We start from the raw sequence: 56,626 nt of genomic DNA, 5'->3' as shown, positions 1-56,626 counted from the left end.
CCGGACAGTCGCAGGTTCGTGACGCGCTTGCCACCGATCTTGAGGTTGTACATCAGCGAGGTGCCACCCGCCACGATCGGCATGTACGCGAACTTCCCCTGCAGCGGGGTCCCGTCGCTGAACGTCGTCTCCGGCGCGGAACCGTCCTCGGGGTTGTCCTGGAAGGGAATCTCACTGATGGCGAAGTCGACGGTGCTGTTGCGGAAATCCGTGCGCCCGGCGCTCGACCCCGTCCCCGAGTAGTTCACCGTCATGCCGTAGTTGCTGGCCACGTTCTTGCGCCACTGATCGAGCGCGTTCTGCGACCAGGTCGAGCCGGATCCGGAGATCGGCACGTACCCGTCGGCCTGTGCGGGCGAGGGGGCCAGCGCGACGAGGGAGACGACCGCGAGCACCGCGGCGAAGCGGGCCAGGCGGGGACGGACATTCACGACGGGTTCTCCTCGGTGGATCGGTTGAAGCGTGCGGTGAGCGCGCGCAGCGCGAGGCGACGCTCGAGGTCCTTGGGCGGACGGCCCGGCGGCAGGGTGCGTCGTCCGGCACGCGAAGCGGCGACGGCGGACTCCCCCTCGATGCGGACGAGATCGCGAGCCGACGCGGCGGACGCGGCACGACGCTGACGGTCCGAGAGTTGGCCGGGCCCTCGTCCACCAATCAGGCGGGCGACGATGAACAGGGTCAGCACGAGCAGCACGAGGGTGGCGGCGGTGCCGAACCCGCGGGCGATCATGCTCGGCTCCGGGGACTTCACGAAGTCGAACACCTGTAGCGGGAGCGAGATCATCGGACCCGAGAAGGGGTTCAGGTTCATCTCCGCGGTGACGCCCGAGGTGAGCAGCACCGGAGAGGTCTCGCCGATTCCGCGGGCGGTACCGAGGATCACGGCCGTCACGAGACCGGAGCGCGAGGTGGGCAGGACGACGCTCCACACCGTGCGCCACCGGCTCGTGCCGAGCGCGTACGACGCCTCGCGCAGGTTGTGGGGCACCAGGCGCAGCACCACGTCGGAGGCCCGGATGATGATCGGGAGCATCATCACGCTGATGGCGAGGGATGCCGCGAACCCCGAGCGCTGATTCGTGATGAGGGTCACGACGGCGGCGTAGACGAACAGTCCCGCGACGATCGAGGGCAGAGCCGTCATGGCATCCGAGATGGTCCGCACGAAGCGGGCGAAGCGTCCGCCGATCTCGTTCAGGAAGACGGCCGTGGTCACCCCAAGCGGAATCGTGATCGTCAAGGCGATGCTGATCTGGATGAGCGTTCCGACGATGGCGTGCGCGATGCCACCCATCGTCAGCGGGTCGAGGGGACCGGCGAGCTTCATCGTCTCGGTGAAGAAGTTCAGGTGGAACAGGGCCGACGAGCCCCGCACGAGGGTGAAGAACACCACGAAGGCCAGCGCCCCGAGCAGGAGCACGCCCGCGGAGTAGAACAACGCGGTCATGACCCGCTCGCTGATGGCGAGACGGTCGGCGCGCATCGCGGTCAGGACCGCGTAGATGCCGAGGAAGCCGATGAACGACAGCACCACCCACCCGACGACACCCGTCATGGGGGTGAGCCATCCGAACATCAGTGTCGAGACGGCGACGGCCGCCGCCCCGCTGCCGATGAGGTCGAAGCGGTCGCCGAAGGGGACCGTCCGCAGATCGCGTCGCTCGCCGACGGCGCCCGTGCGATGCGGAATCGACGTGCGCGAGGTCTGGCGCGGAGACTCGTCTCGGGCCGTAGCCGTCGGGGCCTCGGGGGTGAGGATCGCCATCAGTTGCTCTCCGCTCCGGACCGGCTGCGCGCGACGATCGTCGACGCGGTGAAGTTGACGATCAACGTGATGATGAACAGCACGAGCCCCGCCGCCATGAGGGCGGACAGGCCGAACTGGCTCGCCTCCCCATAACGGAGGGCGATGAGCGCGGACACCGAGTTGGTGCCGGTCTTCAGCAGCTCGGTGTTGATCGTGAAGATCGGCGAGATGATCATGACGACGGCGATGGTCTCGCCGAGGGCGCGTCCGAGGCCGAGCATGGTGCCGCCGATGATGCCGCCCCGGCCGAAGGGGAGCACGACGGCGCGGATCATCCCCCATCGGGTCGAACCGAGCGCGAGGGCCCCCTCCCGCTCGCCGAGCGGCGCTTGCGAGAACGCCTCGCGCATCACCGAGGTCTGGGTCGGCACGACCATGAGCGCGACGACGATCCCCGCGATGAACGCCGAGGAGGTGTACGCACCGGCGTCCGTCAGCCGTGCGCCGGTCTCGTCGGCGACGCGGAAGATCGGGATCCAGCCGAAGTAGGTCGAGATCCACTGGGCGACCGGGATGACGCCCGTCTGGAGGAAGAACACGCCCCACAGCCCGAACACGACACTGGGCACGGCCGCCATCAGGTCGACCATCGTGATGAGAAGGCCCCGCGCCCGTGGCGGCACGATCTCGCTGATGAGCAACGCCGTCCCCATCGCCAGCGGCACAGAGATGGCCATGGCCACCAGGGCGATGGTCACCGTCCCGAACAGCACGGCGGCGACACCGAACGTGCCGGTCTCGGGCGACCATTCCTGCGTCGTGAGGAACGACGGACCCGCCACCGCGAGGGCATCGCCGGCGCGCGCCGTGAGGAAGATTCCGACGGCGAGCATCACGGCGACGGTGATGGTTCCCGCGGCATACGCGGTGGTGCGGAACACCCGATCGGCGATGACGGGAGCGCTCTTCAATGAGCGTGGCGTCGGCTTCGCCGCGTCCGTCGTCGGCGGTAGCACCGCCGTCGTGGTGTCCGTCATGCGCCCTCCATCGATCGCGCCGGGAGTCGGCCGCGCCTCACGTCGCTCAGCCTCGAACGACGAGGGGAGGATCGCGGGGCGCCGGTCGACCGGCCGGTGTCGCGACTCGCTCGCTTCCCCTGGAACCGGCTCGGGTCGCCGGCATTGCGAGGCTAGGAGCCAGCCGTGAACGGCACCCGGTTCGACTGTCCACGTCGGCTGGCGGGGTGGTGAACGAGAGACGTTCGAAGGTGAACGAGGGACGACGCCGGTCGAGGCGTCATCGCGGTCCGCCCGTCGGCGAGGCGGTCGAGACCGGCGTCGGCGTGGACGACGGAGACGGCGGGACCGGCGTCGGAGTCGCCCGGGCTGCGGCGACGAGGATCGTCACGGCGCTTCCGAGACGGACGGCGCTTCCCGCCGCGGGTTCGACGCCGACGACGGTCCCCGTCGGTCGGTCGGAGGCGACGGTCGTCTGCGCCGGGACGAAGCCCGCTGCACGCATCGACGAGGCCGCTCCCGCGGCATCCATTCCGACGACGTCCGGGACGAGATTGGATCCGGATGCCACGACCAGGCGCACCGCGGAACCGAGCGCGACCGCCGTCCCGGGGGCCGGGTCGGAGGAGAGCACCGTCCCGCCCGACTGGGGCGCGTCGCGCTCGGTGATGTCGCCGAGGACGAACCCCGCCGCCGCGAGCGCGAGTCGCGTGTCGTCGAGGGAGCCGAAGGCGGGCACGAGCGCGGTGGCGATCGGTGCGGGCGTGCCGGGGTCCGATGCGGTCGGTTGCGGCGTCGATGTCGTCGTCGCGGTGGGCACCGGAGCCGAGGCCGCCGCGGACGGCTCGACCGCGGGCGCCGTACGACCGGCGTTCGCCATGAGGGGGACGGCGGCCGCCGTGCCCGCCAGCAGCAGAACGATGGCCGCGATCGCTCCCCACCGGGGTCCGTGTCGCGTCGACTCGTCCACCGGAGCGGGGGCCGGCGTCGGACCGGCACCGAGAGGGGCGGCCGTCAGGACCCGTGTCGACGACACCTCGTCATCGCCGCGGGCGGGCGCTCGCACGGGGGTGACCGCATCGAGAACCGCTGCGCGCATCTCGGCGGCGTCGGCGAATCTGTTCGCCGGCTCCTTGAGCATCGATCGCACGACCACGCGATCGAGCGCACCGGGGACGGAGCGGACGGCCACGGACGGGACGGGAGGCGGGGCGTGCAGGTGGGCCCGGATGACGGCGGTCCGGTCGCTCCCCGTGAACGGGGCGCGACCGGTGAGCGCGAAGTACAGCATCCCGCCGACCTGATACAGGTCGCCGCGCGGGCCGACGGGCTGCCCGCTCAGCTGCTCGGGCGAGGCGAACTCGGCGTTTCCGACCACCCCCGCGGTGACCGGTGACACAGAGCTGCGCAGAACGTCGTCGCCGTGGGCCGTCTCTCCCGCCGCATCGGCGAGGCCGAAATCGAGGAGCGTCGATCGGGGGCGGCCCTCGTCGTCGACGCGCACGAGCACGTTCGCGGGCGACACATCGCGGTGCACGAGACCGACCGCGTGAGCGGCACCCAGCGCATAGAGGATGTCCCCGGCGACCGCCCCGGCGTGGACCGCGGAGAGCGGACCGGTGGCACGGACGTGCTCCGCGAGGGTCACGCCTTCGACGATCCGCTGGGCAATCCAGGCGATGGGGATGCCGTGCTCGCGGAAGGTCCCCATATCGACGACGGCGACGATCGACGGGTGGGAGACGTGCGCCGTCCGCCTGCCCTCGCGGAGGAAGGCCTCGCGGACGGTGTCGCTCTGAGAAAGGTGGGGATGCAGCAGTTTGACGGCGACGGTCTGACCGGTCACCTCATCCCGGGCGCGGAAGACGGATGCCGTTCCCCCGGTGCCGAGGAGCCCTTCGACGCGGAACCTCCCCGCGACGAGACCGGCGGCATCGTCGACCATCAGTCGGCTCCCTCAGACCGGCCGACCGGCTGCCGCAATCCTGCGCGCCGACGAGCGATCACGCGGGCTGCGCCGACACGCGCGACCGACGTCCGGAGGCGCTCCCGATGCTGACGCCCTCGACGACGTCGGCGGACCGGAACACCGCGACGGCCGCGCGGCCGGCCGCCGACGCCTCACCGGCTGATTCGTACCAGCGCGCCGCGGTCGCGATCGGCCGATCGCCGCGGCGCAGCACCCACGCGTGCTTGGTCGCCACGGGGCCGCGGACCGTCGACACCTGCAGCTGGTCCGCGCGGGACTGTTCAACCCGGGCGGCGTCGACCGCGACGGACGGCGAGGCGAAGACCGTCGCGCAGCGGGCGAGCTCGCGGTTGTTTGTCGCGAGGAGCCGCCAGACGCCGAAGACGCCGATCGGGGCGAGAGCACCCGCGGCCGTGGGGTTCTCCATCAGGGCGAGTTGTGATGCCGCCAACTCGGGGAGAAGGTAGGAACGGAAGAGCAGCCACGCGCTCAGTCGCGGATCGCGCACCGAGCGGAAGGTGTCGAAGATCACCCGTCCGCGGCGCGCGCGGGTGGAGAAGAGCTGATCGCTCACGAGAGGCCCCTGTCTGGCGGAGCCGTCGTGGGGGTTTCGGGTTCCCCGCGCTGTTCCGTAGAGAGAAACGTCCTCCTGTCGCGTAGCCGCGGCGCGAGCAGAGGGTGAACGAGCGGTTCACCAGCCCGCAACGATTCGTCGCGTATTCACAAGATGCGTTTACCCGCACGTTCATCCGGTCTGCCCTCGGGCGGTGACCGCGCACGCAGGCACGCCTCGCGCGACGCACCGCCGGTCCCGCGGCTGGTGGGCCGCGCGACCGGTACGGCGAGCCCAGGTCAGAGCGCGCGACGCCCCTCGAAGGCGCGACCGAGGGTCACCTCATCGGCGTACTCGAGGTCGCCGCCCACGGGAAGACCGGATGCCAGACGAGTCACCCGGATCTCGAGGGTGTGCAGCAGCCTGCTGAGATAGGTTGCCGTCGCTTCTCCCTCGAGGTTCGGGTTCGTGGCGAGGATGACCTCTTGCACGGTGCCGTCGGCGAGGCGCTGCATGAGCTGGGTGACGCGTAGGTCGTCGGGGCCGATACCCGCGATGGGGCTGATGGCGCCACCGAGCACGTGGTACAGGCCGCGGAACTCGCGGGTGCGCTCGATCGCCGCGACGTCTTTGGCGTCCTCGACCACGCAGATGAGGGTGGCGTTGCGTCGCGGGTCACGGCAGATCGAGCAGCGTTCCTGCTCGGTCACGTTCCCGCAGATCTCGCAGAACTTCACTTTGTCGCGGATCTCGCCGAGGAGCGTGGACAGTCGTGACACGTCGAAGGACGGCGACTGGAGGATGTGGAAGGCGATGCGCTGCGCGGACTTCGGGCCGATGCCGGGGAGGCGCCCGAACTCGTCGATCAGGTCTTGGACGATGCCGTCGTACATCAGGTGAACCTCGTCGGGGGCTCGTAGGGTTCGTCGCGCACGTAGTTGGCGCCGAGCATCTGGCGCACCACGGCTTCTCCGTACCGCTGCACTCCCCCGCTCAGGGGTGCCATGCGCGGAACGACGACCGGCGGTAGCGGAACCTCGGCCTCGTCGACAGGGGGGATGACATCGTCATCGTCCACCTCATCGGGGGCGGGGACGGAGGGGGTCACCTCCCGCGGGGGCAGGACGACGCCCTCGTGCACCGCGGAGGGCGCGACGGCGGTGGCTTCATCGGGCTCGTCGTCGACCGCGAGCGCGGACGGCGCGGCGGGGGCGAGAGTCGCCGTCGAGGTGGATCCGTCCGACGCGGGGATCGGCGCGACGGCCCACTCGGTCACGGAGGACGAGTACGGCGAGGAGCTCTGCGGGGCGCGCGGACCGAATGCCGAGACACCTGACGACGGTCCGTTCGTCGACGACGGACCCGCGGGGCCGCGCGACGATCCCCCCGGACCGGAGCCTCCGGGACCGTCGCCTTCCAGGCGCGCGAGGTACTTGACCCGAATGCCGAGGACCGCCTGGATGGCCTCGCGAAGGTCTTCGCTCGGGCCGCCCTCGGGTGTGCGCGTCTTGAACGCGGTCAGGTCGCTTCCGGTCCGGAACGCGAGGGTGAGCACGTCGCCCTCGAACGCGGCGACGGCGGAGGTCGACACGACGAGCCACGACGAGCGGCTGGCGACTTCGAGCTGGCCGAGGACTTCGGGCCAGGCATCGCGGACGTGTCCGAGTTCGATCGGCCCCACCGGCGTGGCGGGGGGCGTGGGCGCGGTCGGCTCGAGCGGAGACGCGTCGTCGGCCGTCGAGCCGGGGGCCGGCGCGGGGGCGGCGGGCGACGCGGCGCGCTGCGCCTCGGTGGATCGAGCATCCGCGGGCTGGGGAGCGGTGGGCGCGGTCGCGATCGGCGCGTCGGTGGGAGCGACGGCCGCGGCGTCGTCGACGTCGTTCGAGGTCTGCGCCGCCTCGGGGGTGGGCGCCGTGTCGAACGGGTGGGCGTCGTCCGAGGCGTTCGCGTGGCCGGAGCCGTCAGCGGGAGACGGGGCGCGTTGTCCGGTCGTCGATGGAGTCACGGCATCCGCCCGCGACGACGGCGTACCGGGCGCGCTCGCGGGACGCTGCACGGAGGCGCGGGCCGGCGCGGGTGACGGCTCGTCGTCGTCGTCGTCGAACGGCGGCGGGGCGTCATCGTCGGTGAACGGCGGCGGAGCGTCGTCGTCGTGCGGGGGCGGCACGAACTCGGCGGCTCCCGGGCGTTCGGAAGGACGCGAGTCACGCGCCCCCGGAGTCGCGACCGCCGGAGATGCCACCGAAGGAGCCGCGACGGCAGGGGACGCGACGGCAGGGGCTCCGCCGGCAGACGATGCCGATCCCGGAGCGGCGATCCGCGCGGGCGCGGCGTCGGGCTCGGACGTCGGGGGCACGGGAGCCGTGACACGGGGCGTCGCGGTGGGCGCGGCGACGGCGGGAGAACCGCCCCCCGGCGAAGCGATGCTGGGCGACGCGACCGTGGGAGATGCCACGCCGGGTGACGCGACACGGGGTGACGCTTCAGCGGGAGACGCGACACCGGGCGAGGCCACAGCGGGCGAGGCCATAGCGGGAGACGCGACCGCGGGAGACGCAACACCGCGAGACGCCGCAGCGGGAGATGCGGCCACCGGCGACGCGATTCGCGCCCCGCCGGGGCTGGCGACCGCGGGCGTTGCGGTGGCCGAGCCGGCGGTGGGGATGTCGGCCGCGGGAGATGCCGGACGCCCCGTCGCCGGAGCGGCCGGGGCCGAGCTGCGCGCCGTCTCGAGATCGTGCGCCGTCGCGGGCGACGTGCCCTGGGCGACGCCGGCATGGGTGAGCACGCGCGCGACCAGGAGCTCGAGCTGCAGGCGCGGAGAGGTGGCCCCGGTCATCTCGTCGAGAGCCGCGACCACCAGGTCGGCCGTGCGCGACAACCGCGCGGCGCCGAACGCCGTCGCCTGGCGGGACATGCGCTCGAACTCGTCGTCGGGGATCCCGCGCAGGATGGCCGACGCGCCCGCGCCGGTGGCCGCGACGACGATGAGGTCGCGCAGGCGCTCGAGCAGGTCGTCGACGAAGCGCCGCGGGTCTTGACCGGTCTGCACGACCCGGTCGATGGCGGCGAAGGCTCCCCCGCCGTCGTTCGCCGCGAAGGCGTCGACGACCTCGTCGAGGAGCTCGGAGTGCGTGTACCCGAGCAGCGCGACCGCGCGCTCGTAGCGTACGAGGACGTGTCCGGCATCGTCGACGTCGGATCCGGCGATGAGCTGGTCGAGCAGCGAGAGGGTGTCGCGCGGCGAGCCGCCGCCGGCGCGCACGACGAGCGGCAGGACGCCGGCCTCGACGCCCACGCCCTCGCTCTCGCACAACTCTTGGACGTACTCGAGCATCGCCGCGGGCGGAACGAGCCGGAAGGGGTAGTGGTGGGTGCGCGAGCGGATCGTGCCGAGCACCTTCTCGGGCTCGGTGGTGGCGAAGATGAACTTCACGTGCGCGGGCGGCTCTTCGACGAGCTTGAGCAGGGCGTTGAAGCCCTGCTGCGTGACCATGTGTGCCTCGTCGAGGATGAAGATCTTGAAGCGGTCGCGGGCGGGGGCGAAGATCGCGCGCTCGCGCAGGTCGCGGGCGTCGTCGACGCCGTTGTGGCTCGCCGCGTCGATCTCGACGACGTCGAGCGATCCACCGCCGCCCCGACCCAGCTCGACACAGCTGTCGCACGTGCCGCAGGGCGTGTCGGTCGGGCCGGCCGCGCAGTTGAGGCAGCGCGCGAGAATACGGGCCGAGGTGGTCTTTCCGCAGCCGCGCGGGCCCGAGAACAGGTACGCGTGACCCACGCGGTCGCTGCGCAGGGCGGTCATCAACGGCTCGGTCACCTGCGACTGCCCGATCATCTCGCCGAACGCCTCGGGGCGGTATCGGCGGTACAGGGCTGTCGTCACCACACCAGCCTACGGCGTACCTCCGACATCGCCTCCGCCGTCGTCCGTCGGTCGACCAGAACCCCGCACGCCGAGCCCTCTGGACCGTCACCGCAACAGGAGAATCCACCAGAACAGGGCGATCACGCCACCAACGCCAGGTTCCCGTCGCATCCCCTGTTCTCACCGCACCTCGGACGCCGAGCCGCCAGACCGTCACCGCAACAGGAGAATCCACCAGAACAGGGCGATCACGCCGCCAATGCCATGTTCCCGTCACATCCCCTGTTCTCGTGGCCGCACCCGCGCGCGTCGGAAACGCCGAACGCGGCGACACCCGGAAAGGTGCCGCCGCGTCCGTGAGTCAGAAGCCGCCGTCGAGACCGACCGCGATCGGTCCGTCGTCGTCGCCCACGATCGGAATCGCCGTGGTGACGATGGGTACCGAGGCCGACAGGAGAGTGCCGTCCTCGCGCACCGACCCCTCGAGCTGGCGGATCGACGGTCGCCCGGGCCGGACCGGCCCCTGTCCGTGCAGGGCCACGCGCACGGTCTCACCCGGAGCGACGGTGTAATCCACCCCGCGCACGGCGAAGGCCACGGGTGCGCCGTCTCCCCCGGCGCGCAGGGTCAGCGCCGTCTCGGTGACGGTGATGTCGAGGCGCGTCCCGTGCCAGTGCAGCACGTACGACAGCTCCGGCCAGTCGGCGGGCAGACGCGGGTCGAAGGTGAGCAGACCGAAGTGGTCGCGCATACCGCCGAAGCCGCTCACGAGCGCGGTCCACACCCCGCCGGCCGAGGCCACGTGCACCCCGTCCGAGGCGTTGTGATGCAGGTCGCCGAGGTCGACGAACGCGGCCTGGCGGAAATACTCCAGCGCCAGGTCCTGATACCCCACCTCGGCCGCGAGGATCGACTGCACGACCGCCGACAGGGTCGAATCGCCCGTGGTCAGCGGGTCGTAGTACTCGAAGTCAGCGAGCTTCTCGGCATCCGTGAAGTGATTTCCCTGCAGGAACAGCGCGAGCACCACGTCGGCCTGCTTGAGCACCTGGTACCGGTAGATCACCAGCGGGTGGAAGTGCAGCAGGAGGGGGCGCTGATCGGGCGGGGTGTTCTCGAGGTCCCAGATCTCGCGCTCGAGGAAGACGGCGTCCTGGGGATGGATGCCGAGGGCCTCGCTGAACGGGATGTGCATGGCCTCGGCCGCCTTGTCCCAGCGCTCGGGCTCGGAGGGGTCGAGGTTCATGCGATCGGCCATCTGCGCGTAGGCCTCGGGGTTGTTCTCGGCGAGGTCCCGCACCGTGCGCGCCGCGAAGCGCAGGTTGAACCGCGCCATGACGTTGGTGAAGAGGTTGTCGTTGACGACGGTGGTGTACTCGTCGGGCCCGGTCACGCCGTGGATGTGGAACGAGTCGTGCTCGCCCTCGACGGCGGCGTCGCTCGAGCGCCAGAACCCGAGCGTCGACCACAGGCGCGCCGTGTCCACCGCGATGTCCACGCCCTCGCGGGCGAGGAATTCCTCATCGCCCGTCGCCCGCACGTACTTCGCCAGGGCGAAGGCCACGTCGGCGTTGATGTGGTACTGCGCGGTGCCGGCGGCGTAGTAGGCCGACGCCTCTTCTCCGTTGATCGTGCGCCAGGGGAAGAGGGCGCCCGCTTCGTTGAGCTGGTGGGCGCGCTTGCGCGCCGCGGGAAGCATCAGGTAGCGCATGCGCAGCGCGTTGCGGGCCCAGAGCGGCGAGGTGTACGCCAGGAACGGCAGGACGTAGACCTCGGTGTCCCAGAAGTAGTGGCCGCTGTAGCCCGAACCCGTGACGCCCTTGGCCGGGACGCCCTGTCCGTCGGCGCGGGCCGCCGCCTGCGCGAGTTGGAACAGGCACCAGCGGGTGGCCTGCTGCAGGTCGCCGTGGCCCCCGATGCGCACGTCGGAGCGCTCCCAGAAGTCGGCGTACCAGGCGATCTGCTGCTCGACGAGCCCGTCGATCCCGGTTTCGACGGCGCGGTCGAGCGTGCGGCGGCACCGATCGAGCAGCTCACCCGTCGGGACACCCCGTGAGGTGTGGTAGCTCACCAGCTTGGTGATGGTCGTGGGCACACCGGCCTTCGCGTGCACCCGGTAGACGTTCTTGGCGATGTCGGGCTCGATGAGCTGACGCGAGGTGTACTCGTTCTCCGTCTCGACGAGGTGGTCGGCGATGACCGCGAGGGTCATGTTCGACTCGCTCACCTCGTAGCTCAGCGCGGAGCGGTTGCCGTCCTGCCAGTACTCCCGCGGCTGCAGCACGCGGTCGCTGAGCTTCTCGGTCTTCCGTGGGTCGAAACCCGACTGCTTGGATGCCATGGGCGAGCCGCCGTAGATCCCCTCACCGTCCTGGCGGTTGAGCAACTGGCTGCTCACGGTGACGGGAGCGTCGGCGTCGAGCACCGTCACGGTCAGGCGCAGCACGGCGAGGTGCTTCTCGTCGAACGACACGAAGCGCTCGTCCTCGATGCGCACGCGCTTGCCCGAGGGGGTGACCCACAGGAGGTTGCGGCGCAGGATGCCCTGGCGCATGTCGAGCACGCGCTCGTACTCGCGCACGTCGGCGACGTCGAGCGAGAGCGGCTCGTCATCGACGTAGACGCGCATGACCTTGGCATCCGGAGCATTGATGATCGTCTGACCGACCTCGGCGAAGCCGTAGGCCTGCTCGGCGTGCCGGATCGGGAACGTCTCGTGGAAGCCGTTGATGAAGGTGCCCTGCTCGAGCGCGAACCGGCCCTCGATGGAGTTGCCGCGCAGACCGAGGTAGCCGTTGCCGACCGCGAAGAGGGTCTCGGTGACCCCGACGTCGTCGAGCGAGAACTCGGTCTCGACGAGACGCCATTCGTCGATGGGGAAACGATCGCGATCGATCATCAGGGGCCTTCCAGGGCGAGGGAGATCACCGCGCGCCCGCGGTGCGTCGGGTTGGTCGCGAGAACGCGACGGCTCAGTCTACGAACGCGGCGAGGTCGTCGACGACCACGGTGGCGCCGGCGGCGGAGAGGTCTTCGGCGCCGACGCCGCGGTCGACACCGACGACGACCCCGTATCCGGCCGCCACGGCCGACTTCACGCCGCTCAGGGCGTCTTCGACCGCGACCGAGCGAGCCGGGTCGACGCCCAGCATGCGCGCCGCCTCGGCGAACACGTCGGGGGCGGGCTTGGATGCCAGGTGGTCGCGCTCGGCGACGACGCCGTCCATCACGACCGGGAAGCGATCCCGGATGCCGGCGGCGTCGAGCACCTCGACGGCGTTCTTCGAGCTCGACACGACCGCGATGGGGGTTCCCGCCTTCTGCAGCACGTCGAGGAGGGCGACCGATCCCGGATAGGGCGCGATGCCCTCGCGGCGCAGGATCTCGGAGAACACCACGTTCTTGCGGTTGCCGACCCCGCACACGGTGTCTTCGGACGGGTCATCGGAGGGATCGCCCCAGGGCACCTCGACATCGCGACTGCGCAGCAGGCTCGCGACGCCGTCGTAGCGCTTCTTGCCGTCGACGTATTCGAAGTAGTCGCGGTCGGTGTACGCCGGCTCGATCTTCCACGCCGTGAACAGCTCGTCGAACATCGTCTTCCACGCCCGCATGTGCACCTCGGCGGTCGGGGTCAGCACCCCGTCGAGGTCGAACAGCACGCCCTCGAAGGTCGTGAGATCGGGCAGGGCGGGGCTATCGGTCACGGCGGGCTCCAGATCGGGATGCAATGCGTGGGCGCCGGGGCGCGGCGATCTCAGGTTAGCGGGCGGGGCTGCCGCCGAGGCGGGTTGTGGCGCCCGGTCGTCCGACCCGGTATGAGCACCCGCAGCGCGAATCAGCGGGTGACCGACAGCGTCTGCCGAGCGATCTCGAGCTCCTCGTCGGTGGGGACGACGAGCACCTCGACCCGGGAGGCGTCGGTGGAGATGCGTCGGATGCCGCGCTCTCGCGAGGCGTTGCGCTGGGGGTCGATCTCGACGCCCGCGAAGCCGAGGGTGGCCATGGCCTCCTCGCGGACGCGGATCGAGTTCTCGCCGACCCCCGCGGTGAACGAGATGACGTCGACCCCGTCGAGCTGCGCGAGGTACGCACCCGCGTAGGCGCGGAGGCGGTGGATGTACACGTCGAAGGCGAGCTGGGCGGCCGGGTCGCCGGCATCCCTCCGCTCTCCGATGTCGCGCATGTCGGACACCCCGGCCAGCCCCAGCAGTCCCGAGCGCTTGTTGAGGAGCGTGTCGAGGTCGGCGATCGACATGTCGGCGCGGCGGGCGAGCTGGAGGAGCACCGCGGGGTCGAGGTCACCCGAGCGGGTGCCCATCACCAGGCCCTCGAGCGGGGTGAGGCCCATCGAGGTGTCGACGGAGCGGCCACCCTCGATCGCGGCGACCGAGGCGCCGTTGCCGAGGTGGAACACGATCTGCTTGAGCTCGCCGAGCGGTCGACCGACGAAGGCCGCGGCGGCCTCGCTGACGAACTTATGGCTCGTGCCGTGGAAGCCGTATCGGCGAATGCGGTGGGCCTCGGCGACCTCGCGATCGATCGCGTAGGTGTAGGCCTCGGGCGCCAGCGACTGATGGAAGGCGGTGTCGAAGACGGCGACGTGCGGGACGTCGGGGAACGCCTTCTTGGCGGCCACGATCCCGGCGAGATTCGCCGGGTTGTGCAGAGGCGCCAGCACGGACAGCTCGTCGATGTTGATCTCGACGAGGGGCGTGACGACGGTCGGCGCGAAGAACCGCGCACCCCCGTGCACGACGCGGTGGCCGACGGCGACCGGCGGGTGCTCGTCGAGCGAGGGCCCGTGCGCGGCGAAGGCGTCGAGCATGACCGCGAAGCCGGCGGTGTGATCGGCGATCTCGCGTTCGATCGTGGACGTGGCATCCGTCACCGTCGGCGCCGGAGCGTCGGGGGCTGCCAGAGCCGCCGCCTTCACCGTGTGCTTCGCGACACCGGTCCCCTCGCCGATGCGCTCGACGAGACCCGAGGCGAGAACCTCTTCGCGCGCCATGTCGAGAAGCTGGTACTTGAACGACGACGAGCCGCTGTTGACGACGAGCACGACGCTCACTGGGTGCCCCCCTGCGCCTGGATCGCGGTGATGGCGATCGTGTTCACGATGTCGTCGACGAGGGCGCCGCGCGACAGATCGTTGATGGGCTTGTTGAGCCCCTGCAGCACGGGGCCGATAGCCACGGCGCCGGCCGAGCGCTGCACGGCCTTGTAGGTGTTGTTGCCGGTGTTGAGATCGGGGAAGACGAACACCGTCGCACGCCCGGCCACCTCTGAACCGGGCATCTTGGCGCGGGCGACCGCCGCGTCGGCGGCGGCGTCGTACTGGATGGGCCCCTCGACCAGCAGCTCGGGCGCCCTCTCGCGCACGAGGGCGGTGGCGGTGCGGACCTTCTCGACATCGGCGCCGGTGCCCGACTCCCCCGTCGAGTACGACAGCATCGCCACGCGCGGGTCGATGCCGAACTGTTCGGCCGTCGCCGCCGACGACACCGCGATGTCGGCCAGCTGTTCGCTCGTGGGGTCGGGAATGACGGCGCAGTCGCCGTAGACGAGCACCCGGTCGGCCAGGGCCATCAGGAACACGCTCGAGACGACCGAGACACCCGGGGCGGTCTTGATGATCTCGAAGGCGGGGCGGATGGTGTGGGCCGTGGTGTGCGCGGCGCCCGACACCATTCCGTCGGCGAGGCCCAGGTGCACCATGAGCGTGCCGAAGTAGGAGACGTCGGTGACGGTGTCGGCCGCTTGCGAATAGGTGACGCCCTTGTGGGCGCGCAACCGCGCGTACTCGGTGGCGAACTTGTCGACGTGCACGGCGTCGAAGGGGCTGAGCACCTCGGCGTCGCGGATGTCGATGCCGAGCTCGATCGCGCGTCCGCGCACCTCGATCGGCTCGCCGAGGATCGTGAGGTCGGCGATGCCGCGGGAGAGGACGGTGGCCGCGGCGCGCAGCACGCGGTCGTCATTACCTTCGGGCAGGACGATGCGGCGCTTGTCGCTGCGGGCGCGGTCGACCAGGCCGTACTCGAACATGAGCGGGGTGACCACGCTCGGGCGGGCAACGCCCAGCTCGCGCGTGAGCAACTCGGTGTCGACGTGGCGTTCGAACAGGGCGAGGGCGGTGTCATAGCGGTGCTGCGAGTCAGCAGCGAGGCGGCCGCGCGTGTTCATGATGCGAACCGCGGTGTCGTAGGTGCCCAGATCGGTCGCGATGATGGGCAGGGGCGAGCCGAGACCGTCGATCAGGCGCACGATCGCGTCGGGCAGCTCGAAGCCGCCGTTGAGCACGATGCCCGCGAGCGAGGGAAACGTGCCCGAGGCGTTGGCCAGCAGGGCGGCGATGAGCACCTCGCTGCGGTCGGCCGGGATGACCACGACCGCGGACTCCTTGAGGCGCGGCAGGACGTTGACCATCGACATACCGGCGACGACGACGTCAAGCACCTCGCGGGTCAGCAGGGCCGGGTCTCCCTTGATCAGCTCGCCCTCGACCGAGCGCAGCACGCCGCGCACCGAGGGGGCGATGAGGAAGCGGTCTTCGGGAAGCGCCCACACGGGCACGCTCCGCCGCTCGGCGGGAGCCCCGACGGGGACGGTGTCGACGACCTGACGAACGGATGCCGTGATCTCGTCGAGGTGGTCGGGATCGGCGCGGTTGGCGATCACCGCGAAGAGCGCCGCCCGCTCGTGCTGGAGCTCTGCCACGGCGAGAGAGGCGATCTGGCCGACCTCGTGCGGCGTACGTGCGACCGACATGCCGAGCGTCTCGCTGTGCCCCTGCTGCGCGCGGCCACCGAGCACCAGCAGGACGGGGGCGCCGAGGTTCGCCGCGATCCGGGCGTTGTAGGCGAGCTCGGCGGGACTGCCGACGTCGGTGTAGTCGCTGCCGATGATGACGACCGCGTCGCACTGCGCCTCGACGGCCTTGTAGCGCTCGACGATCCGCGCGAGAGCCGCCTCGGCGTCGTCGCGCACGTCGTCGTAGGTGACGCCGACGCAATCGTCGTAGGCGAGATCGACGCTGTCGTGGTCGAGCAGCATCTCGAGCACGTAGTCGCGCTCGGCGGTGGAGCGCGCGATGGGCCGGAACACCCCCGCGCGCGGAGTGACGCGACTGAGCGCGTCGAGGACCCCGAGGGCCACGGAGGACTTGCCCGAATGACCTTCGGCCGACGTGATGTAGATGCTCTGCGTCACGGATCCAGCCTATTGCGGGCCTCCGACACCGCCCCGGGGTTGCTTCGGCGTCGAGTGATCAGGACGAGGCGGGCAGCAGGCGGGCTCCCACCGCGCGCAGCTCCCCCGCGAGCTCGGTCTCGGGGTCGAGGTCGGCGATGATCCCCGACACTCCGTCGAGCGGAAGGATGCCGAAGCGCGAGGCCGCTCCGAGCTTCTCCTCGCTCGCGAGAACGTACGTCTCGGCCGCGCGGGCGGCGAGCGCGCGCTTCATCGCCGCCTCCTCGGCATCCCCCGTCGACAATCCCGTCTCGGGGTGCACGCCGGTCACGCCCAAGAAGAAGAGGTCGGCGCTCACGTTCTGGGCCGCCTCCATCGCCGCGGCCCCGCAAGCCACGGCGGAGTGCTTGAAGAGGCGGCCACCGAGCACAATGACCTCGGCGTCGTGTTCGAGGAGGGCCGCGGCGATCGTCGGCGAGTGCGTGATGATCGTCCCCGCGAACGAGCGCGGCAGCGCGTCGACCAGAGCGAGGGTGGTCGTGCCGCCGTCGAGAAGCACGGTGGAGCCGGGATCGATAAGGGCCACGGCTGCGGCCGCCACCCGCTCTTTACTCCCCCGGGCGACCTCGCGGCGGGCGAAGTAGTCGGCGACGGCGGGCGACGCCGGGAGCGCCCCGCCGTAGACGCGGACGGCGAGCCCCGCGGCATCCAATTCTCGAAGGTCGCGGCGGATGCTGTCTTCGGAGAGCCCCAGCTCGACGGCGATGTCTTTCACGACGAGGCGGCCGTCGCGCCGGAGCCGATCGAGCAAGGCGTCTTTGCGGGCGGCGGCGAGCATGGTTCACATTCTTGCACGTTTCTGCACTATCGTTCCGAGTCATGAACGTTCGCCCCGGCACCACCGTCCCCGACCACCGCGGCCGCACCGGCCTGCACCTCACCGGACGTGATCTCGACCGCAACCCCCGGGTCGAGGTCACCGACGTCGAGGTGCTCGCCGCCGGGTGGCACGTCCTGCGCACGACCACCTTCCGCTACCAGGGCGACGACGGCGAGTGGACGACCCTCACCCGCGAGACCTACGACCGCGGCAACGGCGCGACGATCCTGCTCTACGACCCCGAGCGACGCACCGTGCTGCTCACGCGGCAGTTCCGCTACCCGGTCTACGTCAACGACCACCCCGACGGCATGCTCGTCGAGACCGCCGCGGGTCTGCTCGACGACGACGACCCGATCACCGCGATCCGCCGCGAGGCCGAGGAGGAGACCGGGGTGCGCGTCGACGAGGTGCAGCACGTGTTCGACGTGTACATGAGCCCGGGATCGGTCACCGAGCGCCTGCACTTCTTCGCCGCGGCCTACGACGGCGCCGAGCGCGAGGGCGACCGCGGGGGCCTGGCCGAAGAGGACGAGGAGATCGAGATCCTCGAGTACGGAATCGACGAGGCGATGCAGATGATCCGCGACGGATCGATCCAGGATGCCAAGACCATCATGCTGCTGCAGTGGGCGGTGCTCGACGGGCCCTTCGCCCGGCGCTGAGACCCGGCGCTGAGGCACGGCATCCGGACCCGGGCGAAGGCAAAAGAAAAGACCCTCCGCGCACCCGGTAGAGCCTGGTTACCCTTGCTACGTTTCCGTCCTGGGGGAGTTGGCCGGGATACCGCCACGCGGAGAGCCGTGTACAGCCTACCCGATCCGCGTCACACCATCAGCGGTGCGAGGGCGTCGGCCGCCGGGCGCAGGGCCGCCAGCACGTCGCCGGGATCATCGACGCGGTGTCGCGGGCCGGAGAACGCCATGGCCCCGGCGGCGAGGCCGCTCGCATCGACGATCGGCACGGCGAGGCACCCCGAGGCCGCCAGGAGCTCGCCGCTCTGGCGTGTCGCACCCCAGCGCGTTAGATGGTCCCGGGCGCGATGCCGGCACGGCTCGACCGCGCGCAGATCGGCGCGATGGCGGCATCCGTCGTGCTCATGGCCGTGGCGGGGATGTGATCTCGGGCGGGATCATCCCGGGCGGGGTGGTCCCGGGGTCGGCGCCCGGACTCACGGTAGGCGCCGCGCGGGATCCCCGCGGAAGAAGGAGCAGCACCGCGGGCAGGGCCGCCGCGGCGATGACGCCCCCGCCGATTGCGAGAGACGCGGCATCCCCTCCCGTGACCGCCTCGATCACCTCGCCGATCAGGCCGCCGAACGCGATGATCCCGGCGACGACGACGACCCCGATCCCGCGCGCGCCGCGCAGCACGAGGAACGCCTCGGTCACGAACACCGCCCCCGCCAGCAGCGCGAAGACGATCGCCGTCGTCACGCCCCGGAAGACGAGGTACTCGTGGGTGTCGGCGCCCAGACCCCGACCGGTCGCGAGGGCGACGCTCAACCACACGCCCAGCGTCGCGGCGGCGACGCCGTAGAGGAACGAGAGCACGGCAGCGACGCGCACGGCGGGGGTGGTGCGCAGCGGGGCGGGGCGGCGCCGTCGGGCGGGAGACGACATAGCCGGACGGTAGGGCCGCCAGTGAGGAAATGGCTGAAGGCCTCAGCGCGCGCGTGCCGCCCGGGGCCGAGATGGCCGAGCGACGAGCGCAGCGACAGAGGAGGTCCCCCCGCCACCCCGCGAACGGGGGAACGGCCGGGGCGTCTGCTGCCCCGGCCGTTCCGTCTTCACACGGTCAGCGCTTCAGACGCAACGTCACCAGCTGGAACGGACGCAGGTCGAGTTCGACGACTCCACCCGTCACGTCCGACACCGCCGCGGCGTCGACCTGGCGCTCGAGCAGGTCGGTCTCGGTGACGCCCGTGACCTCGAACCCGGCCTCGAGGCGCGCGTGCACCCGCTGGCCGAGCGCCTCGTACAGGCGCACGACGACGTCTCCCGAGCCGTCCTGGGCGAGCTTGATCGCCTCGACGACGACACTCGACTCGTCGATCGAGACCAGCGGTGCGACCTCGGTCTCGGCGGCATCCGCGATCACACGCACCGGCAGGTTCGTGCGGTAGCCCTCGGCGACGGCGTCCGCGACCTCGGCGCCCACGACGATACCGACCTCGAGGTGGTGCGCGCCCTGATCCTGACCGGGGTCGGGGAACATCGCCGAGCGGATGATCGACAGTCGCACGAGCGAGTAGGTGCCGCCGGCCTCGCGCTCGTGGCGCGTGATGTCGTGGCCGTAGGTGGAGTCGTTCGTCACGGCGACGCCGAAGTCGCTCTCCGCGACGCGCACCCACCGGTGCGCGGCCGTCTCGAACCGCGCCGAGTCCCACGAGGTGTTCGTGTGGGTCGGCCGCACGATGTGACCGAACTGGATCTCGGATGCCGCACGGTCGGTGTGCACGTCGACGGGCACGCGGAGCTTGAGCAACTTCTGCTGCTCGTGCCAGTCGACGTCGAGCGACAGCCGCACCGTGCGCGAGCCCTCCGCGAGCGCGATGCGCTGAGCGATCGTGGACGTGCCCACGGTTCGCTCAACGACGATCGCGTCACCGTCGACCGCGATGCGATCCGCGGCCTCGACGGCGGTGGCGTGACGACGGTAGGTCTCGTCGATGTCCCACGCATCCCACTGGGTGGGGGTGTCGCGGAAGATCTCGAACTGTCCCGCCGCCTGACCGGCGGGCACGACCTCACGACCGGATGCCACCTCGATGAGCGAGGTGATCAGGCCGCGGCGGTCGACGACGGCGCGGACGATGCCGTTGTCGAGCACCCAGCCGTCGCCCTCGGCCCGCGGCGCGACGTCGCCCGCGGTGCTCCGCGGGGCGATCGCCAGCGCGGGGGCGCCGGCCCGGCCGTGCGGCGCGGCGTTGGCCACGACCGCGCGGTCACCGGTGCCCACGAGCGCCCGCAGGCTGTCGGCGATGATCTGCTCGAGCTCGGCCGCGATCGCGGCGTAGTTGCGCTCGGCATCGCGGTGCACCCAGGCGATCGAGGTGCCGGGCAGGATGTCGTGGAACTGCTGGAGCAGCACCAGTCGCCACAGGCGGCGCAGCGCCTCGGCGGGGTACTCCGTACCCGCGCGCACCGTGGCGGTCGCCGCCCACAGCTCCGCCTCGCGCAGCAGGTGCTCGCTGCGGCGGTTGCCCTGCTTCGTGCGCAGCTGGCTGGTGTACGTGCCGCGGTGGAACTCGAGGTATAGCTCCCCCGCCCAGACGGCGGGATCGGCGTATTCGGCCTCGGCCGTCTCGAAGAACTGCCGCGGGGTCGAGTGCTTCACGATCGGCGCGCCCTCGAGCGAGCCCGTGCGCGCGATCGTCGCGGTCATCTCGCGAGTGGGTCCGCCACCTCCGTCGCCGAAGCCGTAGGGGAGGAGCGACGTACGCGCCCGGCCCTTGTCGGCGAAGTTGCGCTCGGCGTGGGCGAGGTCGGCCGCCGTGACCTCGGAGTTGTACTTGTCGACCGGGGGGAAGTGCGTGAAGATGCGCGAACCGTCGATGCCCTCCCACCGGAAGGTGTGGTGCGGGATGCGATTGGTCTCGTTCCACGAGATCTTCTGCGTCAGGAACCAGCGCGCGCCGGCGGCCTTCATGATCTGCGGGAGAGCGCCGCTGTATCCGAACGAGTCGGGCAGCCACACCTCCTCGGTGTCGATGCCGAACTCCTCGAGGAAGAACGACTTGCCCTCGACGAACTGCCGGGCCATCGCCTCACCGCCGACCATGTTGGTGTCGGACTCGACCCACATCCCGCCCACCGGCACGAAGCGCCCCTCGGCGACGCGGGCCTTCAAGCGTTCCCACAGCGCGGGGTAGTGCTCCTTCATCCACGCGAACTGCTGCGCCGACGAGCTCGCGAAGACGAACTCGGGGTCGTCATCCATGAGCGAGAGCACGTTGCTGAACGTGCGCGACACCTTCCGGGCGGTCTCGCGCACCGGCCAGAGCCACGCCGAGTCGATGTGCGCGTGCCCGACCGCGTGCAGGACATGAGCGCTGGATGCCGCGGGCGCCGCGAGCAGAGGAGCGAGCACGTCGCGGCCCGCCTGTGCCGTCGCCGCGACGTCGTGGGGATCGACCGCGTCGATCGCGGCATCCAATCCCTCGAGAAGGGTCGCGCGGCGCGCGGAGGTCGCGTCGAGCTCGGCCAGCAGACCGTGGAGCAGGCGGAAGTCCTGCAGGAGTTCCCACACCGCGACGTCGCGGAGCCCGATCGACATCTCGCGCAGCACGTACAGGGGCGCGTCCCCCGCCGTCGCGGGGTCGCCGACCGGGGTCGGCTCGAACGTGAACAGGCTCCCGACGTCGGGGTTCGAGGCGGCCTCGACGAGCACGTCCACGCGTCCGTCCGCGTCGATCGCCGCGGCGGTGGCGTTGTTGAACGGGGAGATGCCCTTGATCGGGGCTCCCTCGCGGTTCCACACCAGCGCCTCGCACTGGAAGCCGCTCTGCCCGGCGGTGAAGCCCAGGTCGACGACGAACTCGGCGACCGTCCCCTCGGGCAGCTCGCCCGCCGCGTCCCGCCACGCGGCGGGGACCTCCCCCGACACGGCGAACCACGTGGTCCCCCACGCCCGGCCCCACGGCGTACCGATGGCGAAGGGCTGGTAGTCGGCATCCCGAGCCTCTTCGAAGGTCACGGGTTCGCCCGGGGCAACCCAGGCCGAGATCTCGAGGGGCTGGCGGGAACGGTAGACGGCGGGGGCGAGACGCTCGCGGACGAAGCGTTCGATGCGCATCTCGATGAGCGCTGTGCGGTCGTGCATGGGGGTGGATTCCTTGTCTGGGGGGACGGGTCAGCCCTTGACCGCGCCGGCGAGGGCCGACGGGCCGCCGAGTCCGCGCTGGACGAGCACGTACAGGCCGAGGACCGGAAGGGAGTAGACGATCGAGTAGGCCGCGAGCTGGCCGTAGGCCACGGCTCCGAACGACCCGAAGAAGTTGAAGATGCTGACCGCCGCCGGCTGGTAGTCGGGGCTGAGCAGCAGCACGAAGGGGACGAAGAAGTTCCCCCACGCCTGGATGAAGGTGAAGATGAACACCACCGCGATGCCCGGGCGCATGAGCGGCAGCACGATCTGGACGAGGGTGCGCATCGATCCCGCACCGTCCATCCATGCGGCGTGCTCGAGCTCGACGGGCACGCCGTCCATGAAGTTCTTCATCATCCAGATCGCGATCGGCAGCGCGCTCGCGGTCAGGAAGAGGATCGTGCCGCCGATCGAGTCGATGAGATTCAGCTGCACGAACAGGCTGTAGACCGGCACCATGATCGCGGTGATCGGCAGGCACGTGCCGAAGAGCACCGCATAGAGGAAGGGCTTGCCCACGCGCATCTTGTACCGCGAGAGCGGGTACGCCGCGAGCGAGGCGAGCACGACCGTGGCGATCGAGGTGCCGCCGGCCAGCAGCACGCTGTTCCACAGCGGCAGGAAGAGCAGGTCGGGCTTCATGACGGCGGCGAAGTTGTCGAGGGTCACCACCTCGGGCATCTTGATCGCGAGCGTGGGCTGCGCATCGAGCGAGGCCGTGACGAGCCACACGAGCGGGACCACGAACAGGATGCCGACCACGATCAGCAGCGTGTTGGCGACGACCCGGAGCGCGCGGGTGCGCGGCGACGACAGCGACGCTTTCTTTCGTGCGGGAGCGCGGCGCGGCGCCCGCGCCCGGGCGCCGGTGACCTCGGGAAGGGTGGCGGTGGTCATGAGGAGACCTCCTCGCGCAGCGCGCGGACGTAGAAGAAGGAGAAGATCGCGCCGATGAGCAGCATGATCGTGGCGACTGCGGTGCCGTATCCGAGCTCGCCGAACTTCAGACCCTGCTGGTAGGCGAGGATCGGCAGCGTGGTGCTCTTGTTGCCGGGGCCGCCGCCGGTCATGACGAAGATCAACGTGAAGACCGACAGGGTCTGCAGCGTCACGATCATCGAGTTGGTGCCGATGGTCGAGCGGATCATGGGGATCGTGATGAGGAACAGGCGCTTGACGCCGCTCGCGCCGTCGACCTCTGCGGCCTCGGTGATCTCGGGCGGCACGTCGGCCAGAGCCGCCGAGTAGACCATCATCGAGAAGGCCGTACCGCGCCAGATGTTGGCGAAGATCACCATGAGCACCGGCAGGGTGAACAGCCAGCTGACGGGGTCGAGACCGAAGATCGCGAGGATGGCGTTGAGCGTGCCGTTGTCGCGGAAGAAGGCGTACGCGGCGAAAGCCGCGACGATCTCGGGCAGGACCCAGGCCGTGACGACGATGGTGCCGACCACGGCGGTCACCACGCGGTTGCCCGAGCGCATCATGAGCGCGAGAGCGAGGCCCAGGATGTTCTGACCGATGACGGCCGAGAAGAACACGAAGACGATCGTGTTGACGACCGCGACCGGGAAGTCGGGTGCCTTGAAGAGCTGGGTGTAGTTGTCGAAGCCGACGAACTCGCTCGCCACCGCGGTCGAGCCCGACAGCGTCGCGTTGGTCAGCGAACCCCACAGCGACACGAGGATCGGGCCGAGCAGGAAGACCGCGAGCAGGAGCGCTGCGGGAAGGAGCGGGAGCGCCCGGGCCGACGACCGGAGGCCGCGCGTCGTGGCGCGCGACCCCCGATCGGTTCCGGTCGCCCCGGTCTGGGCCAGGGCGGTCACGATCAGCCCTGCTGGGTGTTGTCTTCGCCCACGATGCCGATGACGGCCTGGTCGTAAGCGGCGGCGGCGTCATCGACGCTGGACTGCCCGGTCATCACGGCTTCCATGGCGACCTGGATCTGGTTCGAGATCTTGTCGTAGTCCTCGGTCGCGGGGCGGAAGTGGGTGGTGTCGACGAAGCTCGAGAAGGTCTTGAAGCTCGGGTTGGCGTCGAGGTACTCGCTGGACTGGGCCACGTCGGCGCGGACGGCGATCTGGCTGTTGTCGATGTTGTACGCGGTGGCGTTGTCCTTGTTCACCGCGGTCGAGAGGAAGTCCCACGCGGCGTCGGCGTTCTTGGTGTTCTTGCCGATCGCGAGCGTCCATCCGCCGGACATGCTGGTCGTGCCGGGCGCCTGACCCTCCTGCGTCGGCATCGCGGCGATGCCGAGGGTGTCGCTCCACGCGGGCCAGGCGGCGGTGCCTCCGTCGACCCACGCGGCGGACTGCCACGAGCCGTCGAGAGCGATGGCCAGCTTGCTCGAGGGGAGCCAATCGGCGGTCACGCTGGTGAAGATGTTGGGGTCGAGCGCCTGCTGGAGCGAGGGTCCGAGGCCGCCCTGGTAGACGTCGGAGACGAACTGCAGCGAGTCCTTGAAGCCCTGGCTGCCGACGACCCACTTCTTCGAGGAGGTGTCGTAGAGGGTGTCCTCGGTGCCGTAGAGCAGCATCTCGAGACCCTGCATGGATGCCGCCTCGCCCGCGGTCTTGCCCGAGTAGACGTTGATCGGGATGACGTCGGGGTCGGCCGCCTTGACCTTCTCGGCGGCGGAGAGCACGTCGGCCCAGGTCTTGGGCTGCCACGGCACCGAGATGCCGGCCTTGGCGAAGATCTCCTTGTTGTACCAGAGGCCGCGGGTGTCGGTGCCGAGCGAGACGCCGTACGTCTTGCCGTCGGGGCCGAGACCGGCCTGTTTGGCGCCCTCGGCGAACTGCGACCAGTCGCTCCACGTGGCGAGGTAGTCGTCGAGGGGCAGCAGGTACCCCGCCGCGGCGTCGGACTGGATCTTGAAGGTGTCTTCGTACTGGACGTCGGGCGCTGTGCTGGCCGACTTGTTCATGAGCGCGAGCTTCGTGTAGTAGTCGGCGCCCTCGGCCTGAATCGGCACGAGTTCGACGGTCATGCCCTCGTGGGCGGCCTCGTACTCCTTCTTCGCGTTCTCCATGAGCGTCTGCATCTGGTTGAACGTCGCCGTGGTCTGGTACGCGACGCGGATCGTCTTGCCGTCGCCCGCGCCCGCACCACCGGCAGAGCAGCCGGCCAGGGCCACGGTCAGGGCGGTGGCGGTCAGAAGACCGGTCGCCATCGTCAGTTTCTTCATGAAAGCTCCCTTGCTCGGGTGGAGACACCGCGTCGCCAGAACCTTTTATAAATCAAATGGACTAACTCGGCAAGTCGAAGCGCCCCGGACGTGCGTAACGATCGGAATACGCCCCGCTATGAGGCGTGGCCGCCGATGTCAGAGAGCGATCATCATGCGTGCCGGGCGCGCCGAGAACGCGCCGTCGAGCATGAGGCAGGCGGCACCGACCGCGGCGACGTCAGCCCCGACCCTCGAGCGCCGCACGACGATCTCGCGGGTCGCGGTCGACGCCGGATCGACGGCGACACGGGCGGCGACAATGTCACCCAGAACCCCCTCCAGGCGCTCCCACACCGGACCCCCGAGGACGACCTCGTCGACGTCGAGCAGGTTGTTCGTCACCACCAGCGCCCGAGCGATGCGCTCCCCCGCTCGGCGGAGCACCTCGACCGAGCGCTCCTCGCCCTCGCGGGCGTCGTGCACGAGCCGATCGAGATCGGAACGGGTGTCGCCGGCCGTGGCGGGAGCGAATCCCGCCTCCGCCAGCAGGACCCGCGGCTCGATCGACACTCCGAGGCACCCGCGCGCCCCGCAGGCGCAGGCGGGACCCGCGGGATCGACGTTGACGTGGGCGATCCCGCCGGCGTTGCCGGTGCGTCCGCGCACCGGGGCGCCCGCGATCGCGAGGCCCACACCGACACCGGCGCCGTAGTACAGGAACATCGCGTCGCCCAGGGCGTCGGAGCGGTCGAACCACATCTCGCCCACCATCGCCGCGGTCACGTCCTTCTCGACGATCACGGGAAGACCGGTGACGGCGCCGAGGTCTTCGCGCACGTTGACGTTGTGCCACTCGGGCAGCAGCGGCGGGTCGAGCAGGCGTCCCCCGCGCGCGTCGAAGGGGCCCGGCGCGGCCACACCGACCCCGAGAACGAGATCGCGAGGGATGCCGGCGCGCTCGACGATCGCGTCGACGGCGGCGCCGACGGCCTGCACAAGTCCCTCGGGAGTCGAGGCGGCCGGACGAGCGATCTCGTCGTGAGCAACGACCTCGCCCGCCATGTCGACGACGACGATCGTGTCGACCACCGGATCCAGGTGCACGCCCACCGCGAATCGCGAGCGCGGCGCGAGCTTGAGCAGCGTCCGGGGTTTGCCGGGGCCGGAGATGACCTTGCCCGCCTCGACGATGAGTCCCTCGTCGGCCAGGCGACGCGTGACGTTGCTCAACGTCTGCGCGCTCAGCCCGGTGCGCGCGGTCAGCTCGACCCGACTGAGCCCTTCGGGCGAGCGACGGATGTGATCCAGCACGAGGGTCTGGTTGTACTCCCCGACCGCGGGCAGGTTGGATCCGGTTCGCATGACCCCTGTCCTCGCTCGCCGGTCCGCGGCGCGGGCCCTTTCGTCCAGATTACGCCCGCCCATCGGCGCGCCTCGCGCGTCCCGCGCGCTCAGGACTGCAGCGCGAGCGCGGCCGCACCGAGCAGGGGGCCGTCGCCGTCGAGACCGGATCCGACGATGCGGCAGCGGCGCGCGTACGCGTGCAGCGACGCCGCCTCGGCGGCCGCGCGCACCTGATCGATGTAGTCGGGGGCGACCTGAGAGAAGCCGCCGGCGATCGCCACTGCCTCGAGGTCGCACAGGGTGGCGGCAGCCGCGATGGCCTGGCCGACCGCGGTCGCCGACCGGCTTACGGCGGCGATCGCCGTGGCATCCCCCTCCGCGTGCGAAGCGGCCAGATCGAGGCCGGTCTCGCCCTCCCAGCCCTGTGACTTCGCCCAGGCGACGGTGCCGGGCCCCGCGGCGACGGCCTCGAGCGTGGCGGAGACGACCTCGCCGTCCTCGATGGTCCGCACGAAGGTCTGGCCCAGGTGCCCCGCGTTGCCGCTCGACCCGCTGACCGGGCGACCGCCCAGCACGAGACCGCCGCCGACGCCGGTCGACACCACGATCGCCATCGCGTCGTCGCAGCCGACCAGAGCACCGCGCCAGTGCTCGGCGAGGGCGATGCAGGTGCCGTCGAGCGCGAGGTGGATCGGCCCGTCGACGAGCCCGCCCAGGACCTCGTCGATGGGCAGCCCGGCCGCGAGCGGGAGGTTCAGCGGCGACACCGAGCGCGAGGGCAGGTCGACCGGTCCGGCGCTGCCGACCCCGATCGCGGCGACCGCCGCCCCCGGCACCGCGGCGAGCGCTCCCTCGGCGGCCTCGCGCACGTGACGGGCGATGGTGGCGCGGTCGTTCTCGCGCCCCGTGGGGCGGCGCGTCACACTCGCGCGAACGACCTCGCCCGCGGCCGAGACCAGGGCCGCGTCGACCTTCGTCCCGCCGATGTCGACGGCGAGCACGTAACCGGTGGCGGGCAGGGACGGGGTGGTGTGCGACATGCGCGGGCTCCTCGGGTGGACCAACGCTCCCCGATCCTAGGGGCGCACCGCTCTCGCCGAGTGACGCCTGTGACCCGCGGCATTCCGGCCCCCGCCTCCACGGCGCGGGTTACGATCGGGTCACGGCGGCGATGACGCGCCTCCGCCTCCGCGACACAAGGGATGCCATGGACGAGACGGTCACGCCCGAGGCGACCACGCGGCTGCGCCGCGGCGACACCGCCACCGCCCCGACCCGCCCCGGGGTCGACACCGCCCTCGACGCGGCGTCGTTCGCCCACCTGACCGGGGAGATCCTGGCATCCGTGTCGAAGGTCATCGACGGCAAGCCCGACGCCGTCCGAAGCGCCCTGATCGCTCTGCTGGCCGAGGGTCACCTGCTGATCGAGGACGTCCCGGGCGTGGGCAAGACGATGCTCGCGCGGGCCCTGGCCGCCACCGTCGACGCCGACGTGCGCCGCATCCAGTTCACCCCCGACCTGCTGCCGGGCGACATCACCGGCGTGTCGGTGTTCAATCCGGTGCAGCGGCAGTTCGAATTCACCCCCGGCGCGGTGTTCGCCCACATCGTCATCGCCGACGAGATCAACCGCTCCTCCCCCAAGACGCAGTCGTCGCTGCTCGAGGCTATGGAGGAGCGCCAGGTCACGGTCGACGGCCGCACGCACGTGCTCCCCTCGCCGTTCCTCGTCGTGGCGACGCAGAACCCGTTCGAGATGGAGGGCACGTACGTCCTGCCCGAGGCGCAGCGCGACCGATTCCTGCTGCGCATCTCGATGGGGTACCCGGATGCCGCGGCCGAGGCGCTCATGCTCCGCCAGCGCGACACGGTGAACCCCCTCGACGGCGTGGCGCCGGTCGTCACGGCGCGCCAGGTGACCGCGATGATCGCGTGGGCGCGGGGCGTGCACGTGGCCCCGGCGCTCGAGGAGTACGTCGTCGCGCTCGCGCAGGCCACGCGCAGCCACCCCGACATCCGGCTGGGGGCGAGCCCGCGCGCGACCCTGCAGCTCGTGCGCGCCGCCAAGGTCCGCGCCGCTCTCGACGGTCGCGCGTACGTCATCCCCGACGACATCACGGCCCTGCTGTCGCCGGTGTTCGCCCACCGCCTCATCGCCAATCGCTCGGCCGCGGGCGGCCGGGCCGGGGCCGCGGTCGTCGCCGACGCCCTCGAGCGCATCGCGACGAGCGTGCGCGTTCCCCTCGCGCCCCGTCCGTGAGCAGCGGCGTGAAGCGCCTCTGGCCTTTCACCCTGCGGGGCACGGGGGCCATCCTCCTCGCCGTCGCGGGGTTCGTCGTCGCGCAGCGCGCCGGCATCCCCGAACTGCTGTACTTCGCCACTCTGCTCGTGGCCCTGCTCGCCGCATCGGCGGTGGCTCTGCTGCTGACGCGCGGCACCGGCTCCGTTTCCCGGGTCGTCACCCCCGAGACCCCCGAAGTCGGCGGCACGGCCACGGTCCTGGTGCGCGCGGGTCTGTCGAGCGCCCTGCCGACCGGCCCGGGCAGATGGAGCGACACGCTCCCCGCGGGTCTGTCCGGCCACGCCCAGGGCACGTCGGCACCGATCCCGTCGACGCTGTCGGGCGCCGGGGGCGCGGTCGAGGTGCGCTACGACGTCGTCGGCGCGTCGCGCGGCATCCATTCGATCGGACCCCTCGAAATGACGACGACCGATCCCTTCGGGCTCATCCGTCGGCGCATCTCGCTCGGCCGCACGACCGCGGTCACGGTGGCCCCGGCGATCCTCGATCTGGCCCCGCTGCCCTCGGCCTCGGGCGAGGCGGGCGGGATGCGGCAGACCGCGGCCCTGCAGCTCGGCCAGGGCGCCGACAATCTCGTCGCCCGCCCGTACGCCCCGGGCGACTCGATGCGGCGCATCCACTGGCGGGCGACCGCCCACCGCGACACCCTCATGGTCCGCCAGGAGGAGCAGGAGTCCTCCCCCGCCGCCACCGTCGTGATCGACCGCGCCCTGTCGCGGTGGTCGCCCGTGGCCTCGCACGCCCCCGGCAGCGACCCCGCCTTCGAGACGGCGGTGACCGCGTGCGTCTCGGCCGTGGCGCATCTCGTGCACGAGGGCTACACCGTCGATGTCGTCGACAGCGACGGCACCCTCCTGACCGACCCCGTCGAGGGCGGCGACGACGCCGAGGCCCGAGCGGTCGCCGCGGGCTTCGCGAGTCTGCGAGCCCGCGCCGACGATGCGTCCCACCGCGTGGTGCCGGCGACGGTCTCGGCGATGCTGGGTCCGGTCGTCGTGATCACCGGCGACCTGCAGCCCGAGGATCGCGCGGCCCTCGGCGCCGCGGGCACCCACTCGGCGCTTCCGGTGCTGATCGTGGTCGCCGACCATGCCGAGCTCGACGCGCTGCACGCCTCGGGGTGGCGGGCCGTCCTCCTGCGCCCGGGTGCCGACGTGGCCCGGGCCTGGGACGACGCGATGGAACAGGGGTACGCCCGTGTCGCTCGCTGACCTCACCGTGCTGCGCACGCCGCGCCGCCGCCGCGATGCCACGCTGCTGACGATCGGCCTCTTCGCCGCGATCGCCGCCGCGATGCTGCCGGTCTTCTCGGTCATCGCCCCGGGGGCGTGGGTCGCCGGCGCCGTCCTCGTCGCCGGGGGTTCGCTCGGCGCGGGGCTGGCGGTGCGCCTGTCGCGCCTGCCGGCTTTGGTGGCGAGCATCGCCGAGATCGCCGTGTGGATCGTGTTGCTCACGGCGATCTTCGGCCGGTCCACGGCCCTGCTCGGCATCATCCCGACCCCGTCGACTTTCGCTTCTGTCCCGGGGCTGATCGCTCAGGCCTCGGCGGAGATCCGCGACGGCGTCGCCCCCGTCCCTCCCGAGGAGGGGCTGGCGTTCCTCTTGGTGGCCGCGATCGGCGCTCTGGCGATCGTGCTCGATCACGTCGTGCTGACGGCCCGGATGCCGCTTCTCGCCGGCGTCGGCCTCGTCGCCGTCTCGCTCATCCCGACGATCGCGATCCCCTCCGACGTCAACGTCGTGAGCTTCGTGCTGCTGGCCGCAGCGCTGCTGTTCCTGCTGCGCATCGACACCCGAGCGCGCGCGGCCGCCCCACGCGCGCGGGGTGACCGCACCCCCGCCCCCGCGCCCCGCCGCCTGTTCGGGGTGTCGGCCACGGCCCTCGGGGTCGCCGCCGTGGCCGTCATCGTGGCGGTCGTCGCCACCCCCCTGCTCCCCCAGCCGGGTCTGCGCTTCGCCAGCGGCGGCACGGGCGGACTGGGCACGACGATCAACCCCAACCTCGAGCTGGGCAATGACCTGCGCCAACCCCGTGACGTCGATGTGCTGACCGTGCGCACGACCGGCCCCACGGCTCCCTACCTGCGGGCCGTCACCCTGTCACGCTTCGACGGCGCGGTGTGGGAGCCCGACACCTTCGACACCGTCTCGGTTCCCGCGGACGGCGCCGTCTTCGACCGCGTGGGCGTCGACTCCGACATCACCCTGGCCGACTGGACCACCACGGTCACCGTCGACCAGCTCGACAGCCCTTGGCTGCCCGTCCCCTACCCCGCCTCGACGGTGACCGGGCTGAACGGCGACTGGCTCGGCATGCCGCAGAACCGCACGGTCGTCACCCGCGCGGGGTCGACGCGCGAGCAGGTGTACGAGGTGCAGGCGAACGTTCCCCGCCCGACCCTCGAGCAGATCCGCTCCAAGACGGTGGGAACCTCCGGTCTCGACGCCACCCTGACGGCCCTTCCCGCCGACGTGCCCGCCATCATCGGCGACACCGCGCTCGAGGTGACGGCGAACGCGCAGACCCCGTACGACAAGCTCGTGACCCTGCAGAACTGGTTCCGCAGCAGCCAGTTCCGCTACTCGCTCGACGCCCCCGTCGATGCGGGATTCGACGGAGCGGGTCTCGACGCCGTGGCGCAGTTCCTGCAGGTGCGCGCGGGATACTGCGTGCACTACGCCTCCGCCTTCGCCGTGATGGCCCGCACCCTCGGCATCCCCGCCCGCATCGTGATCGGCTACCTGCCGGGCACGGCCTCGAGTCTGGGCCAGCAGGGCGGAGCCGAGTACACGGTCACCTCGAGCCAGCTGCACTCGTGGCCCGAGGTGTACTTCGACGGCATCGGGTGGGTCCCGTTCGAGCCGACGAACAGCCTCGGCGTGCCCACGAACTTCGCCTCGGGCTCTTCGGGGAACAACACGACCACCCCGAACACCCCGAGCCAGGATGCCGACGCCCCGGCCGACCAGCCCACCTCGGCGCCGTCGACGGCGGCGGAGAACGACCCGGGCGCCCAGGCCACCGGTGGCGGTTCGGTGACCGCACGACAGAGCACGGCGTGGGTCGCTCCGGTCCTTGGCGTCGTCGTGCTGCTCCTGCTGGCCGGGGTCCCCGCCGTGGCGCGATCGGTTCTGCGTCGCCGACGCCTCGCCGCCGCGCGTGCGGGCGACCCGGTGGCGGCGTGGACGGCGATGTTGGAGGACGCGGTGGATCTCGGCATCCCGGTCTCGTCCGCTCTGTCTCCGCGCGCTTTCGCGGGGGTGCTCGTCGACGGGCACGGTGCCTCGCCCGACGACGTCGAGCTGCTGCGCGACGCGGTCGAACGGGTGAGCTACGCGGGCGACAGCCTCGATCCCGCGCAGGGGCCCGCTCTCGTCGCCGCCGTCGCGGGAGTGCGCGCCGCTCTCGAGGGGCGAGCGACCCCGCTGCGCCGGGTGCTCGCGCGGGCGTATCCCCGCTCGCTCGTCGTGCGGCCCGGCGCCGTCGGCGCGGTCGAGCGCGAGAGCGTGTCTCGGTAGCCGCCGGGGAAAGCGAAGAGCGCCACCCTCTCGGGTGACGCTCTTCGTGTGGCGGAAGTGACAGGATTTGAACCTGCGAGGCGAGTTACCCCGCCTACATGGATTCCAGCCATGCTCCTTAGGCCGCTCGGACACACTTCCAAGGGACGATCCTACACGGCCCTTGCGCCCCGCTCGAACCGACCCCGGGTCAGAGCACGCTCTTCGGCAGGCGGTGGAGGGTCACCGCCCCCACAGCCCGGAACGGGTGCAGCGGGTCGGGGGCCTGCGAGCCGGTCGGGCCGCCGAGTTCGCTGTGCACGAGAGCGCTCATGACCGCGTACGCGTCCATGCGGTCCCATCCGCGCACGTCGACGAGCTCGTCGAAGACGTCCTCGTAGCCGCGGCGGATGCTCTCCTGCACCGGGTCGCCCAGGCCGACGAAGATCCACTCTGCGTCGGTCTCGACGCGGGGCGCCCGGAGCCCGGCATCCGGGATCAGATCGATCGAGACCACCGCGACGCCCGCCGCCTCGATGGCGACGAACGACGACTCGCCGCGGGCCATCACGGCGTGGATGTCGCCGATCGACAGCAGCGCCCCCTCGACCTCGACGGGCAGGTACACCGTGGCGCCCGGGGCGACGTCGGTGAGATCCATGTTGCCGCCGAGGGCGGTCGTCGGCATGACCGTCGAGTTCGACCCGGTGGCAGGCGCCGTGCCGATGCAGCCGATCATCGGGCGCGCGGGCACCACGTGACGGTCGGTCAGGTGCACGCCCGCGGCGTCGATCGGAATGCGCCTGCTGACGACGTGATCGGGCATGCGGTGCTGCAGCGCTCCGGCGCCGGGGAGGCTCTGCGACCACCCGTACGCGCCGAGGCGGATCTCGTGCACGTGCACCACGAGGGCGTCGCCGGGCTTCGCGCCCTCGACGTACACGGGGCCGGTCACCGGGTTGATCGGAGCCTTCAGCGCGCCGAGGTCACCGTGCTCGTGCAGTTCGGCGTACACCGCGTCGTCGGTCTCGAGCGCGATCCTCTCCCCTGTTCCGGGTTGGATGCGCAGCGCCGGAGGCACCGACGCGTCGTATCCCGGGCGACCGTGCTCCTTGCCGAGCCAGTGCTCCTCGGTCATCGCGAGGCCACTTCTCCGCCGCCCTCACCGGCGGTGGCGATGGCGTGCTCGGGCAGGGGCCCGGTGGCCCCGCCGTTCTTGCGGGCGAAGATCACGTAGACGACCCCGCCGACGACCAGCCACAGGATGCCGCCGATCTTGGCGGTCACGTCGGCGTTCAGCAGCACGTATCCGATGATGAGGAAGCCGACCAGCGGAACGACGAGGTGCAGGAGGTAGTTCTTCGACTTCTTCTTGCCGAGGTAGTACGCCGCGACCGACACGTGCAGCAGCAGGAAGCCGAGCAGGGCGCCGAAGTTCACCAGCGACGAGATCACGGCGATCTGGCCGACGAAGAACAGCACCAGCACGAGCGAGATGGCGCTCACCAGCAGGATCGCCGCCATCGGCACCTGGCGCGAGGTGACCTTCGACAGGAAGGCGGGCAGGCGCCGGTCGCGGCTCATCGAGTAGAGCAGGCGAGAGGTCGCCGCCTGGGCCGCAACCGCGTTGGCGATGCCCACCGCGATGACGTTGACGGCGAGGAAGGCGGTCGCCCACCCGCTGCCGGCGGCCTTGGCCACGAGAAGGAAGAAGGCGTTGTTGACCTCGTCGTCGCCGAACGCGATGGTGCCGTTGGCGAGGGCGCTGGCGAACCAGGTCTGCGCGATGAAGAGCACCGCGACCACGAGCAGCGCGATGATCATGGCGCGGCCGCCGGACTTCCGGTCACCGGTGGACTCCTCTGCCATGGTCGAGATGCCGTCGAAGCCGAGGAAGCTCAGCACCGCGATCGACAGGGCGGTGGCGATGAGCGCGGGGTTGACCTTCTCGGCATCCCACAGCGGAGCCATGGTGAACTCGGCGCCCGGGATCGTGCCGGACGACAGGGCGACCATGGCGATCACGACGAAGATCACCACGAAGGCGAGCTGGATGGCGAGCATGACGCGGTTGGCGATCTTGATCGACCCGATACCGAGGACGTTGATGACGGTGTTGATGATGACGAAGGCCACGGCCCAGATCCACTGCGGAACGTCGGGGAAGATGCCCGCCATCGAGGACGCGGCGAAGACGTAGAGCAGCGTCGGCACGAGCAGGTAGTCGAGCAGGATCGCCCACCCGGCGAAGAAGCCGACGGTGGGGTGCAGGCCGCGACCGACGTACGAGAAGACCGAGCCGGCGATCGGGAACGCCTTCGACATCTGCGCGTAGGCGAGGGCGGTGAAGATCATCGCGACCACCCCGGTGAGATAGACCAGCGGCACCATGCCGCTCGCGGCGTTGAAGACGACGCCGAAGATCGCCCAGGGGGCGATGGGCACCATGAACACGAGGCCGTAGACCACGAGGTCGAAGGTGGACATGGAGCGCTTGAGCTCCTGCTTGTAGCCGAACGACTCCAGCGACTGCTGGGCCTCGGGGGCGGGGTGCGACATCGGGTCTCCTGGTTCGGGTGGGGTGGGGCGGGTGTCAGGGAAGGGGTGCGAGGAAGTCGGCGATGACCGCGCGGAAGGCGTCGGGCATCTCGAGGTGGGTGCAGTGGCTCGCTCCGGCGAACACGTGCGAACGAGCGCCGGGGATGTGCTCGACAAAGGGTTCCCAGGTCTCGGGAGTGGCCTCGTCGAACTCGCCGGCGACCACGAGGGTCGGCACGGCGACCCGGGGCAGGCGGTCGATGATCGTCCAGTCGCGACCCGTGCCGACGACATGGAACTCGTTCGGGCCGTTCATCGTGAAGTAGACCGTGGGGTCGGCGAGCATCTGCTGCTCGCTGTCGACGAAGTCCTGCGGCATCGGCGTGACGCGGCACACGTGACGCTCGTAGAAGACGCGCGTGGCCTCGGCGTACTCGGGGTCGTCGAGGGTGCCGGCGGCTTCGTGCCGGTCGAGGGCCTCGCGGGCCTCGTCGGGAAGCTCGGCACGCAGTCGCGCTGCTCCCGCGAGCCAGAGGGCCATGGATGCCGGCGAGTTGCAGATCTCGAGGCTCCGCAGCCCCGCGGGCTGACGCACGGCGATCTCGGCCCCGAGCATGCCGCCCCACGACTGACCGAGCACGTGGTACTCGTCGAAGCCGAGCGCCTCGCGCAGGTTGTGGAACTCGTCGACGAAGAGCTGCGGCACCCACTGCGAGGCGGGGGCCTCGGGGTGGTGCGAGCTCTTGCCGCACCCGATCTGGTCGTAGTGCACGACGGTGCGCCCGGTCAGATCGGCGAGGACGTCGAGGTTCGAGACGTAGTTGTGCGCCATTCCCGGCCCGCCGTGGAGCACGAACAGGGGCGCCGTGCCGGTGGGCTCGGCCGGTTCGGTCAGACGGGCCCAGGTGAAGCCGTCGCGGAAGGGGACGGTGATCTCGCGTTGCATGGAGTCATCGTGGACCCCTTAAAGGTGCGTTGGCAAACCTTTTCTGCGGAATTAACATGGGAGAAACGACGGGAGCCCATGGCCGACACCGACGACGCCTCCCTGGTGGAGCGCGTGACCGAGCGACTGATCACCGCCGTGGCGGTGGGAGAGTTCCTCCCGGGCACCCGTCTTCCCGCCGAGCGCGACCTCTCGCCCCTGCTGGGCGTCGGTCGCACGACGGTGCGTGCCGCTCTCGACGACCTGTCGGCCCGGGGCCTCATCGAGCGCCGTCGGGGCCGGGGCGGCGGCACCTTCGTCGCCGAGGACTGGCCGGCGTCGATCGTGGTCGGCGTCGACCGCTGGTTCGAGGAGCGTTGGAGCGACCTCGTCGACGCGTGCACGGCCAGCTCGATGCTGCACTCCTCGCTCGCGCGCCTGGCCGCCGAGCGGCGCACCGACGCCGACATCGCCGCGATGCACAGCCGCCTCGACGACTTCCATGCCGCGGAGTCGGGCGATCCCAAGCAGCGCGCCGACAGTCTCCTGCACCTCGCGATCATCGACGCCGCCCATAACGACGCGCTGCGCGGCATCCTGCTCGAGCACGAGCGACACCTCTCGCTCTCCGCCCCCGCTCACCCGTGGGGCGACCGCGAGAGTCACCGCCGCATGGAGACGCGCGCCGCCCGAGAGCACGACGCGATCGTCGATGCGATCGTGCGGGCGACGCCCGACGAGGCCGCGGAGCTCGCCCGCCGGCACGTGCAGATCGACCTCGAGCTGTTCACCGAGGCGCGCGAGTTCGCCCGCCGCCGGGCAGCCGAGGCCGCGACCGGCTGAGACTCAGCCGCGCAGGCGCTCCTCGAGACCCGCGCGCACGGCCGGCCACTCGTCGCGGAGGATCGAGAAGTACAGGGTGTCCGAAACACTTCCGTCGGGGGCGATGCGGTGCTGCCGGAGGCGCCCCTCGCGCGTCGCGCCGAGGCGCTCGATGGCCCGGGCGCTGCGCTCGTTGCGGGCGTCGCAGCGCAGCGCCACGCGGTTGACCTCCCACACCTCGAACGCGTGCGCGAGCAGCAGCAGCTTCGCAGCCGGATTGGTGCGACCGCCCTGGAAGGCGCGGCCGTACCAGGTCGTCCCGATCTCGACCCGGCCCTGCGCCGGCACGTACTCGTAGAACGTCGTCGCTCCGCGGACCTCGTCGGTCTCGGCATCCCGAACCGTGAACGCGTACAGGCCCGGCGTCGCGATCTGCTGCTCGGCCCGCGCGGCGTACGCCTCGACCGAGTCCGCCCAGGGCGTCGTCATGCGACTCCACAGCTCGGGGTCCGTCAGCGGCCAGGCCTCGGCCGCATCGGCGGGGCGAGCCGGAGTCAGACGGATGCCGTGACCCTCGAGCGTGATGTCATGAGCGGTCATCGTGCCTCCAACTGGGTGACGAATTCGTCCGCGGCCGCGAGCTGTCTGCGCAGGTCGTCGCGGCGGCGGTGGGCTTCGGCGCGGATGTCGGCGAGACGGGCCGCCAGGTCGGGGTCGCCCGGCACCTCGGCGAGCCCGTCGACGACCGCGAGCAGCTCGCCCATCTGCTCCAGGGAGTAGCCGAGGGGTTTCATGCGGCGGATGAGGAGCAGTCGAGACTCGTCATCGGCCGTGTACAGCCGGAACCCGCCCTCGCTGCGCGCGGAGGGACGCAGCAGCCCGATCTCGTCGTAATGGCGCAGGGTCCGGATCGACAGCCCCGTCCGTTCGGCGAGCTCGCCGATCTGCATCGGTCGCACGTCGGTCATGTCCCATCCGATCCCGCAACCCTCTCGTTACGGTAGAGTTCCCTGCGTCGCGTTCGCGACCCCTCCATTCTTCCCCGCGTCGACGCGGGTCCCCTCCCCCACCCCGGAGCAGCTCCATGACCTCTGCCCTCGCGCGCCCGCGCACCGACCCCACCGTCCTCCAGGCCCTGCGCTCCCCCCGCCTGCTGACCCGCGAGGTGCTCGCCGGGCTCGTCGTGGCCATCGCCCTCATCCCGGAGGCGATCGCCTTCTCGATCATCGCCGGCGTCGACCCGCGCCTGGGGCTCTTCTCCTCGTTCGTGATGGCCGTGGCGATCGCCTTCCTCGGCGGCCGCCCCGCCATGATCTCGGCCGCGACCGGGGCGATCGCGCTCGTCATCGCCCCCGTCGCCCGCGAGCACGGGGTCGACTACCTGCTCGCGACCGTGATCCTGGGCGGCATCCTGCAGGTGATCCTCGGCCTGCTCGGGGTGGCCAAGCTCATGCGCTTCATTCCGCGCAGCGTCATGGTGGGCTTCGTCAACGCGCTCGCGATCCTGATCTTCATCGCCCAGGTGCCGCAGTTGATCGGTGTGCCGTGGGCGGTGTACCCCCTCGCCGCGGCGGGGCTCGCGATCATGTACCTGCTCCCGCGCGTCACCAAGGTGGTGCCCGCCCCGCTCGTGGCGATCGTGCTGCTCACCGGGGCCGCGGTCGTGTTCGGCATCTCGGTGCCCACCGTCGGCGATCAGGGGGCCCTTCCCGAGAGCCTGCCGGCGCTGCTGCTTCCGGACGTGCCCCTCACCGCGGAGACGCTCGCGATCATCCTGCCGTTCGCCGTCGCGATGGCGATCGTCGGCCTCCTCGAGTCGCTCATGACCGCGGCCCTCGTCGACGACATCACCGACACGCGCTCGTCGAAGACCCGCGAGTCCCTCGGCCAGGGTGCCGCGAACGTGCTGTCGGGCCTGTTCGGAGGCATGGGCGGCTGCGCGATGATCGGTCAGACGATGATCAACGTGAAGGCGTCGGGCGCCCGCACGCGCATCTCGACCTTCCTGGCCGGCGTCTTCCTGCTCGTTCTCGTCCTGGTCTTCGGCGACGTGGTCGCCGTGATTCCCATGGCGGTCCTGGTGGCCGTGATGATCGTCGTCTCGATCGCCACCTTCGACTGGCACAGCGTCCGCCCCTCCACTCTGCGCCGGATGCCGCTGAGCGAGACGATCGTGATGGTGCTCACCGTCGCGGTGACGGTGTGGACGCACAACCTCGCGATCGGCGTGGGCGTGGGCGTCGTGGCCGCGGCGGTGCTGTTCGCGCGACGGGTCGCGAGCGTCACCGAGGTGACGCGCACGGTCGAGAGCGATACCGCCCGCTACGTCGTGGAGGGCGAGCTGTTCTTCGCCTCGAGCAACGACCTGACCACGAAGTTCGCGTACCACGACGATCCCCGACGCGTGGTCATCGATCTGTCGCGCTCGCACGTGTGGGACGCATCGACGGTCGCCGCTCTCGACGCGGTGCAGACCAGATACGCCCATCTCGGCACGACGGTCGAGATCGCGGGCATGAACGACACCGCCGCCCGACTGCACGCGCGATTGAGCGGAGGGCTCGGCGCGGGACACTGACCTGCTCCCGCCCGACGCGGGCGTGTGACGTCGAGCCCGTCGCCGGGTCGGTGCGGCGGCGTCAGGACCGCAGCGTCGTCGACGGCGTTTCGCCGAACTCGCCGCGGTACATCGCCGCGAAGCGGCCGAGGTTGGAGAACCCCCAGCGCGCCGCGATCGCCGCGACCGTCTCGACGGAGGGGTCGGCGCTGCGCAGCTCGGCCCGCGCGGCGTCGAGGCGCACCCGGCGGAGGTACTGCATGGGCGTGCGTCCCGTCGCCGCACGGAAGGCGTACTGCAGCCCGCGCGGTGAGAGACGTGCGGCCTGCGCGATGTCGGCGAGCACGACCGGCTCGGCGGCGTGCGCCTCGACGTACGCCTTGGCCCGACGCACCGGGGCGGGCAGGGGACGCGAGGGCCGACCCGCGGCGAGGGCCTCGGTGAAGGTGGTCGGGAAAGCCAGGAGCGACGCCTCGAGAAGGAGCGTGCGGGCCTGCTGCTCGATGAGGGGCGTTCGCTCGGGTGAGCGCAGGAGAACGTCGCGGGCGTACTCCCACGTGCGCGACCAGTACCGCAACCGCTGCTCGCTGACCGGCGCGTAGCCGGTGGGCCGCACCCGCAGGGTGTCGTCACCCGACAGCCGTCGTGCGGCCTCGTCGAAGTCGGACCGCGCGAACGACACGGCCGTCCCGGCGATGCGCCCGGTGAAGGCGAACTCGAGAGGACGATCGACGACCATGAACGGCACGGTGGTGTCGATGCGCTCGCGTCGATACGTTCCCGAGACCCGGGGGCCCGCGATGCGTCCGACCACGACCTGGTCGAGGGGGTCGGATTCGACGAGCATGGTCGACCCGATGGTGTAGTCGCAGAATCCGAAACCGGGCTCGGACGCTGCGTGCCACGCCAGGGCCGGCTGGATCGCCTCGGCGCGCGAGATGCGCGCGCCGGGAACGACGGTCTGCCAGAGGTGCTCCACCGTCTCGGCGTCGCGGGTCTCGATGTTCGTATGCTCCACGCCTGTTTCCTAAATCGTCCGAGGATGTGCGGCGAGACCATTGCGCCCCGCGGCGGGTCCCACTATGGGAACGCTCTCACGTCGGTGATTCGAGAGACTGCGGCGTCGTGGATGCCCCCCATCCGCTTTCTACGCTATCCCGCGAACGGTCGATAATGCGCATTTCGGCGCATTCATCCCCGAGGCGCGAAAAGACATCCGGTATGCGAAAAATGGACCGCGTTCACATTGACCGTTGGTAAGACGCCGCGTCACCATTCCGAGAGCAGCCTCGTGCTGCACGTCGACCGCTCTCCGTTCCCCGGCGCGGTGGTCGCCAGGCGCCTCGGCGCGGAGCTCGTGACCCCGCTCCGAGGCGCCACCGACCATCCATAATGGGAGGGGCCGCCACCCGACGTCCGGCCGCCGAAGGGATGCCATGCCTTTTCGCACGATGACCACGCTGCAGGCCTGGATCGACGAATTCCGAGCCCTCGGCTACGACGACGCCGAGATACTGCGCGTCATCCCCCAGGACAGCGACGACGGCAGCGACGCCGGTCTCATCGCCGCTCGACTGCGCAGCGTGTCGACCACCTTCTTCGTCGCCCCCGGCCCCGAAGCGAACAGCACCGAATGGGCCGTGACGTTCGAACCGCGCGAAGACGCCGCCCCCCTGCCGGCCGGTCGGGTCATGGCGCTCTCGGGCGAACTGGCGACCCTGTCCGCGCTGTGCGCATTCCTTCAGGCCCGCTCGGAAGCGTTCCTCGCCGCCGTCTGAGGTCGCGCCGCGCCCCGATGGACGCCGTGCACCTCAGCGGCTCGCGTACGCCGTGATCTGCTCGAGGAGCACCGCGAGCCGGCGCGCATCATCGTGGTCGAGCCCTGAGACCGCCTCCTCGACCGCGGCGTCGAACGCGCGCAGTCTCGACCAGGGCGGGGTGTCGAGATCGACGATCGCCGTGATGTGGTTGACGCGACGGTCCTCGTCGTCGAGATCGCGACGCACGGCACCCCGCTGAACCAAGCGGTCGATCAGCGTCGTGACGCCTGCCGACGTGATCCCCAGATGGTCGCGCACGTGCGAGGGGCGAGCTCCGGGATTGTCGGCGACGAAGAGCAGGGCGCGGGCGTCGAGTTCATTCAGCGACAGCTCCCGCCGTGCCTCCGCGGCCGCGACCCGACGCGCCTCGCCGTAGGACAGGAGGGCGCGACCGAGCTCCGACCCCGGCGAGGGGCGAGACGGAGTATCGGTGGACGAATGCACGACCCATGATCGTACTCATCTCCGCCCAGTGCCCGTGGAGGTTGCACACCGAGCGTCGACGTGTTCACCCCACGGCCGGAATCCGACGTGGCCCGGACGATGCGCGCGTTGCACGGCGAGAGAGCCGGGGCAAGGCCCACGCGGCGGACGGCGGAACGTTCCTAGAACGGATGGCCGACGCCGGCGAAGGCGGCGGGATCGCCGGCGATCTCGTCCGCCGGGTCGCCGATCATGCCTCGACCATCGGTTCCTGGCTGGGTGAGCGCGATCCGCAGCAGCTCGTGCAGGAGGTGACCTCGTTCGCCCGTCGTCGTCCGGGCACCTTCATCGCCGTCGCCGCCATCGCCGGTATCGTCGTGGGCCGTCTCAGCCGCGCCATCGCCTCCGGCGCGGCATCCGGAGCGTCGGAATCGTCGGCCTCGTCCAGGCCTGAAGCCCCGCGGTTCGCCGAGGCGGATGCCAGGGCCCGCGCCGCCGAGCAGACGCCGTCCGCCACGCGCGTCGACGCGCAAGCCGGCTCCTTCCCCGCCCCGCCGATTCCCGGCGAGCCCCGCGACGCCCACGCGACGAACCTCGGCGAGGTCGAGCCGGGCGTTTCGGGGGACGACACGGGACTCGTCCCCGGTGCCGACGGCGGCGACCCGCCGTTGTATACCGAGTCCGCCGCACGACTCGACGGCGCACGAGAGGGGGACGCGGATGACCGACGCGACACCCTCTGAGCGCCGGGCGGCCACGACCTCGCTCGGCGAACTGGTCGGCGAGGTCACCCGCGACATGTCGACGCTGATGCGCCAGGAGCTCGCCCTCGCGAAGGCCGAGGTCACGGACTCCGCGACCAAGTCGGCCAAGGGGGCGGGTCTTCTGAGAGGCGCGGGATACGCGGCCGGGATGGTCGTGCTGTTCCTCTCCATCGCCCTCTGGGCGGCCCTGGCCCTGCTGATGGGCGAGGCGTGGTCGGCCGTCGTGGTCGCCGTGCTCTGGGCTGTGATCGCGGCGATCCTGTTCGCCGTCGGTCGCGCCCAACTGAAGAAGGTGCGGGGCGTGCCGCAGACGGCCGCGACCCTGCAGGAAATACCGGAAGCATTCACGAGGAACGAGGAGAACCGATGAGCGATTCACCCGAGGCCATCCGCGCCGACATCGAGCGCACGCGCGCCGAGCTGGGGTCCGATGTGGACGCCCTCGCCGACAAGGTGTCGCCGTCCAAGATCGTGGAGCGGCAGAAGGGCAAGGTGCACGGCGCCGTGCGCAGCGTTCGCGACCGCCTGATGGGCGTGGCGGACGACGCCGGGTCCGCGGCATCCGACCTCGCCCACCACGCGGGCGATGCCGCGCACGGCGCGACCGACAAAGCGAAGGGCAACCCGTTGGCGGTCGGACTCGTCGCCTTCGGGGCGGGTCTGGTGCTCGCCTCGCTCATTCCGCCCTCGCGCGCCGAGCGAGACGCGGCGGCGAAAGCGAAGGACAGCGCCGCGCCCCTGGTCGAGCAGGCGAAGGACGTGGCCCGCGAGGTCGTGGACGATCTGAAGGAGCCGGCGTCCGACGCGGCGGCGGCGCTGGAGGACCGCGCCGCCGAGGCCGTCCAGCACGTCAAGGATGACTCGACCGAAGCAGCCGGGGCCGTCCGCGACCGCGCGCAGGAGGCGGGAGAGAGCGTCCGCGACGCGTGAGCACCGCGGGACGGAGCACCGGGCTCGCTCCGTCCCGCGGCTCGCGCGGGCACACCTTCGCACATTCACCCGTCGCCTCACCTCCCCGAAGACGCTCGCTCGCCGGAGGCGCCCCGGCCATGCCCATCGCCCGCGCCCTGTCAAGCCGGTCTCCGTCGACGTTCCGCGGGGCTATGACGGAGGCAGCGCCGTCGGGAGACGGCCGGACCCCGTCGGGAGACGGGGAGAGGAGAACACCATGATCTACGGACAGCAGAGCGAACGGCAGACGGGCTCGGTGTGGAGCATCGCCATGACGGCCGCCATGGGCAACGGCATCGGACCGCGCTCGATCGAGGAGACACCCGCGCCGCGCTCGGCGAAGCGGTGGCCCTGGTCGCGCACGGCCCCGGCCGGCGAGGCGATGGTGGTCGCGCCCCGCGCCTGATCCACCGCCCCTTCACCCGGCGCGTCGGCTTCTTCCCCCGGAAGCCGGCGCGTCGGCTCGTGTCCGGGCGTTCACGCGATGGTCTCCGCGGCGTAACCCACCGCGCGGGGTCGAGACCCCAGCATGGGACGACCGCATCCGCGGTTTCGATCCTGGCCCGGAAAGCGACCTCGATGACCCGACCCGTACGCGTGCTCTCGCTCTACGAAGGCTTCTTCGCCGGTGGCGCGCGGATCCTGCATTCCGACGTCGTCGCGGGGCTCGCGGCCCGGGGAACGCAGCAGCATCGCGTGCTCTCCCTGACCTCCGCGGCACGACGCGACGCGTCGGTCCAATCCGCGCACGACGACACCCGCTACCGCCACCTGCGGGAGCGCGGCGTCCCCATCGACACGTTCGACCGCATCGCGGGTGACCGACCGCTGGCGCCCGAGGAGTTCACGCGCGGCGAGCTCGCCCGGGCCGCCCGGCTCTTCGCCGACGCCGACGTCATCCTCTCGCTGAAGGAGCAGCCGCTGAGCCTGGTGGTCGCCCTGCAGCGCGCGGGCCTGCTGCCCGATCGCCCCATCGCCGCGTGCCTGCACCGCTCCGACCCCACCCACTCGGGTCCGGCACTCGGCTGGCTCGCGGAGGCCGCGACCGCGGGCGCGGTCACGGCGACCATCTCGTGCGCCGAGTCCACCTCTCGCGCCTACGCGCGCGCCGGGGTCGCCGCCGGCGAGGAGTGGGTCATCGACAACGGCATCGACACCCGGCGCTTCCGCCCCGGCACGCGCGCCGAGCGCCGACGCATCCGCGCGGGTCTCGGCATCCCGGACTCCTCTCCCGTGGTGCTCCTGGCCGCCCGCTTCGACGCGATGAAAGACCCTGGGTTGTTCCTGCGGGCGGTCGCGGCGCACGCGCGCACGGCGCCGAGCACGCACTACGTCGTGTGCGGGTCGGGCATGACCCGCACCAACCCCGCGTTCCGAGCGCTCCTGGCCGACAGCGGCGTGCACGACGGCGTGACCCTGCACGCGCTGGGGCTGCGCGAGGACATGCCCGAGCTGTACCGGATCGCCGACATCGTCGCCCTCACGAGCGCCTTCGGCGAGGCCTCTCCGCTCTGTCTGGTCGAGGGAGCGGCATCCGGAGCCGTTCCGGTGACCACCGACGTCGGTGACGCGGCGCGCGTGGTCGAGGGATTCGGGCTCGTGACCGCTCGCGAGGTCGACGCGATCGTCGAGGCGTGGGGCGACGCCCTGGCTCTTCGTCCCGCGCTGCGCGCAGCCGCTCTCGCCGCCCGGGTCCGGATGGACCGCGGTCGCATGATCGACGACTATCGCGCCGCCGTCGAGGGCCTGCTCGCCGCGCGGGTGCTCGCCGCCTAGCCCCGGGACCTCGGCCGAGGCTGTCAACCCTCGTGCGGGTTCGCCTCCGGGCGGGTGGGGTGGTCACTCGTCCGACACGAGGAGGCAGTGATGTCACAACCCGCACAGCAGCAAGAGGTCCCCGGCACGGACCGTGCCCTGGATCCCCAGCCCGATTACGGCGTCGACAGCTACCGCGGTTCCGGCCGTCTGCAGGGGAAGGTCGCGCTCATCACGGGCGGCGACAGCGGCATCGGCAAGGCGGTGGCGCTCGCCTATGCGCGAGAGGGAGCCGACGTGGCCATCGCGTACCTGAACGAGCATCAGGATGCCGAGGAGGCCCGGCGCTTCGTGGAGGACGCCGGCCGACGCGCGATCCTGCTCCCCGGCGACGTGTCCGACCCCGCGCACTGCCGCGACCTCATCGCGCAGACCGTGCAGCAGCTCGGCAAGCTCGACATCCTGGTGGTGAACGCCGCGTTCCAGATGAGCCACGACACCCTCGAGGAGATCGAGGACAGCGAGTGGGACTACACCTGGGCGACGAACGTCAGCGCCTACTTCCACCTGGTCAAGGCCGCCCTGCCGCACCTGAAGGAGGGCGCCTCGATCGTGGCGTCGAGTTCGGTCAACTCCGACATGCCGTCCCCCCAGCTGCTGCCCTACGCCGCGACGAAAGCGGCGATCGCCAACATGACCGCCTCCCTGGCTCAGCTCCTCGCCGAGCGTGGCATCCGTGCGAACAGCGTCGCGCCCGGGCCGGTGTGGACCCCGCTCATCCCGGCGACGATGCCCGCCGACAAGGTCGAGGCTTTCGGCGAACAGGTGCCGATGGGGCGTCCCGGCCAACCCGCCGAGCTCGCGCCGGTCTACGTGCTGCTGGCGTCCGACGAGGCGAGCTACGTCTCGGGCGCCCGCGTCGCGGTCACCGGCGGAAAGCCCATCCTCTGAGCCCGTCACGGCGAAGCGCCGCTCCCGTTCGAGGGGCGGCGCTTCGCTGCGTCGGCGCGCGTCCTCAGCTCGCGGGCATCCAGGCGGCGATCGCGATCACGATGATCACCAACAGCGCCACCGCGGCCTGGACGCGCAACAGGACGGCGAAGACGTACCCCTGGTAGGCGCTCCGGCGGCCGGTGAGACCGTTCACGAGGAGCGCGGCGAAGATCGCGACCTGGAACGCGATGCCGATCCACGCCCACGCCGCCACGATCGGGATCGAGAAGGCGAAGAGCACGATCGAGATGACCGCGAGCAAACCGGATGCGAGAAGCCACGCCTTTCGGTTCGGGTTCTGCACGGCCCTCTGGTTCATCACGCGATTCGGGTCGGTCTTCCGGTCGTTGCGGGGGCCGGTCATGGCGGCGTCCTTTCGGTGGGGAGACGCCACCGTAGGGGCGGCACCGGCCCGTACCCGACCGGGTTGACAGACGCGCCGCCGCATCCGGAACCGCCGCCGCACCATAGACGGCGTGCTCTCGCGGCGCTATCCCCGACGGGGGGCGGCGAAACCGTGTCTACAGTGAGGCATGACCGCCCGCATCCTCTCGATCGGCACGGCCCTGCCCGACACTCGTGTCGCCCAGTCGACCCTGCGTGACCTCTTCTCCGCACAGCCCGGATTCGACCGCAAAGCCCAGCGCCTCGTGGGGGCCGCCTTCGACGCCGCCGCCATCGACACCCGGCACGTCGTGCTCCCCCAGCTCGCGGGCGGTACCGGCGACGCGCTCGACGTGCGCGACGGCGACACCCTGCTCATGCCCCCCACCGGCGCGCGCAACGACGAGTACCGCCGCACCGCCCCCGCCCTCTTCGCCGAAGCCTCCCGGTCCGCGATCGCGGGTTCGGGACGGACTCCGGATGCCATCACCCACGTCGTGACCGTCTCGTGCACCGGGATGTTCGCGCCCGGTCCTGACTACCACCTGGTGCGCGATCTCGGCCTCTCCCCCACCGTCGAGCGCTACCACCTCGGCTTCATCGGGTGTGCGGCTGCGATCCCGGCCCTCCGGCTGGCGGCGCGCATCGTGAGCGCCGACCCCGACGCGGTCGTCCTCGTCGCGTGCGCCGAACTGTGCTCGCTGCACTGGCAGACCTCGTCGCACCCCGACCAGATCGTCGCCGCCTCGGTGTTCGCCGACGGAGCGGGAGCCGCCGTCGTGGCATCCGGAGATCCCTCCGAGGCGGGCTTCGACCTCGCGGGCTTCGCGACCCATGTCACCGACGACGGCGAGAAGGACATGGCCTGGACGGTGGGCGATTCCGGCTTCGAGATGACCCTGACCCCCGAGGTGCCGCGCATCATCGGGCGCGAGATCTCCGCGATCGCCGCCGACGTGCTGGGTGACCTCGACGCCGTCGACGCGTGGGCGGTGCACCCCGGAGGGCGCAGCATCCTCGACCGTGTCGAAAGCGCCCTGTCCCTCGACGCGGCCGCCCTGGGACCCTCGCGGGAGGTGCTGCGCCAGCACGGCAACATGTCGAGCGCGACCCTGCTGTTCATCCTGCGCGACCTGCTCGCCGACGACTCCCGCCGCGACGGCGACCGCGTGGCCGCCCTCGCCTTCGGCCCGGGCCTCACCGTGGAGGCGGCGCGTCTGACGCTGCGCCGCCCGGCGGCGTGACGGGGTTGTCGCAGCGCGACACCGCGCTGACCGAGCTGATGGACGACCCCGACTGCGATCCCCGGGCGCTCGCGGCCACCTACCGCCGCTTCGACCTCGTGAACCGGCTCGTCTCGGCGTGGGGCCACGTCTACCGCTCGCGCGTGCGTCCCGAGCTGCGCGTGCTCGGCCGCCCCGCGCGCATCCTCGACCTGGGGTGCGGCGGCGGGGACGTGCTCGTGCGGCTGGCCGGCCTGGCCGCCCGCGACGGCTTCACGGTCGAGTGCGTCGGGGCCGATCCCGACCCGCGCGCGATCTCGGCCGCCCGCGCGCGCAGCCGCCCCGGGGTGCGCTTCGTCGCGCAGGATTCGACCGCCCTGCTCGCCGCCGGGGAGCGGTTCGACCTCGTCGTGTCGAACCACGTGCTGCACCACCTCGACGCGGAGGCCCTGCGGGGGTTCACCGCCGACTCGCTCGCCCTGTCGAGCGGCCCCGTCCTACACGCCGACATCGCCCGCGGTCGCCTCGCCTACGCCCTGTACGCCGTCGGTATCGCGCCGCTGTCAGCGGGCACGTTCCTGCGCGTCGACGGGCTCCGCTCGATCCGCCGCAGCTACCGCGCGCCCGAGCTCGCCGAGGCCCTCGGCTCACCCTGGCGCGTGGAGACCCCGGCGCCGTTCCGGGTGCTCGCCGCGGCGCGCGGGGAGGCCCGGGAATGACGGAGGTGCTCGTCGTCGGCGCCGGCCCCGTGGGACTGGCGCTGGCCGCCGACCTGCAGGGGCGCGATGTCGACGTCGCCGTCGTCGAGCGCCGCACCGAGGCCGGCGCGGGGACGCGGGCGATCGGCATCCACTCCCCCGCCCTCGCTCTGCTCGAAGCCTCGGGTGCCACCGAGGGCATCCTCGACCGCGCGGTGCGGATCGCCCGCGGCGAGGCGCGGGCCGACGGTCGCCTGCTCGCCGCGATCCGCTTCGACCGCCTGCGGGCGCGGCATCCGTACGTGGCCGCCCTCCCGCAGTCCGACACGATCGAGGTGCTGACGGCCCTCGCGCCTGCGGTGCGGCGCGGCGTGACCGTGGAATCCCTGCGACAGGACGCGGACGGCGTCCGGGTCGGGGTCGCGGGCGGCGGCGAGCTGCGCGCGAGGGTGGTCGTCGTGGCATCCGGATGGGCGGGACGCTCGCTCGTCTACCGCGCCGGGGCCGTGCGCACCCACCACTACCCCGATCGCTACGTCATGGCCGACGTCGCCGCGCCGGGTGGCCCGGTCGCGCGCGTGCACCTCGAGCGCGATGGGGTGGTCGAATCGTTCCCCCTCCCCGGCGGGCGCAGACGGCTCGTCGCCTGGGCGGGTCGCGAGGAGGTTCCGGATGCCGCGGCCTTCCTGCACGATGCCGTGGCTCGACGCACGGGGCTCGAGGTCGACACCGCGGATGCCTCGACCTTCGGCGTGCGGCGGGCGGTGGCCCCGGCCCTCCGGCGCGGCCGGGTGATCGTGGTCGGCGACGCCGCCCACGAGGTGAGCCCCATCGGTGGTCAGGGCATGAACCTCGGCCTTCTCGATGCGCTGACCCTCGCGCCGCTGCTCGCGCCGTGGGTGCGCGGCGGCGACGGCGCGGGCCTGGACCGATGGCAGCGCGACCGCCTGGCCTCGGCGCGGCACGCCGCGCGCCTGGCCTTCCTCAACACCCTGCTCGGCCGGGCCGCCGCCCCCGTCGCGCACGCGGTGCGTATCGCGGCGCTGGGCGCGGGGCTGCGCGGACCGGGCGGGGCGTTGTTCACCCGGGCGTACGCGATGCGGTTCGACCGGGCGGCACCCGGAACCTGAGCCGCCGGCGGGGAAAGACGTGCACAGCGGCGGATGCCGTGTGCGACACGCCGCGGGCGACGCCGCTGCCGCGGCGTGTCGAGGTCGGCGCCCGCCGTCGTGCACGCCCGATGGTCGGCCGGTCTCGTTCGCGATACCGACCGGTCGGGTCTCAGGCGGCCACGAGCTGGGCGGCCAGCACCAGGGCGGCGAGCATCGTGAGCTGGAACACCGCGCGCCCGGGCGGGCGCACGAACACCAGCACCACGGCGCCGACGGCGAGCGCGAGGACGGCGACGAAGAAGACGACGCCGAGGGCCGTGGCATCCGTCCCGAAGAAGACGGCGAGTGCCCCGGCGGCGATCCCCACCGCTGCGAGCACCACGGAACGGCGCGCGCCCAGTCTGTGCGGCAAGCCCCGCACCCCCGTGCGGCGGTCGTCGTCGAGATCGCGGACGACGTTGGTCAGGTGAACGGCGGCGCCGAGGGCCGCCCCCGCCAGCGACGCCCACCACGCCGCGAGGGTCGGCGGCGAGAGCGACAGGGTCGCGAACGAGGGGAAGAGTCCGAAGCTGAGCACGAAGGGCGCGATCGAGACGGGCGTCGACTTGAGCCCCGCGTTGTAGGCCCAGGCCGAGGCGAGAGCGACGGCGTGGGCGGCGACCAGGCCCGGTCCGAGCGGCAGCGAGAGCACGACGGCGAGGATCGCGGATGCCACGGCCACCGCAAGGGCGCGCTCCGGCGTGACCGCTCCCCCGGCGATGGGCTTGTCGGTGCGGCCGACCGCGGCGTCGCGGGCACCGTCGATCGCGTCGTTCGAGAGACCCACCGAGACCTGACCGGCGAACACCGCGACCACGAGCACCGCGAGGCGCCACGGTTCGACGCCCGCCGCGATGCCGAGCGCGAGCGAGAGGACGGTGACCACGAGGGTGGGGCCCGGGTGGGTGGCGCCCCAGAGCGCGCTCACGAGGGGCGGCCTCGCCGCGGCATCCGTCACCCTCCGACGCTACCGCGGCCGGGGTCGGGGCGCTTCAGTGCGCACCGGTGGCATGGGCCTCGGCGACGAGCCGGCCGATGCCGTCCGTCCACGCGTCGCCGTGGCCGGGAAGGACGGTGTGTGCGCACGTCATCGTGAGCCGGCCGAGGGCGGCGAGCGCGGCACCGCTGTCAGCGGTGGCCGCGCGGGCGACGATCTGGGCGCCGGGTCGGCCGGTGTAGGGATCGAAGGTGACGACCGCGTCGCCGGTGAAAAGCAGGTCGCGGTCGGGCAGGTGATCATCGAGACGCCGTCGGCGACCTCGCGGATGCCGTCGGGGGTGCGTCCGAGCCCGCCCCGGTGTGCGCCTGTCATGTCGGCCACCCTGGGCGCGGTCGCCGGGATTCGTGAACGGGGTTGTGGGGGCGCGCCGGCGCTCTTATCCGCGCGACCCGCGTCAACCCCCTCGGGTCGGCCACGGCACGCACCTACCGTCGGCGAGCGGGCGCGGCCGGGTCGCGGCGCCCCGCGGAGAGGGAAGAATGCGCGAGGTCGTCGTCGTCACCGGGGGTTCGAGAGGCATCGGCCGGGCGGCCGCTCTGCGGTTCGCGCGCGCGGGCACCGCCCTGGTCCTCGTGGCGCGCGATGCGGTCGCCCTCGCGTCGGCCGCCGAGGAGTGCCGACGGCGCGGTGCCGAGGTGCTCACGCTCCCGATCGATCTCGCCACCCCCGACGGGCCGGATCGCGCGGTCGACGCCGCGATCGCCGCATACGGACGGATCGACGTGTGGGTCGCCTCCGCCTCGGTGTTCTCGTACGGCTCGGTCGAGGACACCCCCGACGAGGTGCGCGACCGCGTCATCGAGACGAACCTCACCGGGCACATGCGCGCCGCCCGCGCCCTCGTCCCGCATTTCCGCGCGGCGGGTCGGGGCACGATCGTCTTCGTCGGCTCGCTGTACTCGCAGGTCGCCGGCCCCTACGTCTCGTCCTACGTCGCGGCCAAGCACGGCCTGCTCGGGTTCACGCGGGCGCTGAGGCAGGAGATGCTCGCGCACCGCGGCATCCGGGTGAGAATCGTCCTTCCGGCGAGCATCGACACGCCCATCTATCAGCGCGCGGCGAACTACACCGGGCGCACCGCCTTCCCCCTGCCCCCGGTGGTCTCGGCCGACCGCGTGGCACGGGCGATCGTGCGGGTCGCGCGAGGGCCGCGGCACGAGGTGGGTGTGGGCGCCGCGCAGTTCGTGACCCGGCCGCTGCAGTTCCTCGCTCCGCGCGTGTACGACCGCTTCATCCGCGCCCTGCAGCACGCCCTGGGGCTACGCCGCCGCCCCGCCGCGCCCACGTCGGGAGCGGTGCTCGCGGCGCAGCACGACCCCGGCGCGGTGAGCGGGGGCTGGTCGCGCATTCCGCTGCGTCGCCCACGCTGAGGGCACAGAGAAGGACCCCGGATGCCGCGGCATCCGGGGTCCCGTGGACAGGTTCAGGCTGCTGTCTCGAAGCCTTCGCGCTGGGTGTTCTCGTCGGCGACGCGGACGCCCCAGCGGTAGGCGAGCTTGCCGCCGAGCCACCCCGAGACGCTCAGGCCCGCCGCGGCGATCGCGCTGAGGAGGAAGGCCACCGCCCTGGCACCGCGGCATCCGCCCCGCTCATTCCTTGTGCAGCGCGTCCTGCGCGCGCCCCGCGAGCTTCTCGACGGTGTTCGGCAGCTCGGTGGTGCCGTAGAAACGCACGTCGGGCTTGGTGGGCGGGGGCATCGGCACGCCGGCGGGCGGCTCGGGCAGATAGGTGAATTCGCCCTTGCCGTCGGGGGTCGGGCCCGAGGCCCAGGTGCCGTCGCCGGCCTGCGCGCCGTCGCTGAAGTTGATGTACTGGTACGCCACGTCGCGGTCCTCCTTGTCGAGGGGGAAGTTGCTGGGCACGGGGAGCTTCTCGTAGCCCTCGGCCTGCAGCTCGGCGGCGGCCGCGGCCCACTGGTTCTGATGCATCGTGTCGCGGGCGAGCAGGAAGGCGAGCAGATCCTTCACGCCGTGGTCGTCGGTCTGGTGGTACAGCCGCGCGACCTGCACACGCCCCTGCATCTCGGCGTTCGCGTTGGCGGTGAAGTCGGCGAGCAGGTTGCCGCTCGCGGTGATGAAGCTGCCCTGCCAGGGGTTGCCGTTGGAGTCGACGGGACGCGCGCCGGCGCCGGCGACGATCCCGTGCTGGATGTCGGTGCCGCCGATCACGGCCGCCACGGTCGGGTCGTTCTGCACGGCCTCTTCGGTGATGCCGAGGGGCGACTTCTCGAGCAGCTGGGCGATCATGATCGCGAGCATCTCGACGTGGCCCATCTCCTCCGCGCCGATGCCGAAGACCAGGTCGCGGTACTTGCCGGGCATGTGCATGTTCCAGGCTTGGAACTGGTACTGCATCGCGACCGAGATCTCTCCGTACTGGCCGCCGAGCACCTCCTGCAGCTTGCGGGCGTAGACCGCGTCGGGCTTCTCGGGGGTGGCGGAGTGCTGAAGCTCTTGCCGGTGGAAGTACATCGTCTCTCCTCACCGCGCCGGGGGGAGGGTCGGGTGACCGGTGTGGCGCGTGCTAGCTACCAAACGTCGCGTCCCGCGCTTCGCGCGCGGGGGTTGTGGGCGGCCGGATCGTGCGCCACAATCGCGCGCCCGGGGTCTTGGCACTCTCGAGGGTCGAGTGCTAATCTGGTCGCAGTTGAGTCGAGTGGACTCAACTCCACAGAACATCCGGGATGCCAGATCCCGGCCGATCGAAAAGGAGAACGACCATGGCCACCTACGACCCCTTCCGCGACCTCGACCGCCTCACGTCGACGCTCCTCGACGCCCGCCGCGGCGGTGGTCCGCGCCGGATGCCGATGGACCTCTACCGCGACGGCGACCACTACGTCCTGGCCGCTGACCTCCCCGGTGTCGACCCCGGCTCGGTCGACATCGACGTCGACGGCCAGCTGCTCACGATCCGCGCCGAGCGCACGCTCAGCTCGGGCGAGGGCGTCAAGTGGATCACCCGCGAGCGCGAGACCGCCTCGTTCGTCCGCCAGCTCAACCTCGGTCAGGGCATCGACACCGACGGCATCAGCGCGGCGTACCGCAACGGGGTGCTGAGCGTGATGATCCCGGTCAGCGAGAAGGCGAAGCCGCGCCGCATCGCCGTCTCGACCGACGACGGCGACGGCGTCATCGAGGCGCACGAGAGCACGCCGCAGCCGATCGAGCAGTAAGGCGCGAGCGGACGAGGGGCGGCCCGGGGCGGGGCGCCCCTCGTCGTCGGCGGGAGGGTTGTCAAGGGGCTCGGCTTTCGCCGCGCGGGCCGCACAGTGCCGAGCGTGTCCCCCACCCTGTCTTCCCCCGCGCCACCCGCCCTCGACGACATCGACGTCGCCGCGCTGCCGTTCACCCCGCGCGGTCCCGTCAGCGCCGCGGTGCTCGCGCACCTGGTCGACGGCACCGCCACGGGACACACCGCGCTGGCTGATGCGGCGGTCCTGGCATCCCCTGACATCGAACGCGACGACGACCTGCAGCTCGCCCTGTTCGCCCTATACGCCTCGGCCTACGGCGCCTTCCCCGCGTTCCGCGCCGACCTCGAGTGGGATCCCACCCTCATCGCCACCCGCCGGGTGATCGAGACGGCGTTCGAGCGGTCGCTGCGTCGCTCGGTCGCGGTGCCGGAACTCCCCTCCCCCACCGCGGATGCCGTATCGCGCGCGCTCTTCGCCCTCACCGGCGCCGACGCGGGCCCGAGCCTCTCGCGCCACCTCGCGCGCAAGGCCACGCTCGACCAGGCGCACGAGTTCCTCGTGCAGCGGACCATCTACACGCTGCGCGAGGCTGACCCGCACTCGTGGGCCATCCCGCGCCTGACCGGGCGCCCGAAGGCGGCGCTCGTGGAGATCCAGTCCGACGAGTACGGCGGCGGGCGTCCCGACCGCGTGCACGCGACGCTCTTCGCCCGGGCCGTGCGTGCTGCCGGGCTCAGCGACGCCTACGGCGCGTACCTCGACGACGTGCCGGCCGTCACCCTCGCCTCGCACAACACGATGTCGATGTTCGGCCTGAACCGGCGCCTGCTCGGCGCGATCGTGGGGCACCTGGCAGCGTTCGAGATGACCTCGTCGATCCCGAACCGCCTCTACGCCGAGGGGCTGCGCCGCCTGGGCTTCGGAGACGACGTGTGCGCGTACTTCGACGAACACGTCGAGGCCGACGCCGTCCACGAGCAGATCGCCGGCCGCGACCTCGCCGGAGCCCTCGCGGAAGACCACCCCGAGCTGCGCCGCACGGTCGCGCTGTGCCGCTGCGGCCTGTCGACGATCAAGCCCTACTGCGACGGCACCCACAAGGCCGCCGGCTTCCGTACCGACGAGTGATGGCGCTCACCGTCGCGCGCCGTCGGGGCGCGCGAGAGAGCGCGCGGCCTGCGCAGCACGGTGCCCCGGGCACCGCGAACGGACCCGGGGCACCGACGCGCGGCACCCCGCGGGGCGCCGACGCGCGTCAGAGGTCCTCGGGGGCGAGGTCGCCCTGGCCCTCTTCGCCGAGCTCGACGACCCCGGGATCCTCGCCCTGCGAGTCGGTGCCCGTGGACTCGGGGTGGATGTCCTCGAGCGGGATGTCGCTGTCGTCGGCGGGGATCTCCGCCGGGTCGGCGCCCGTCGCGGTCGCCGGGTTGATGTCGTCGGGGTCGGCGCCCTCGTCGAGGGCCGTCGTGGCATCCCACTCCGCCTGCGCGGGGTCGAGCGTCGGGTCGGGCTCGATGGAGGTGTCACCGTCGCGCAGGGGCTGCACGCCCGCAACGGCCACGTCGGCGGGGGTCGGGTCGATCGAAGCGTCGCTCATGGGGGGTCCTTTCGTGGGACGCACGTCACCGCCGGGATCAGCGGTCCCCTCATCCAACGGGGCGCGCCGCCCGCGGCCCCGCCCCTTGACACGCACGTCCCCGCCTTCGTACGGGGAAGACACGGGATGCCGCCCCTCGCCGCGGCGGAAGGAACACCATGGCTGACAGGCTGACGGTCCGCTCGCACGGAATCGACGACGTCGAGCGCGTCTGGCAGCGCTTCGTGCCGAGCGCACGACTGGAGCGTGTGGACCCGCAGCGGGTGTCGTTCTCGTGGAACTCCGTCGAACTCCCCGGGTTCTCGGTCGTGGCCTACGAGCTGGCTGCCTCGGTCCACTCGTCCGTCCGCATGGACGAGCAGATCATGGCGTGCCGGATGATCGGCGATGACATCCGCGTCGAGGCGGAGGGGCGCTCGCTCGATCCACGCCGCCCGTGGCTGGCGGCCGACGGAGGCGCGGAAGCGCACTGGACCGGAGCCGCCCGCGTGCGCGCTCTCGTGTTCGATCGCAGCGATGCCGAGCGCCTCGCCCGCATCGTCTCGGGCGACGACCGCCTCGTCTTGCGGCGCCTGGACTCGGCCGCACGCGACCGCGCCGCCGCCACGCAGTGGGAGCGCAGCTTCGCTCACGTCTCCGCCTCGCTCGAGGCCACGCACGACGACCCGATCCTCTCGGCCGAGCTGCAACGTCACGCGCTCCTGACGACCCTGTCGACGTTCCACACCCCGTACGTCGACGCCCTGCAACGCGCGCACCAGCGCAGGGCCGCCCCGCGCACCGTGCGCCGCGCGATCGCCCACATCGAGGCGCACGCGCAGGAACCCCTCACGCTCGAGGACATCGCCGTGGCATCCGGGATCTCCTCCCGCGGGCTCCAGCACGCGTTCCGCCGCGCGCTCGACACGACGCCGATGGAGTACCTGCGCCTGGTCCGCGTGGTCGGCGCGCACGAGGAGTTGCGCGCGGGCGTCCCGGTGTCGGTCGCCGAGGTGGCCCGGCGGTGGGGCTTCTCGAGCGCCTCGCGCTTCGCGCGCTACCACCGCGAGCACTACGGGCAGAACCCCGCGCAGGTCGCGCGCATGTTCTGACGCCGTAACGCCTTCGGTCTCGTCGTTGCGCGCGGAGTGCCGGGCCGTGCCCGATGGCACACAGCGAATGCACAGTGAAGAGCGGAGCGGGCAGGGCGCCCGCGGGAGGAACACGTGGGCAAGTTCATCTACGAGGGCGGCGTTCGCAACGAGTTCGAGGACCGCCTCCTCGCGCACCTGCAGGTCGTCGTCGGAAACAAGCTGCGTCGCGGCGAGCCGTTCTACTTCGTCTGGAAGGACGACATCAGCACGGGAGGCGGTCGCACCTCGGTGTGGTTGCACCCGCGCGCGAACCTCGTCTTCAAATTCAACGGGGGCCGTCCCCCCGCCCT

53 protein-coding genes, 1 tRNA gene and 1 other RNA gene (2 of these 55 running past the window's edge) are annotated in these 56,626 nt (G+C 71.6%); 21 read left to right on the top strand and 34 right to left on the bottom strand.

Features of this window, described 5'->3' with window-relative positions; translation table 11 throughout:
* The 12 genes from pstS to F9B98_RS14150 all read right to left on the bottom strand — a co-directional run.
* Positions 1–431: the start of a phosphate ABC transporter substrate-binding protein PstS gene (gene pstS, locus F9B98_RS14205; protein WP_150958577.1), read on the bottom strand. 1,180 nt of this gene lie to the left of the window's left edge; only the first 431 of its 1,611 coding nucleotides appear in the window; the start codon lies at positions 429–431; the stop codon falls past the left edge of the window.
* On the bottom strand, positions 428–1,765 hold the full coding sequence (pstA, locus tag F9B98_RS14200) for a phosphate ABC transporter permease PstA (protein ID WP_150958574.1): 1,338 nt from the start codon (positions 1,763–1,765) through the stop codon (positions 428–430). Before pstA ends, pstS begins: the two co-directional genes overlap by 4 nt.
* A complete protein-coding gene (gene pstC / locus F9B98_RS14195) occupies positions 1,765–2,784 on the bottom strand; it encodes a phosphate ABC transporter permease subunit PstC (RefSeq protein ID WP_150958572.1) in 1,020 nt (339 codons plus the stop codon). Before pstC ends, pstA begins: the two co-directional genes overlap by 1 nt.
* Before the next feature lie 259 nt (positions 2,785–3,043).
* The gene (locus F9B98_RS14190; protein ID WP_150958570.1) at positions 3,044–4,708 is read right to left on the bottom strand and encodes a protein kinase domain-containing protein; all 1,665 of its coding nucleotides are present in this window, start codon (positions 4,706–4,708) and stop codon (positions 3,044–3,046) included.
* Between the two features lie 58 nt (positions 4,709–4,766).
* The gene (locus tag F9B98_RS14185) at positions 4,767–5,306 is read right to left on the bottom strand and encodes a hypothetical protein (RefSeq protein ID WP_150958568.1); all 540 of its coding nucleotides are present in this window, start codon (positions 5,304–5,306) and stop codon (positions 4,767–4,769) included.
* 278 nt (positions 5,307–5,584) lie between these two features.
* Positions 5,585–6,178, bottom strand: a complete 594-nt coding sequence (recR, locus tag F9B98_RS14180; RefSeq protein ID WP_150958566.1) for a recombination mediator RecR — start codon at positions 6,176–6,178, stop codon at positions 5,585–5,587.
* Positions 6,178–9,171, bottom strand: a complete 2,994-nt coding sequence (locus F9B98_RS14175; protein WP_150958564.1) for a DNA polymerase III subunit gamma and tau — start codon at positions 9,169–9,171, stop codon at positions 6,178–6,180. The genes recR and F9B98_RS14175 overlap by 1 nt, the downstream gene beginning before the upstream one ends.
* Before the next feature lie 343 nt (positions 9,172–9,514).
* Positions 9,515–12,052, bottom strand: coding sequence for a glycoside hydrolase family 65 protein (locus tag F9B98_RS14170; protein WP_150958562.1), 2,538 nt, complete (start codon positions 12,050–12,052; stop codon positions 9,515–9,517).
* A gap of 73 nt (positions 12,053–12,125) precedes the next feature.
* Positions 12,126–12,860, bottom strand: coding sequence for an HAD family hydrolase (locus F9B98_RS14165; protein WP_150958560.1), 735 nt, complete (start codon positions 12,858–12,860; stop codon positions 12,126–12,128).
* Positions 12,861–12,991: 131 nt separating this feature from the next.
* Entirely contained in the window at positions 12,992–14,224 is a 1,233-nt protein-coding gene (locus tag F9B98_RS14160; RefSeq protein WP_150958558.1) for an acetate/propionate family kinase, read from the bottom strand.
* The gene (pta, locus tag F9B98_RS14155; RefSeq protein ID WP_150958556.1) at positions 14,221–16,365 is read right to left on the bottom strand and encodes a phosphate acetyltransferase; all 2,145 of its coding nucleotides are present in this window, start codon (positions 16,363–16,365) and stop codon (positions 14,221–14,223) included. The genes F9B98_RS14160 and pta overlap by 4 nt, the downstream gene beginning before the upstream one ends.
* A gap of 58 nt (positions 16,366–16,423) precedes the next feature.
* On the bottom strand, positions 16,424–17,182 hold the full coding sequence (locus tag F9B98_RS14150; protein WP_150958554.1) for a DeoR/GlpR family DNA-binding transcription regulator: 759 nt from the start codon (positions 17,180–17,182) through the stop codon (positions 16,424–16,426).
* 41 nt (positions 17,183–17,223) lie between these two features.
* Between F9B98_RS14150 and F9B98_RS14145 the strand changes: the two genes are divergently transcribed.
* Positions 17,224–17,889 (top strand): NUDIX domain-containing protein, encoded by a 666-nt coding sequence (locus tag F9B98_RS14145; protein ID WP_150958551.1) that lies wholly within the window; start codon positions 17,224–17,226, stop codon positions 17,887–17,889.
* Between the two features lie 44 nt (positions 17,890–17,933).
* On the opposite strand, the gene ffs is transcribed toward F9B98_RS14145, so the two are convergent.
* From ffs to F9B98_RS14100, 9 genes are all read right to left on the bottom strand, one after another.
* An RNA gene (ffs, locus tag F9B98_RS14140) (signal recognition particle sRNA small type) lies at positions 17,934–18,030 on the bottom strand.
* 20 nt (positions 18,031–18,050) lie between these two features.
* Positions 18,051–18,188, bottom strand: coding sequence for a hypothetical protein (locus tag F9B98_RS16015; protein ID WP_191966859.1), 138 nt, complete (start codon positions 18,186–18,188; stop codon positions 18,051–18,053).
* Between the two features lie 133 nt (positions 18,189–18,321).
* Positions 18,322–18,846, bottom strand: coding sequence for a hypothetical protein (locus tag F9B98_RS14130; protein WP_150958549.1), 525 nt, complete (start codon positions 18,844–18,846; stop codon positions 18,322–18,324).
* Between the two features lie 175 nt (positions 18,847–19,021).
* Complete coding sequence (locus tag F9B98_RS14125) at positions 19,022–22,048, bottom strand: alpha-mannosidase (RefSeq protein WP_150958547.1); 3,027 nt, start codon at positions 22,046–22,048, stop codon at positions 19,022–19,024.
* 30 nt (positions 22,049–22,078) lie between these two features.
* Positions 22,079–22,990 carry a carbohydrate ABC transporter permease gene (locus F9B98_RS14120; protein ID WP_225310359.1) on the bottom strand — a complete coding sequence of 304 codons (912 nt, stop codon included), beginning with the start codon at positions 22,988–22,990 and terminating at the stop codon, positions 22,079–22,081.
* The gene (locus F9B98_RS14115; RefSeq protein ID WP_150958545.1) at positions 22,987–23,919 is read right to left on the bottom strand and encodes a carbohydrate ABC transporter permease; all 933 of its coding nucleotides are present in this window, start codon (positions 23,917–23,919) and stop codon (positions 22,987–22,989) included. The genes F9B98_RS14120 and F9B98_RS14115 overlap by 4 nt, the downstream gene beginning before the upstream one ends.
* A gap of 2 nt (positions 23,920–23,921) precedes the next feature.
* Positions 23,922–25,280 carry an extracellular solute-binding protein gene (locus F9B98_RS14110; RefSeq protein WP_150958543.1) on the bottom strand — a complete coding sequence of 453 codons (1,359 nt, stop codon included), beginning with the start codon at positions 25,278–25,280 and terminating at the stop codon, positions 23,922–23,924.
* Between the two features lie 138 nt (positions 25,281–25,418).
* Complete coding sequence (locus tag F9B98_RS14105) at positions 25,419–26,624, bottom strand: ROK family transcriptional regulator (protein ID WP_150958541.1); 1,206 nt, start codon at positions 26,622–26,624, stop codon at positions 25,419–25,421.
* A gap of 89 nt (positions 26,625–26,713) precedes the next feature.
* Positions 26,714–27,646, bottom strand: a complete 933-nt coding sequence (locus F9B98_RS14100; RefSeq protein ID WP_150958539.1) for an ROK family protein — start codon at positions 27,644–27,646, stop codon at positions 26,714–26,716.
* A 167-nt stretch (positions 27,647–27,813) separates the two neighbouring features.
* Between F9B98_RS14100 and F9B98_RS14095 the strand changes: the two genes are divergently transcribed.
* The 3 genes from F9B98_RS14095 to F9B98_RS14085 are packed head-to-tail and all read left to right on the top strand — an operon-like array spanning position 27,814 to position 32,427.
* On the top strand, positions 27,814–28,866 hold the full coding sequence (locus tag F9B98_RS14095; protein ID WP_150959096.1) for an AAA family ATPase: 1,053 nt from the start codon (positions 27,814–27,816) through the stop codon (positions 28,864–28,866).
* Between the two features lie 8 nt (positions 28,867–28,874).
* A complete protein-coding gene (locus tag F9B98_RS14090; protein ID WP_150958537.1) occupies positions 28,875–30,119 on the top strand; it encodes a DUF58 domain-containing protein in 1,245 nt (414 codons plus the stop codon).
* Positions 30,106–32,427: a DUF3488 and DUF4129 domain-containing transglutaminase family protein gene (locus F9B98_RS14085; RefSeq protein WP_191966902.1), complete on the top strand. Its 2,322-nt coding sequence runs from the start codon at positions 30,106–30,108 to the stop codon at positions 32,425–32,427. The genes F9B98_RS14090 and F9B98_RS14085 overlap by 14 nt, the downstream gene beginning before the upstream one ends.
* Positions 32,428–32,476: 49 nt before the next feature.
* Here F9B98_RS14085 and F9B98_RS14080 read toward each other — a convergent pair.
* From F9B98_RS14080 to F9B98_RS14065, 4 genes are all read right to left on the bottom strand, one after another.
* Positions 32,477–32,568: transfer RNA gene (locus F9B98_RS14080), tRNA-Ser, on the bottom strand.
* Positions 32,569–32,617: 49 nt separating this feature from the next.
* The gene (locus F9B98_RS14075; protein ID WP_150958532.1) at positions 32,618–33,544 is read right to left on the bottom strand and encodes an acetamidase/formamidase family protein; all 927 of its coding nucleotides are present in this window, start codon (positions 33,542–33,544) and stop codon (positions 32,618–32,620) included.
* Positions 33,541–34,965 carry an APC family permease gene (locus F9B98_RS14070; RefSeq protein ID WP_150958529.1) on the bottom strand — a complete coding sequence of 475 codons (1,425 nt, stop codon included), beginning with the start codon at positions 34,963–34,965 and terminating at the stop codon, positions 33,541–33,543. The genes F9B98_RS14075 and F9B98_RS14070 overlap by 4 nt, the downstream gene beginning before the upstream one ends.
* Positions 34,966–34,999: 34 nt before the next feature.
* Positions 35,000–35,890, bottom strand: a complete 891-nt coding sequence (locus tag F9B98_RS14065; RefSeq protein WP_150958528.1) for a proline iminopeptidase-family hydrolase — start codon at positions 35,888–35,890, stop codon at positions 35,000–35,002.
* A 78-nt stretch (positions 35,891–35,968) separates the two neighbouring features.
* Between F9B98_RS14065 and F9B98_RS14060 the strand changes: the two genes are divergently transcribed.
* The gene (locus F9B98_RS14060) at positions 35,969–36,712 is read left to right on the top strand and encodes a FadR/GntR family transcriptional regulator (RefSeq protein WP_150958526.1); all 744 of its coding nucleotides are present in this window, start codon (positions 35,969–35,971) and stop codon (positions 36,710–36,712) included.
* Positions 36,713–36,715: 3 nt separating this feature from the next.
* On the opposite strand, the gene F9B98_RS14055 is transcribed toward F9B98_RS14060, so the two are convergent.
* Both F9B98_RS14055 and F9B98_RS14050 read right to left on the bottom strand, forming a co-directional pair.
* A complete protein-coding gene (locus F9B98_RS14055) occupies positions 36,716–37,291 on the bottom strand; it encodes a GNAT family N-acetyltransferase (protein WP_150958524.1) in 576 nt (191 codons plus the stop codon).
* Positions 37,288–37,659 carry a MerR family transcriptional regulator gene (locus F9B98_RS14050; protein ID WP_150958521.1) on the bottom strand — a complete coding sequence of 124 codons (372 nt, stop codon included), beginning with the start codon at positions 37,657–37,659 and terminating at the stop codon, positions 37,288–37,290. The genes F9B98_RS14055 and F9B98_RS14050 overlap by 4 nt, the downstream gene beginning before the upstream one ends.
* Before the next feature lie 116 nt (positions 37,660–37,775).
* On the opposite strand from F9B98_RS14050, the gene F9B98_RS14045 reads away from it, so the two are divergent.
* A complete protein-coding gene (locus F9B98_RS14045) occupies positions 37,776–39,269 on the top strand; it encodes a SulP family inorganic anion transporter (RefSeq protein ID WP_150958519.1) in 1,494 nt (497 codons plus the stop codon).
* A gap of 61 nt (positions 39,270–39,330) precedes the next feature.
* On the opposite strand, the gene F9B98_RS14040 is transcribed toward F9B98_RS14045, so the two are convergent.
* Positions 39,331–40,266: an AraC family transcriptional regulator gene (locus F9B98_RS14040; protein ID WP_225310357.1), complete on the bottom strand. Its 936-nt coding sequence runs from the start codon at positions 40,264–40,266 to the stop codon at positions 39,331–39,333.
* Positions 40,267–40,684: 418 nt separating this feature from the next.
* Between F9B98_RS14040 and F9B98_RS14035 the strand changes: the two genes are divergently transcribed.
* Positions 40,685–41,026, top strand: a complete 342-nt coding sequence (locus F9B98_RS14035; protein ID WP_150958517.1) for a hypothetical protein — start codon at positions 40,685–40,687, stop codon at positions 41,024–41,026.
* 33 nt (positions 41,027–41,059) lie between these two features.
* On the opposite strand, the gene F9B98_RS14030 is transcribed toward F9B98_RS14035, so the two are convergent.
* Positions 41,060–41,512, bottom strand: a complete 453-nt coding sequence (locus F9B98_RS14030) for a MarR family transcriptional regulator (RefSeq protein WP_150958515.1) — start codon at positions 41,510–41,512, stop codon at positions 41,060–41,062.
* Positions 41,513–41,682: 170 nt separating this feature from the next.
* Between F9B98_RS14030 and F9B98_RS14025 the strand changes: the two genes are divergently transcribed.
* From F9B98_RS14025 to F9B98_RS14000, 6 genes are all read left to right on the top strand, one after another.
* Positions 41,683–42,234 carry a hypothetical protein gene (locus F9B98_RS14025; RefSeq protein ID WP_150958513.1) on the top strand — a complete coding sequence of 184 codons (552 nt, stop codon included), beginning with the start codon at positions 41,683–41,685 and terminating at the stop codon, positions 42,232–42,234.
* The gene (locus tag F9B98_RS14020; protein ID WP_150958511.1) at positions 42,212–42,625 is read left to right on the top strand and encodes a phage holin family protein; all 414 of its coding nucleotides are present in this window, start codon (positions 42,212–42,214) and stop codon (positions 42,623–42,625) included. Before F9B98_RS14025 ends, F9B98_RS14020 begins: the two co-directional genes overlap by 23 nt.
* Positions 42,622–43,185: a DUF3618 domain-containing protein gene (locus tag F9B98_RS14015; protein WP_150958509.1), complete on the top strand. Its 564-nt coding sequence runs from the start codon at positions 42,622–42,624 to the stop codon at positions 43,183–43,185. Before F9B98_RS14020 ends, F9B98_RS14015 begins: the two co-directional genes overlap by 4 nt.
* A gap of 238 nt (positions 43,186–43,423) precedes the next feature.
* Positions 43,424–43,612: a hypothetical protein gene (locus F9B98_RS14010; RefSeq protein WP_150958507.1), complete on the top strand. Its 189-nt coding sequence runs from the start codon at positions 43,424–43,426 to the stop codon at positions 43,610–43,612.
* A 173-nt stretch (positions 43,613–43,785) separates the two neighbouring features.
* Positions 43,786–44,982, top strand: coding sequence for a glycosyltransferase (locus F9B98_RS14005; protein WP_150958505.1), 1,197 nt, complete (start codon positions 43,786–43,788; stop codon positions 44,980–44,982).
* 90 nt (positions 44,983–45,072) lie between these two features.
* Positions 45,073–45,912, top strand: coding sequence for an SDR family oxidoreductase (locus F9B98_RS14000; protein ID WP_150958503.1), 840 nt, complete (start codon positions 45,073–45,075; stop codon positions 45,910–45,912).
* Positions 45,913–45,976: 64 nt separating this feature from the next.
* On the opposite strand, the gene F9B98_RS13995 is transcribed toward F9B98_RS14000, so the two are convergent.
* Positions 45,977–46,318 carry a hypothetical protein gene (locus F9B98_RS13995; RefSeq protein WP_150958501.1) on the bottom strand — a complete coding sequence of 114 codons (342 nt, stop codon included), beginning with the start codon at positions 46,316–46,318 and terminating at the stop codon, positions 45,977–45,979.
* Positions 46,319–46,487: 169 nt separating this feature from the next.
* Between F9B98_RS13995 and F9B98_RS13990 the strand changes: the two genes are divergently transcribed.
* Genes F9B98_RS13990 through F9B98_RS13980 form a run of 3 tightly spaced genes read left to right on the top strand, consistent with a single transcriptional unit; the run spans position 46,488 to position 49,389 of the window.
* Entirely contained in the window at positions 46,488–47,582 is a 1,095-nt protein-coding gene (locus tag F9B98_RS13990) for a type III polyketide synthase (RefSeq protein WP_150958499.1), read from the top strand.
* 38 nt (positions 47,583–47,620) lie between these two features.
* Positions 47,621–48,280, top strand: coding sequence for a methyltransferase domain-containing protein (locus F9B98_RS13985; RefSeq protein WP_150959092.1), 660 nt, complete (start codon positions 47,621–47,623; stop codon positions 48,278–48,280).
* Positions 48,277–49,389, top strand: a complete 1,113-nt coding sequence (locus F9B98_RS13980; RefSeq protein ID WP_150958497.1) for an FAD-dependent oxidoreductase — start codon at positions 48,277–48,279, stop codon at positions 49,387–49,389. The genes F9B98_RS13985 and F9B98_RS13980 overlap by 4 nt, the downstream gene beginning before the upstream one ends.
* Before the next feature lie 151 nt (positions 49,390–49,540).
* Here F9B98_RS13980 and F9B98_RS13975 read toward each other — a convergent pair whose 3' ends face one another.
* Entirely contained in the window at positions 49,541–50,338 is a 798-nt protein-coding gene (locus tag F9B98_RS13975; protein WP_225310355.1) for a UbiA family prenyltransferase, read from the bottom strand.
* 551 nt (positions 50,339–50,889) lie between these two features.
* On the opposite strand from F9B98_RS13975, the gene F9B98_RS13970 reads away from it, so the two are divergent.
* Positions 50,890–51,780, top strand: coding sequence for an SDR family NAD(P)-dependent oxidoreductase (locus F9B98_RS13970; RefSeq protein WP_150958493.1), 891 nt, complete (start codon positions 50,890–50,892; stop codon positions 51,778–51,780).
* A 53-nt stretch (positions 51,781–51,833) separates the two neighbouring features.
* Here F9B98_RS13970 and F9B98_RS16010 read toward each other — a convergent pair whose 3' ends face one another.
* Together F9B98_RS16010 and F9B98_RS13965 are read right to left on the bottom strand one after the other, a co-directional pair.
* Entirely contained in the window at positions 51,834–51,971 is a 138-nt protein-coding gene (locus tag F9B98_RS16010) for a hypothetical protein (protein ID WP_191966900.1), read from the bottom strand.
* 28 nt (positions 51,972–51,999) lie between these two features.
* Positions 52,000–52,881, bottom strand: coding sequence for a manganese catalase family protein (locus tag F9B98_RS13965; protein WP_150958491.1), 882 nt, complete (start codon positions 52,879–52,881; stop codon positions 52,000–52,002).
* 248 nt (positions 52,882–53,129) lie between these two features.
* On the opposite strand from F9B98_RS13965, the gene F9B98_RS13960 reads away from it, so the two are divergent.
* Complete coding sequence (locus tag F9B98_RS13960) at positions 53,130–53,585, top strand: Hsp20/alpha crystallin family protein (protein ID WP_150958489.1); 456 nt, start codon at positions 53,130–53,132, stop codon at positions 53,583–53,585.
* Positions 53,586–53,690: 105 nt separating this feature from the next.
* The gene (locus tag F9B98_RS13955) at positions 53,691–54,734 is read left to right on the top strand and encodes an iron-containing redox enzyme family protein (RefSeq protein ID WP_412177045.1); all 1,044 of its coding nucleotides are present in this window, start codon (positions 53,691–53,693) and stop codon (positions 54,732–54,734) included.
* A gap of 127 nt (positions 54,735–54,861) precedes the next feature.
* Here F9B98_RS13955 and F9B98_RS13950 read toward each other — a convergent pair whose 3' ends face one another.
* Positions 54,862–55,203, bottom strand: a complete 342-nt coding sequence (locus F9B98_RS13950; RefSeq protein WP_150958487.1) for a sugar ABC transporter ATPase — start codon at positions 55,201–55,203, stop codon at positions 54,862–54,864.
* A gap of 158 nt (positions 55,204–55,361) precedes the next feature.
* Between F9B98_RS13950 and F9B98_RS13945 the strand changes: the two genes are divergently transcribed.
* Positions 55,362–56,294, top strand: a complete 933-nt coding sequence (locus F9B98_RS13945) for a helix-turn-helix transcriptional regulator (protein WP_150958485.1) — start codon at positions 55,362–55,364, stop codon at positions 56,292–56,294.
* 114 nt (positions 56,295–56,408) lie between these two features.
* Positions 56,409–56,626: the 5' portion of an ATP-dependent DNA ligase gene (locus tag F9B98_RS13940; protein WP_150958483.1), read on the top strand. Its footprint extends 109 nt past the window's final position; only the first 218 of its 327 coding nucleotides appear in the window; the start codon lies at positions 56,409–56,411; the stop codon falls past the right edge of the window.

Origin of the sequence: Microbacterium testaceum StLB037, assembly GCF_008763945.1 — a bacterium.
Taxonomy (GTDB): Bacteria; Actinomycetota; Actinomycetes; order Actinomycetales; family Microbacteriaceae; genus Microbacterium; species Microbacterium testaceum_G.
This window is presented reverse-complemented; position numbering and strand designations above follow the sequence as displayed.

Bases quoted from the DNA above. Each gene is read 5' to 3' on its own strand.
- F9B98_RS14035 (WP_150958517.1), top strand. From the start codon at position 40,685: ATGCCTTTTCGCACGATGACCACGCTGCAGGCCTGGATCGACGAATTC.
- pstC (WP_150958572.1), bottom strand. From the start codon at position 2,784: ATGACGGACACCACGACGGCGGTGCTACCGCCGACGACGGACGCGGCG.
- F9B98_RS13995 (WP_150958501.1), bottom strand. From the start codon at position 46,318: ATGACCGGCCCCCGCAACGACCGGAAGACCGACCCGAATCGCGTGATG.
- F9B98_RS14190 (WP_150958570.1), bottom strand. From the start codon at position 4,708: ATGGTCGACGATGCCGCCGGTCTCGTCGCGGGGAGGTTCCGCGTCGAA.
- F9B98_RS13960 (WP_150958489.1), top strand. From the start codon at position 53,130: ATGGCCACCTACGACCCCTTCCGCGACCTCGACCGCCTCACGTCGACG.
- F9B98_RS14005 (WP_150958505.1), top strand. From the start codon at position 43,786: ATGACCCGACCCGTACGCGTGCTCTCGCTCTACGAAGGCTTCTTCGCC.
- F9B98_RS14150 (WP_150958554.1), bottom strand. From the start codon at position 17,182: ATGCTCGCCGCCGCCCGCAAAGACGCCTTGCTCGATCGGCTCCGGCGC.
- F9B98_RS14050 (WP_150958521.1), bottom strand. From the start codon at position 37,659: ATGACCGACGTGCGACCGATGCAGATCGGCGAGCTCGCCGAACGGACG.
- F9B98_RS14130 (WP_150958549.1), bottom strand. From the start codon at position 18,846: ATGTCGTCTCCCGCCCGACGGCGCCGCCCCGCCCCGCTGCGCACCACC.
- F9B98_RS13965 (WP_150958491.1), bottom strand. From the start codon at position 52,881: ATGTACTTCCACCGGCAAGAGCTTCAGCACTCCGCCACCCCCGAGAAG.
- recR (WP_150958566.1), bottom strand. From the start codon at position 6,178: ATGTACGACGGCATCGTCCAAGACCTGATCGACGAGTTCGGGCGCCTC.
- F9B98_RS14015 (WP_150958509.1), top strand. From the start codon at position 42,622: ATGAGCGATTCACCCGAGGCCATCCGCGCCGACATCGAGCGCACGCGC.
- F9B98_RS13945 (WP_150958485.1), top strand. From the start codon at position 55,362: ATGGCTGACAGGCTGACGGTCCGCTCGCACGGAATCGACGACGTCGAG.
- F9B98_RS14105 (WP_150958541.1), bottom strand. From the start codon at position 26,624: ATGCGAACCGGATCCAACCTGCCCGCGGTCGGGGAGTACAACCAGACC.
- F9B98_RS13970 (WP_150958493.1), top strand. From the start codon at position 50,890: ATGCGCGAGGTCGTCGTCGTCACCGGGGGTTCGAGAGGCATCGGCCGG.
- F9B98_RS13950 (WP_150958487.1), bottom strand. From the start codon at position 55,203: ATGAGCGACGCTTCGATCGACCCGACCCCCGCCGACGTGGCCGTTGCG.
- F9B98_RS14070 (WP_150958529.1), bottom strand. From the start codon at position 34,965: ATGTCGCACCCCGCCCCCGAGGCCCAGCAGTCGCTGGAGTCGTTCGGC.
- F9B98_RS14010 (WP_150958507.1), top strand. From the start codon at position 43,424: ATGATCTACGGACAGCAGAGCGAACGGCAGACGGGCTCGGTGTGGAGC.
- F9B98_RS14075 (WP_150958532.1), bottom strand. From the start codon at position 33,544: ATGACCGAGGAGCACTGGCTCGGCAAGGAGCACGGTCGCCCGGGATAC.
- F9B98_RS14100 (WP_150958539.1), bottom strand. From the start codon at position 27,646: ATGTCGCACACCACCCCGTCCCTGCCCGCCACCGGTTACGTGCTCGCC.
- F9B98_RS14110 (WP_150958543.1), bottom strand. From the start codon at position 25,280: ATGAAGAAACTGACGATGGCGACCGGTCTTCTGACCGCCACCGCCCTG.
- F9B98_RS14060 (WP_150958526.1), top strand. From the start codon at position 35,969: ATGGCCGACACCGACGACGCCTCCCTGGTGGAGCGCGTGACCGAGCGA.
- F9B98_RS14065 (WP_150958528.1), bottom strand. From the start codon at position 35,890: ATGCAACGCGAGATCACCGTCCCCTTCCGCGACGGCTTCACCTGGGCC.
- F9B98_RS14145 (WP_150958551.1), top strand. From the start codon at position 17,224: ATGAACGTTCGCCCCGGCACCACCGTCCCCGACCACCGCGGCCGCACC.
- F9B98_RS13985 (WP_150959092.1), top strand. From the start codon at position 47,621: ATGGACGACCCCGACTGCGATCCCCGGGCGCTCGCGGCCACCTACCGC.
- F9B98_RS14000 (WP_150958503.1), top strand. From the start codon at position 45,073: ATGTCACAACCCGCACAGCAGCAAGAGGTCCCCGGCACGGACCGTGCC.
- F9B98_RS14095 (WP_150959096.1), top strand. From the start codon at position 27,814: ATGGACGAGACGGTCACGCCCGAGGCGACCACGCGGCTGCGCCGCGGC.
- F9B98_RS14120 (WP_225310359.1), bottom strand. From the start codon at position 22,990: ATGACCACCGCCACCCTTCCCGAGGTCACCGGCGCCCGGGCGCGGGCG.
- F9B98_RS13990 (WP_150958499.1), top strand. From the start codon at position 46,488: ATGACCGCCCGCATCCTCTCGATCGGCACGGCCCTGCCCGACACTCGT.
- F9B98_RS14055 (WP_150958524.1), bottom strand. From the start codon at position 37,291: ATGACCGCTCATGACATCACGCTCGAGGGTCACGGCATCCGTCTGACT.
- F9B98_RS14170 (WP_150958562.1), bottom strand. From the start codon at position 12,052: ATGATCGATCGCGATCGTTTCCCCATCGACGAATGGCGTCTCGTCGAG.
- F9B98_RS14025 (WP_150958513.1), top strand. From the start codon at position 41,683: ATGGCCGACGCCGGCGAAGGCGGCGGGATCGCCGGCGATCTCGTCCGC.
- F9B98_RS13980 (WP_150958497.1), top strand. From the start codon at position 48,277: ATGACGGAGGTGCTCGTCGTCGGCGCCGGCCCCGTGGGACTGGCGCTG.
- pstA (WP_150958574.1), bottom strand. From the start codon at position 1,765: ATGGCGATCCTCACCCCCGAGGCCCCGACGGCTACGGCCCGAGACGAG.
- F9B98_RS14045 (WP_150958519.1), top strand. From the start codon at position 37,776: ATGACCTCTGCCCTCGCGCGCCCGCGCACCGACCCCACCGTCCTCCAG.
- F9B98_RS14020 (WP_150958511.1), top strand. From the start codon at position 42,212: ATGACCGACGCGACACCCTCTGAGCGCCGGGCGGCCACGACCTCGCTC.
- F9B98_RS14125 (WP_150958547.1), bottom strand. From the start codon at position 22,048: ATGCACGACCGCACAGCGCTCATCGAGATGCGCATCGAACGCTTCGTC.